The sequence below is a fragment of the Micromonospora sp. LH3U1 genome (genome assembly GCF_028475105.1).
Taxonomy (GTDB): domain Bacteria; phylum Actinomycetota; class Actinomycetes; order Mycobacteriales; family Micromonosporaceae; genus Micromonospora.
On record NZ_CP116936.1, the window covers coordinates 2458515 to 2514033 of the forward strand.

Consider the following 55519-nt stretch of genomic DNA (forward strand, 5'->3'; position numbering starts at 1 on the left):
TGGCCTCGGTGACCACGGTGGCGTTCTTCGGCCCGCCGGGCAGGTAGCCGACCTGGTTGACCCGCACCCGTGGCCCGGTGTCCGGCTCGTACGGCTCGGGTGGTTCGCCGCCCCGCAGCGACACGTCGTCGAGGCAGATGGTCTGCGTCTCGGCGGCGCCACCGACCTGGAAGATCAGTTGGGCGTTGGGATTGTCGTCCGGGACGGTGAAGGTCTGCTCGACCCGCTGGGCGGTGCCGGTCGCGGCGGCGTCCACCGCGGCGTACGTGGTGTAGGGGGCGCTGCCGAGTTGCAGTACAGCCTTGACCGCGGCGCCGGGGGTGGCGGAGACGGCGAAGCCGAGGGTGTATTCGGCGCCGGCGATCAGCGGTACGCCGTCCTGGCCGATACCGGCGTCCCACGGGTTGGCGAGCCCGCCTGCGACGGTGGTGCAGAGCCGGCCGTCGGTGACCGCGAGTGGGCCGGTGCCGAAGGAGAACCAGGGGCTCACGCCGGCGCTGAAGTCGCCGTTGTCGATCTGCTCGGGGGCGTCCGGTGGTGGGTCGGCGTGGGCCGCGCCGGCGCCCGCGCCGGTCAGGGCCAGGGTGGTCGCCGCGGCCACGAGGAGGCGGCGTCGGGATGTCGTCACGGGGAGTCCTTCCGGGACGGAAAGGGGGGCGGTGGTGGGTGCCGACACCTGGGAGCGCTCCCAGTTGTCGGCTCGATGTTTCCAGTGCCGGTACGCCCTGTCAATTGATCTGGTTGGATGGGTTGTGGCATCCGACGAGGGTGGCCGCCCCGGCGGGTGCGCCACGACGCGCCGACGTGTGGGCGTGAGATTGGCCGCGCCACGCGCCGTGGTCCTGATCTCCTAGAGACAACTGCGCCCTCCGCCTGGCAGGCTGCCTCCCATGACCCTGAAGCTGCGTTCCGTGGGAACGAGCGACCGTGGGCTGATCCGCAGCGGAAACCAGGACGCCCTGCACGCCGGCACCTGGCTCGTCGCCGTCGCCGACGGCATGGGCGGGATGGCCGCCGGTGACCTGGCCAGCGCCCTCACCATCGACGCGTTCGCCCCGCTGGACGTGGAGACACCCGAGGACGCCCTGGTGGCCGCGCTCGAGGGTGGCATCGCGCTGGCCACCTCCCGGATCCGGCATGCGGTCGCCGAGGATCCCGAGCGCCAGGGGATGGGCACCACGCTGACCGCCCTGCTCTTCGCCCGTACCGGCAGCTGCCTGGCCCTCGCGCACGTCGGCGACTCCCGGGCCTACCTGTTCCGCGAGGGCGTGCTCAAGCAGGTCACCCGGGACGACACGTTCGTCCAGATGTTGGTGGACCAGGGTGTGATCACCGCGGACCAGGCCAGCAGCCACCCGCGCCGCGCGGTGGTCACCCAGGCGTTGCAGGGCGAGGAGGTCTCCCCGTCGTACGCGACGATGGTGCCCCGGGCCGGCGACCGGTGGCTGCTGTGCAGCGACGGTCTGTCCAACGTCGTCCGCCCGGACACCCTCACCGAGGTGCTCACCGGTCATCCGGACCGGGCCGCCTGCGCCGGCAAGCTGATCGATCTGGCACTGCACGCCGGCGCACCGGACAACGTCACCGTGGTGGTGGCCGACGTCGTGGAGGAGTAGCCCGACGCTCAGCGCCGACGTGGCGTGGCGTGCCGGGTGGGCGGCGCCGTTCCCGGATCTTCCGGCCACGGGTGCCGGGGATAGCGCCCGCGCAACTCGGAGCGGACCTGCGGGTAGCCGGTACGCCAGAACGACGCCAGATCGGCGGTGACCGCCACCGGCCGGCCGGCGGGCGAGAGCAGGTGCAGCAACACCGGCACCCGCCCGTCGCCGACGCGTGGGGCCGCCGCCCAGCCGAACGTCTCCTGAAGCTTCACCGCGAGCACCGGCGCGGTCGGATCGGTGTAGTCCACCCGGATCCGAGAACCACTCGGCACCTCGATCCGCTCCGGGGCCAGCTCGTCCAGGCGGGCGGCCTGCGCCCAGGGCAGCAGTCGGCGCAGCGCCGACGTCACGTCCACCCGCGCCAGGTCGGCCCGCCGCCGGGCGGCGGCAAGCTCCGGACCCAGCCAGGTCGGCGCGGCGTCGAGCAACGCCTCGTCGCCCACATCCGGCCACGGGGCGTCCAGGTGGTGCCGGAGGAACGCGAGCCGCTCGCGCAGTGCCCGCGCCGCCGGAGTCCAGGGCAGCAGCGGCAACCCTTCCTGGCGCAGACCGGTCAGCAACGCCGCGGCCACCTCCGCCCGGTCCGGCCGGTCCAGTCGCCGTTGGACCAGCTCGATCGCACCCAGCCGGGTCACCTCCCGTGCCACCACGTCCCCGTCGGACCAGCCGACCTCGCGGCTCGTGCGCAGCAGCGGGCCGGCCGCCTCCCGCGCCGTCGCCTCGTCCAGCGGCGAGGCCCGGCGGATCCGGGCCGACGGCGCGCCGGGGGTGCGGTCCGCGACAGCCACCGCCAGCCAGTCGGACCCGGCCAGCCCCGACCCGGCCGCCAGCTCCGCGGCGGTCCCGCCAGTCATGAGGTACGCCGAGCCGCCCGTCCGCCGCACCCGCGCCAACCGTTCCGGGTACGCCAGACCGACGAGCAGCCCGGCGGCGAGATCGTCGCTCAACCCACCCGAGCCCGCGCGGTCTGTGGAGTCGGCTCGGGTGGGCCGACCGGCGTCGGCTCGGCCCTTCGGTGCGGCACCGGGCGGCAGTGCGGCACGCAGCCGGCGTACCTCGGTGCGCCAGCGGGCGGTCGCGCCCGGGTCGACGCCGGTGCGCAACCGGCGCCAGCCGGCGACCAGGTCGTCACCGGGGCCGACCGCGCTCTCCTCGGCGAGCAGGGCGACCACCTCCGCAGCCCGGTCGGCGCCGACCCGACCGGCGCCGTCGAGCAGCGCCCGTGCCAGCCGTGGGTGCGCGCCGGCGGCGGCGATCGCCCGCCCTCGCGCGGTGATCCGACCGTCGGCGTCGACCGCGCCCAGGGTTTGCAGGGTGTCCCGGGCCACCGTCATCGCGGCGGCCGGTGGCGCGTCGGGCAGCGCGAGCCCGACGCCGTCCGGCCGACCCCAGGCGGCCAGCTCCAGCGCGAAGCCGGTCAGGTCGGCGGTGGCGATCTCCGGCTCGGCCCGGGCAGGCAGCCGCTCGTGGGTCGCCGCCGACCAGCAGCGATAGACGTACCCGGGGCCTCCCGGCCGGCCCGGCCAGCCCGCTGGGTGGCGGCGGCTCGGGAGACCGGCACGGTGACCAGCGCACCCAGGCCGCGGGCCAGATCGATGCGGGGCACCCGGGACAGCCCGGCGTCCACCACGACCCGGACGCCCGGGACGGTCAGGCTGGTCTCGGCCAGCGCGGTGGCCAGCACGACCCGGCGTCGATCGGCGGGACGCAGGGCCGCGTCCTGCTCGGCGCCACGTTGACGGCCGTGCAGCGGTAACAGCGCGACGGTGTCCCGCAGGTCGGTCAGCCGGCCGGTGACCGCCGCTATCTCGCCCGCACCGGGCAGGAAGACCAGCACGTCGCCGTCGTGCTCGCGTAGCGCCCGACGGACGGTGGCGGCCACATGGTCGAGCAGGGCCCGGTCCACCGGTCCGGCCCCGGGCGGGGCGATCGGGCGCGCCGGCGGCGCCCAGATCCGCTGAACCGGGTGCAGCGCCGAGTCGGCCCGTACCACCGGGGCCGGGGCGGACCCGCCGAGCAGCGCGGCGAAGCGGTCGGTGTCCGGGGTCGCGGACATCGCGAGCAGCCACAGGTCCGGTCGGAGGGTGGCCCGCGCCTCCACGGTGAAGGCCAACGCGAGGTCGGCGTCGAGTTGCCGTTCGTGGCACTCGTCGAGCAGCACGGCGCCGGTGCCGGGCAGCTCCGGGTCGTGGTGCAACCGTCGGACCAACAGGCCGGTGGTGACCACCTCGATGCGGGTGGCCGGGCCGACCCGGCGCTCGCCGCGGACCGCGTAGCCGACGCGCTCGCCGACGCGCTCGCCGAGCAGCTCGGCCATTCGCCGGGCAGCGGCGCGGGCCGCCACCCGGCGAGGTTGGGCGATCACCACCCGACCGGTCACCCGGTCGGCCACGGCCAGCGGCGCGAGGGTGGTCTTGCCGGTGCCCGGCGGGGCCACCAGGACGCCGGCACCGGCCGCGTCGAGTGCCGCGACCAGCGCCGGCAGCACCGGGCGTACCGGCAGGTCCAGGGTTACGTCGGAGAGCACGGCCCAGTCTCGCACCGGCGCGGGTGCGTCAGTGGCGACGGACCTCGCCGACGCCGAGCACGAAGGACCGCCAGGCCGCCGGGCCGAAGGCGAGCACCGGGCCGGAGCGGTCCTTGCTGTCCCGGACGGCGACCTGACCGTCGGCTGTCGCGACCTCCACGCAGTTGCCGTTGCCGCTGCTGCGCGTGCTGGTGCGCCAGTCCGCTCGGGTCAGGTCGTACGCCGTCATCCGCGGTGCCTCTCGTCTGCGTCGGCGCGCCGCAGACGCGGTCACGCAAAGTTACGAGAAGCATGCTCAAGACGGGTCAACGACTCCGTTGGATCGAGCGCCATCCGGCACAGCTCCTCGTGCAGAAGGCTATACCGGAGCACCTGGTCGTCATCTTCCAGCGCCAGTCCCATCGTGAGGTTATCCAGGTAAACCACGGACGCGTCGGCGGCGTCGGCGAAGTTGATGATCACGTACGGGGTGCTCATCGCCGGATGCCCGCCAGCCGCGAATGGAAGTACCTGAATTGTCACGTTGGGTAACTGCGCGATCTTACTCATGTGGGTCAACTGTTCGGCCATCACCGCGGTGCCGCCGACCGGGCGCAGCAGCACCGCCTCATTGAGTACCACCGATAACTGGACCGGGTTGTCGCGGCGCAGCACCTCCTGTCGGCGCAGTCGGGCGGCGATCTTGCGCTCCAGGCCGTCCTCGCCGGCGGTGCGCCGGAAGATCTCCCGGGCGTACGCCTCGGTCTGCAGCAGCCCGGGCACCGACTCGGCCTCGTATGTGCGCAGTGCCGCCGCCTCGGCCTCCAGCCCGACGTAGAACTCGAACCACTCGGGCAGCACGTCGCTGTAGTTCTGCCACCAGCCGCGCTGCTGGGCCCCTCGGGCGATCTCGATCAGCGCCTCGGCGTCCGGACCGGTCACCTGGTACAGCGCGAGCGCCGCCCGGACGTCGCGCGGTTTGATGCCGATCTGCGCGGTCTCGATCCGGGAGAGATTGCTCTTCGACATGTCGAGCTGGCGGGCGGCCACATCGAGGGTCATGCCCGCGCGTTCCCGGAGCTGGCGGAGCTCCCTGGCGATGCGTCGACGGCGCACGGTTGGGCTGGCGGCGGGTCGGCTGGTGGAGGTGGCGGTCACCGTCCGAGTCTGCCACGACAAGATCCGCAGGTCGCGCCTGTACGGAGTGCAACTTTCAAATCTGGGAGTTGCATTGCAGTAGCTGTCGGTGCATCCTTTCCCGGTCGCGATCACTGTGGACATACCTGTGCGGGAGGACCGTTGCTCAGCGCCGACGAGTTCTTTCTGATCGCGCACAACGACAGTCGTGGCAAAGCCAAACTGCACCCGGCGGCGACCGGGCTCGGGTTGGCCGCCGGGCTGCTCGGTGAGCTGATCCTCTATGGACATATCACCGTCTCGGCCGGGCAGGTCACCGTCATCGACCGGCGCCCGCCGGCCGACGCGCTGGCGCACACCGTGCTCGACCAGCTGATCGGCGAGTCCCAGCACCAGGAGCTGCGCACGTGGCTCAGCTTCCTGGCGCAGAGCGCGACGAACTCGGTGGGGGAGCGGCTCGCCCGTGCCGGGGTGCTGCGCCGCCAGGAGAGCCGCCGGCTGCTGCGCAACGTGGTCAGCTACCTGCCGATCGACCTCAACGCGGTGGCCTGGCCGGCCACCCGGCTGCGGGCCCTGCTGGAACGGCCGGACCCGCCAAGCGTGCCGGATGCTCTGCTGCTCGGCCTGGTCGTGGCCACGGGGCTGACCCGCGAGGTGCTCTGGAGCGCCGGCCCCCGCGCGCACCACCGGCTCAACGTCCTCATCCCCGCGCTTCCGGCACCCCTGAAGGAACTCGTCGGGCACACCGAGGCCGCCGTCGGCGCCGCCGTGCTGCGCGGCCTCCCCTGATCCCCCGGTAACCCCCTAACCCTCCCCTCGACGACCGGAGTAGTCGTATGCGCCCGACATCGACAGTCGACCGACCCAGCAACGTCTCCGAATCTCTTGCCCGAGGCCGCCTCGGCATCCCCTCGGTGATCTTCTTCGTGCTCTCCGCCGCCGCGCCGTTGACCGTGGTGGCCGGCGTCGTCACCACCGGCTACGGCGTCATCGGCGTGACCGGCATCCCGCTGGCCTTCCTGGTGGTCGCCGCGGTGCTCGCCCTCTTCTCGGTGGGCTACGTGGCGATGTCCCGTCGGGTGGAGAACGCCGGCGCCTTCTACGCCTACGTCTCCCGCGGTCTGGGGCGACCGGCTGGCGTGGCCGCCGCCTGGGTGGCGCTGACCTCGTACAACGCGCTCCAGGTCGGGCTGTACGGCACCATCGGCGTGGCCGCCGAGCCGGTGCTCGACCGGATCTTCGGCGGGCACCCGCACTGGTCGATCGTCGCCCTGGTGGCGTGGGCACTGGTCGGCGTACTCGGCCTGCTGCGGGTGGACATCAACGGCCGGGTGCTGGCGGCGCTGCTGGTCGCCGAGATCGTGGTGGTCCTGATCTTCGACCTGGGCCAGCTCGGCAACCCGGCCGGCGGCGAGGTCAGCTTCGCCGGGTTCGCACCGGACAACCTCTTCGTGCCCGGGGTCGGCGCGGTGCTGGTGCTGGCCGTCCTCGGGTTCGTCGGCTTCGAGTCCGCTGTGGTGTTCAGCGAGGAGAGCAAGGACCCGAAGCGGACGGTGCCGCTGGCCACGTACCTCTCGGTGGTGATCGTCGCCGCGCTTTACGCGCTCTCCTCCTGGACCATGGCGGTCGCCGTCGGACCGGATCAGATCGTCAGCGCGGCCGGCGAGCAGAGCGTCGGGCTGATCTTCAACCTGGCCGCGGCGCACCTCGGTGACACCGCGGTCACCATCGGCCAGGTGCTCTTCCTGACCTCGGTGCTGGCCGCGATGATCTCCTTCCACAACACCACGGCCCGCTACGCGTTCGCGCTCGGCCGGGAGCGGGTGCTGCCCGCCGTGTTCGGCCGGACCTCGCCGCGCAGCGGCGCGCCACAGGCCGCCTCGGTGGCGCAGAGCGTGTTCGGCCTGCTGGTCATCCTGCTGTACGCGGTCAACGGCTGGGATCCGGTGGTCAAGCTGTTCTTCTGGGTTGGCACCACCGGCGGCTTCGGCGTGCTGCTGCTGATCGCCACCACCTCGGTGGCGGTGATCGCCTACTTCGCCCGTTCCGGCGGCGACGAGACGCTGTGGCGGCGGGTCATCGCACCCGTCCTGGCCACCATCGCGCTCTTCGTGATCATTTGGCTGGCCGTGTCGAACTTCGCCAATCTGCTCGGCGTCGCGCCCGACTCCCCCCTGCGCTGGGCGGCGCCCGCCGTGTTCCCGGTGGTGGCCGCCCTGGGCGTCAACTGGGCACTGGTGCTGCGCAGCAGCCGCCCGGACACGTACGCCCGGATCGGTCTCGGCGCGGCGAGCGCCGCTGCTGCCGTCCAGGCGGAGGAGCCGGCCGATGCGACGGTGACCCGATGAGTGTGGTCATCGAGCAACTCGGGCCGGAGGAGACCAGCCTCGTGGCTGCCCGGATCGCCGAGGCGTTCACCGTTCTGGAGGTGACGCGATGGCTGGTGCCCGACGCGAGCAAGCGGGAGGCCGTGCTGGCCGGAAACTTCGAGATTCTGGTCGAGCACGCGATGCGGCACGGCATCGTCCACGCCACCGCGGACCGGGCCTCGGTCGCGGTCTGGTTCCCGTCGGTCGGCGAGCCGGCTCCGCCGCCGGCGGACTACGACGCCCGACTGGCCGCCGCCTGCGGCGAGTGGACCGACCGGTTCCAGCATCTCGATGAGCTGTTCGCGGCGCACCACCCGCATCCGGATCACCACCACCTGGCCTTCCTGGCCACCCAGCCGGATCGGCAGGGTCAGGGGTTGGGCTCTGCGCTCTTGCGGCACCACCACGCCTGGCTGGACGCCAACGGGATGCCGGCGTACCTGGAGGCGAGCAGCCCGCTGGGCCGGGATCTGTACGCGAAGCACGGTTACCTGGCCGGCGAGCCGTTCCGGGTGCCGGATGGCACGCCGTTCTGGCCAATGTGGCGGGAGCCGGTCGGCCGCTGACCGGACTGGCCGGGTCGGAGCGACCCAGCCGGTACGTCCTGGTGGACAAACCGTTACGCTGACGTGACAGTGCGGACACGAAAGAAGGCCGGGTCGGCAGACCCGGCCTTCTTTCGTGAACTACTTAGTACGTGCCGTCGAGCTGGCCGCGCAGCTTGGTGAGCGCCCGGGTCAGCAGCCGCGAGACGTGCATCTGCGAGACACCGATCTGGTCGGCGATCTGCGACTGGGTCAGGTTGCCGTAGAAGCGCAGCGTGAGGATCTTCTGCTCGCGCTCGTCGAGGGTGGCCAGTGCCGGGCCGAGGGCGACCCGCAGCTCGGCCAGCTCGAACTCGCTGTCCTCGCCGCCGAGCATGTCGCCCAGCTCGGTGGCGCGCTCGCCGTCACCCGTCGGGGTGGACAGCGACACCGCGTTGTACGCGCGGGCGCCCTCCAGGCCCTCCAGCACCTCTTCCTCGGTGAGCTTGAGGTGGGCGGCGATGTCGGCGACCGTCGGCGAGCGACCAAGGGTCTGCAGAAGCGAGCTGTTGGCGTCGGAGATGGCCAGCCGCAGCTCCTGGAGCCGGCGCGGCACCCGGATGTCCCAGGTGCGGTCACGGAAGTGCCGCTTGAGCTCGCCGATGATGGTGGGGATCGCGTAGCCGGCGAAGTCGACACCGCGGGACGGGTCGAACTTGTCGATGGCCTTGATCAGGCCGACCGCGGCGGTCTGGGCCAGGTCGTCGGTCGGCTCGCCGCGCCCGCTGTAGCGGTGGGCCAGGTGGTTGGCCAGCGGCAGCCAGGCCTCGATCGCCCGGTCGCGCAGTGCGGCACGCGACGGGTGGTTGGCGGGCAGCGCGGCCATGGCGTTGAGCAGGTCGGCGGCGCTGTCGGTGAGAGCGCGCGGGTCGAGCTTGGTGGTCGCCTTGGCGGCGGTGCTCGGCTGCTCGGTGATCGTTGGCGCGGTCATGGGTGGTCCTCCCTGCACCTCGTCCGCGGACAAAAAGACGTGACGCTTTGGTTTAGCTTGCTATCGGCCGTTCGGGAGTCACCTTAACCTGATCGTCTCCCCGAAATCTAGCCGAAAGGTTGATGGATTTAAGGTGTGTTCAACCATGAAAGGTTCAAATGGGGCGGAAGTCGAGGTGGCTGTGAGGATCCTTACCTGCCTTCCGGGCATGCCTCGCCGCCCGGTCATTCACCCGGCTCGGCCGATCGGCCCCCGCCGCGCGCCGAGCGGTCAACATGAAATCCGACAACTGGGCAGCAGTGTCGACTATCCGTCCTTGTCCCGCTGGCGGGACCGGCCGTAGCGTCGCGTGTACATACCCGGTTCGGAGGCACCGTGCTCGATCCAGCCGCTCCCCAGCTCGTCGTGAACAGTCGTACCCTCTACTTCAGCTGGTTGCCGGCGGATCCCGACGCGGTCGCCGCGTTGGTCCCACCCGGGCTGTGCCCCCGCCCCGACCACCAGGTGTTCCTCAACCAGTACATCGTCGACGACGAGACGCAGACCTCCGGCTTCGGCGCGTACTCACTGACCTACCTGGGCGTCTCGTTGCTGGGCGTCGACGCACCCGGCGGCCTCAACCCGGGCGGCTGGTGGACCCACTACATCGCCTCCAGTCGGCGGGTTCGTGAGTACGCGGTCGCCCGTGGTGCCCCGGTGCTCGCCGGCCGGACCCGGATCGAGGTCAGCGGTGAGGCCCTGACCTCCGAAACGGAGATCGACCGGGTGCCGTTGATCCGGGCGCGATGTCGAGTGGGCGAGACCGGGCACGTGATCAGCAGCGGGCACCACCGCTACTTCACCCGCCGCGACGGCCAGTTCCTCAGCTCGGTCTACCCGTTCGTCGCCGAGCCGGTAGCCCCGTTCGAGATCGAGTTGGTGGAGTTCCTCCAGCCCGAGCATCCGATCTACGCGCTCCGCCCGGCCAACCCGCTGACCATCGGCTTCGGCTACTACTCGCCGCGCTCCTCGTTCGCCTACCCCGGTGGGCTGAGCGTGCACCCGGTCGTCGTCGCGCCGGAGTCGGCCCGATCAATTCACCAGGTGCCGGCCAGCCTCGCTCGCAGTGGCCTTCCGTCCGGGTCGTAGACCAGCCGGTACACCGGCAGCGCCCAGGCGCGGGTATACCACGGCAGACGCTCCGGGCGGTGTGGGCGCAGCCGTCCGGGCGGCCGCTCGCCCACCTGGCCGTCGTCGTACCACTGTTGCAGCGCGTCGGCTGCGGCCGTGACGGACGCGATCGCGTCCGCCGGGTCGAGCAGGTCGGCGTCATCCGCGCCGTCCGGGTCACGGTCCAGGTGCTCACGCCAGAGTCGGAGTCGCAGGTCCCGGGCGAAGGTCCGCGCACCGTCGCCCTGTCCTGCCGGGTCGGTGGGCTCCCGCAGGTCGCGGGTGTCGTCGAGCACCGCGCAGGACAACTCGCTGTCGTGCGTCCAGGATCGGCGGTTCAGGTTGTCGCTGCCCACACTGGCCCAGACGTCGTCGACCACGCACACCTTCGCGTGTACGTAGACCGGGTCGCCGGCGTGGTTCTCCACATCGAGCACATGCACCCGGTCCGGCGCGGCCCGCTCACACAGCGACAGCGCCTGCTCGCGCCCGACCATGTTCGGCGGCAGCGCCAGCTTGCCGTCCACGTCCGGGTGCCGGGGCACCACGGCGATCAGGTGCAACTCCGGGTTGTCCCGCAGCGCGTGCGCGAACAGGTCCGCCACCTCCGCCGACCAGAGGTACTGGTCCTCCAGGTAGATGAGTCGCCGAGCGCGGCGTACGGCCTTGGTGTAACCCCGGGCCACGGTCCGCTCGCCGTCGGGTGCGAACGAGTACCGCGGACGGACCGCGGGATAGGTGCGTAGCACCTGAACCTGGTGCGGGCCGCAGGGCGGCGGATCGGCTGGTTGCTCGGGCAGCGGGTCGGGGCGCAGGTCCGCGCCACGCAGCCGATCCCGCAGGTAGGCCATCGGATTCTCCGAATCCAGTGGCATCGGGTCGGTCCAGCGCTCCCGGAACAGGGTGTCCAACGCGCCGACCACCGGACCGCGCACCGCGAGTTGCACGTCGTGCCAGGGCGGGTTGGGCCCGTACCGGGGGGACATCTGCACCGGCTGCGGGTCGCCGTGGTGAGCGGCGTCGTCGCGGCGGCTGTGGCACAGGTCGATCCCGCCGGCGAACGCGATGTCCCGTTCCGGTGCGTCCGGGTGCCGCAACACCACGAGTTTCTGGTGGTGCGAGCCGCCGCGCCGGACCCGCTGGTCGAGCAGCACCTCGCCGCCGGCCGCTGAGATCGTTTCGCTGAGGTCGCGGTTCTCCGCCTCGCTGTAGGCCAGCACGTCGAGGTGTGAGCGCCAGATCAACCCCTTGACCACCACGCCGCGTTGGGCGGCCTGGGCGAAGAGTTGGGCCACGGTGGGGCCGTTCGGGCGCAGCCGCTGGTCCGGGTCACCCCGCCAGTCGGTGAAGAACAGGTGGTCGCCGTCCCCGAGCGCCTCCACCTCGTCGACCAGCCGGTCGAAGTACGCGGCACCGTGAATCAGCGGCTCAGCGAGGTTTCCCGTGGTCCAGACGGGTAACCCAGACACCGGGTTGGCACGTTCCTGCGCGGTGAGGAACCAGTCCTGCAACGGCAACGTCCAGCCCTCCTTGAGGTCGGCAACGTCCTCACGGTAGGACCCCGGACGCGGGTCCGCACGCCAGGCCAGCAGACCCGTGACCTGGCCAACGCCATCGGAAGCGATGCGACAACAGCCGAGGAGGCCACACCATGCCCCGCGACACGACGAATCCCGTGACCGAGTACCGCGAGCCGGCGGTGGAGAGCGAGCGGGGCGCGCTGGTAGCGGTGTTGGTGATGGTGATTCTGGGGGTCGCGGGCATCTTTGCGGTCTCCTGAGGCGGCGCCGGCACCCCCGGGGTGAACCGGAGGCGCCGGCGCCGATCTCAGTGGTCGAGCGTGGTCAGGGCCGGGCGCCCTGGCCGCCGGTGTGCGGCAGCCGCTCGGTGGGGATCACTCCGAGGCGGCCGGCCTGGAAGTCCTCGAATGCCTGGACCAGCTCGTCCCGGGTGTTCATCACGAACGGGCCGTACTGTGCCACGGGCTCCCGGATCGGCTTGCCGCCCATGATGTAGAGGTCCAGCGCGGGAGTGTTGCTGTCCTGCTCGCTGTCGGCGCTGAACCGCAGCGCGTCACCCGGACCGTGCACCGCGAGCTGTCCGGTGCGCACCGGCCGCCGGTCGGTGCCGACCGTGCCGCGACCGCCGAGCACGTACACCAGGGCGTTGAAGTCGGGCTGCCAGGGCAGATCGACCTGCGCCCCCGGCTGCACGGTGACGTGGGTGATGGTGATCGGGGTGAAGGTCGAACCCGGGCCGCGGTGCCCGGCGATCTCACCGGCGATGACCCGGATGAGCGCGCCGCCGTCGGGCGTGGTGAGCAGTGCGGACTCCCCACCCCGGATGTCCTGGTAGCGGGGCGGGTTCATCTTGGCCGAGCGGGGCAGGTTGACCCAGAGTTGAGTGCCGTGGAAGAGCCCACCGCTCACCACCAGGTGCTCCGGCGGCGCTTCGATGTGCAACAGCCCACTGCCGGCCGTCATCCATTGGGTATCGCCGTCGGTGATGGTGCCGCCACCGCCGTTCGAGTCCTGGTGGTCGAAGATGCCGTCGATGATGTACGTGACCGTCTCGAAGCCGCGGTGCGGATGCCACGAGGTGCCCCTCGGCTCGCCCGGCGCATAGTCGACCTCGCCCATCTGGTCGAGGTGGATGAACGGGTCCAGGTCGGTGGTCGACACCCCGGCGAAGGCTCGACGGACCGGGAAGCCCTCACCCTCGAAGCCGGTGGGCGCGGTGGTCACCTTGCGGACCGGGCGGAACGTGGTGGACTCGTCCACCCGGGGCAGGCGGGGAAGGACGAGAACGTCGTCAACGGTGATCGCGGGCATCGAAGGCTCCTAGCTCGTGGCGTGGGTGGTCGAGCCGGCCCCGGGATGCCCGCAGGCGGTCACCGATCCGGTCGAAGACCCGGGTGAGGCAGGCGACCTCGGCATCGTCGAGGTCGTCCATCAGGTGGGTACGCACCGACGCCAGATGGTGCGGTGCGGCTTCCCGTAGGGCGAGCAGCCCGGCGGCGGTGAGCACCGCCTCGCTGCCGCGTCGGTCGTCCGGGCAGGGCTCCTTGCTGACCATGCCGCGGCGCTGCATCGAGGAGATCTGGTACGTGAGTCGGCTGGGCGAGAAGATGAGCCGGCTGGCCAGCTCGCCCATCCGCAGCCGCTGCCCCGGCGCCTCGGAGAGCAGGACCAGCACGTGGTAGTCGGCGAAGCTGAGACCGCTGTCGGCGCGCAGGTCCTCTTCGAGCTGGGTGAAGAGACGCTGGCTGGCCTCGATGTAGGCACGCCATGCGGCCTCTCGGGTGCTGTCCAGGCTCTTGGTCATGTCCACGACGATAGCACTAGTTCAAAATTTAACTAGTGGTGTTGAGCGTCGCCTGGGTCACTTCTTCGCCGCCGAGGAACCAAATCGTGCAGCTTTGAAGGAAAGCGGTGTTAATCCAGAGGCGAAGTGGCGACGCGATGTGCCAGACTCCGGCCTCGTGGAACACGTGGAGCTCGCCGCCGCCGACCTGTTGCTGCGCCCCTGGCGGGACGAGGACGCCCCGGCGGTGCGCGACGCCCTACGCGATGAGGCGATCGCCCAGTGGAACCCGCAGGGTGGTGGCCCGATCGACGACGAGGTCGCGTTGCTCTGGATTCGCCGCCGGGCCGACTGGTCCTCCGGCAGCCACGCCTCGATGGCGGTGACCTCGGCGGCCGACGGCAAACTGCTGGGCTCGGTGTCGCTGCACGGCATCCACGACGGCGACGGCTCCATCGGCTACTGGACGGTGGCCGCGGCACGCGGGCGTGGGGTGGCGGTGCGCGCCGTCGTCCGGCTCACCGAATGGGCGTTCGCCGACCTCCGGCTGCACCGGGTGGAGTTGTGTCACGCGGTGGCCAACCCGGCCTCCTGCCGCGTCGCCGACCGGGCCGGTTTCCCCGCCGAGGGGACGCTGCGCGAGTCGTACCAGTACGGCGACGGCCGGCGCTACGACGAGCACCTGCACGCGCGCCTGGCTACCGACCGTCAGATCACTCGTTGACCTTGCGGAGGAACGCCGCGAGGGCGGCCCTCACGTGGTCGATCCTCTCCGGCAGGGGCAGCGGGTCGGGCATGGGCGGCCCGGCGTGCTTCTTTCCCCGCAGATAGAGCGGGCAGGCCAGGTCGGAGCACATGTAGGTGCCCACGGAGTCGCCCTGTCGTCCACTCGGCCCGGCCTTGCGGGCGGTCATCAATGAGACGCCGTCGCCGAGGTGCGTGGTCAGGCAGAGCGAGCACATGCTGCGCCGCACCCGCCCGATCTGGTGCGTCGCGGCCCGCAGCGTTACTCCGACGAGCTTGCCGTCGGACTCGGCGAGCAGGTAGGCCCGCTGCGGTGCGGCCGGGTCCCGCCAGCCGAAGAAGTCGAGGTCGTCCCAGGGGCGCGTACCAAGATCATTCGGTACGGCCATCCGCTTCGCCTCGCCCTGGGTGCAGTTGACGAAGGACTTGCGGATGGCGGATTCGGTCGGCTGTAACATAGGTAGCAGCCTAGCTCTCCTAGGCAAACGATTATTGCGGCTAGGTTTTGGGGTGTGGTGCATGGCACGTGCAGGGGTTACCGCCGAGCGCCTGACCCTGGTCGCGGCCGACCTGGCCGACGAGGTGGGCGTGGAGAACGTGACCGTCGCCGCGCTCGCGCGCCACTTCGGTGTCAAGGACGCGAGCCTGTACTTCCACATCAGGAACGCGCGGGACCTGCGGGTCCGGATCGCCCTGCTGGCTCTGGCGGAGCTGGCCGACCGGGTCGCCGCCGCGCTCGCCGGCCGCGCCGGCAAGGACGCGTTGGTGGCCTTCGCCAACGCGTACCGCGCCTACGCGAGGCAGCACCCGGGTCGGTACGCCGCCATGCAGATCGACCTCGACCCGGAGACGGCCGCCGCGAGCGCCGGCGTCCGGCACGCCGAGATGACCCGGGCGATCCTGCGCGGCTACCGGCTCTCCGAGCCCGACCAGACCGACGCGGTACGGATGATGCACAGCACGTTCCACGGGTTCGTGACCCTGGAGAAGACCGGCGGCTTCCGCCACACCCCGCGCGCCACGGACGATTCGTGGTCCCGCACCCTGGACGCGCTCGACGCCGTCCTGACCAACTGGCCACCACGCTGAGGTGCCACACCGCGACGGCATAGGCTCGGTAACGTGGATGATCTGGAGCTGGTCGACTGGCGGGAGCGGGTGGCCCGGCTGTACCTGTCCGACGTCGACCTGACTGGGTTCCGGGCAGGCCGCGACGAGCTCTTCTCCACCCACCCGCAGAGTCCGATCCCCCCAACGGAGCGGGCCGGCTTCTCCGGGGTGCGCTACTTCCCCGCCAACCCGGACGCCGTGGTGGAGGCGCCACTGCGGCCGGCCAGCGGTGAGCTGCGGATCGACACGGGCGGGCCCGACGGGGTGGTCGCGTACCGGCGGGTCGCCGTGGCCGAGACTCCGTGGGGGCCGCTGACCCTGTGGTGGATCGAGGCGTACGGGGGTGGGCTGTTCGTACCGCTGCGCGACGGCACCTGCGGGCGGGAGACCTACGGGGGCGGCCGGTACCTCACCGACACCGTGAAGGGCACCTTCGGCCGGGGAGTCGAGCTGCTGCCCGGCGACCGGGTCCGGCTGGACGCCAACTACCTCTATAACCCGAGCTGCGCGTACGACGACCGCTGGGCCTGCCCGCTGGCACCCCCGGAGAACCGCGTGGACGTGCCGCTACGGGCCGGCGAGCTGGCGTACGCACCATCGCCCCGCGATCTTGCAATTACTGCCTCGACATAGCGGGCATCGAACGCATCTCGGCGACCGAAACTGCAAGATCGGCGGGGTGTGTGCGCCGCACGGCGCACGGCCGTCCCGGCGTGGTGCCGGGACGGCCGGTCGATCGTCGCTCAGCGGGCGTTCGTGGTCGAGCTGGGCATCTGCATCCGACCCAGCAGCTGTCGGGCCTGGTCGGCGAGCTGCGCGTCGACGGTCACCGCGTACTGGCCGGCACGTAGTGAGCTGGCCGAGGTGAAGTCGCGCTGCCCACCCGTCATGGCGTGTGCTACCGCACCGAAAACGGCACCCCAGATCGCACCGATGACCAGCCCGACGAGGATCACCGCCAGCCAGTTGCCGACGGTGAAGATGCCGAACAGCAGGCCGATGAAGAGCCCGAACCAGGCACCGGTGCCGGCGCCGAGTAGGCCGGCTCGACCGGTGGTCATCCGCCCGAGCACCGTCTCCACCAGGGTGAGGTTGGTGCCGACGATGGCGCTGTGCTCCACCGGGAAGCGGTTGTCGGCCAGATAGTCGACGACCCGCTGCGCGGCCGGATAGTCCGGATACGAGCCGATCGTCACGGTGGGCGGGCCGGTTTCCGGCCCGTGGCCGTTACCGGACGGTGTCGACAGGCGGCCGGCCGGCCCGGATGGAAGCAGGTCGCCATCCTGTGTGCCGGGCCGCCACGCGGCGGCCGGCCCCGAAGCTGACGTCATGAGCATCCTCCCTCGTCAGCTCCCGGGGTTCCCGCCCACGCCGACCGGTAACGCGAGCCAGCACGCTGGGTGCCGTCCCCGCCTGGGGAATGCGCGCGGGATGCCCGGGTAGCCAGTCAGGTGGAGAACGGACGGATCAGCGACTACGGTTTCCTCGCCGACGGCCGCAGCGCGGCGCTGGTGGACTCCTCGGGCTCGGTGAACTGGTGGTGCCCGGGCCGGTTCGACGCCCCGTCGGTCTTCGGGCGGCTGCTCGACGACGGCGCCGGGCACTGGTCGATCCGACCGGAGGGCGACTATTCCGTCGAACGCTGCTACCTCGACGACACCCTCGTGCTGCGGACGGTCTTCCGCACCGCGCAGGGGGAGGTCGCGCTGACCGACGCGCTCGCCTTCGAGCCCGGCTCGCGAGGTCATGACATCGGGCTGCACCCACCGCAGGTGCTGGTCCGTAGCGTGCAGGGACTCTCCGGTGCGGTACCGATGCGGGTGCACTACCGGCCGCGCTTCGAGTACGGGCGCACCATCGCGTACCTGGTCGAGCGGGAGGACATGCTGGAGGCCATCGCCGGGGCCGCGCGGCTCACGTTCCGCAGCAGCGTGCGGTTGGTGTGCGGCGACGACGGCGAGGCCACCGCGACGTTCACCGTCCGCGCCGGCACGACCCACAACTTCAGTCTCGGGTACGCCCCGACCTACGACGCCCCACTGCCGGAGGTGCCGGACGCCGACCAGACCATCGCCGACACCGTCGCCGGCTGGCGGTCCTGGGCCGGCGAGCACGAATATGAGGGGCTCTACGCCGAGCAGGTGCGGCGCAGCGGGCTGGTGGTGCAGGGCATGACGTATCGGCCGAGCGGGGCGGTGGTGGCCTCGGTGACCACCTCGCTGCCGGAGGAGCTCGGAGGGGACCGCAACTACGACTACCGGTACGTCTGGGTTCGCGACTTCAGCCACACCCTGCGGGCGCTGTGGCGGTCGGCGTGTTTCGACGAGGTGCGGCGGCAGTTCGCCTGGTTGGGTCGGGCGATGGGCCGGATCGGCGATCAGCCGGTGCCCATCATGTACGGGGTGCTGGGGGAGCGTGACCTCACCGAGCATCGGCTGGAACAGCTCGGCGGTTACCGCGACAGCGTGCCGGTGGTGACCGGCAACGACGCGTGGCGGCAGCGGCAGAACGACATCTACGGCGCGGCGATGGACGCCGCCTGGCTGATGCGGGACCAGTTGGAGCCGTTCGACCCGGAGGTCTACCACCTGCTTCGGGTGCTCGCCGATCAGGCCGAGCAGGGCTGGAAACTGCCGGACGCGGGGATGTGGGAGGAGCGTGGAGTCCAACACCACCACGTGTCCTCGAAGGTGGAGTGCTGGGTCGCACTGGATCGGGCGGTCCGCTTCGGCGACAAGCTCGGCGGTCCGCAGGACCTGGCCCGCTGGACGGCGGCCCGCGACGAGGTGCGCGCGGCGGTGCTGGAGCGGGGGTGGAGCGACCGGCTCCAGTCGTACACCGGGATCTTCGATTCTGACGAACTGGACGCGTCGGTGCTGGTGATGCCGCTCGTGGGGTTCCTGCGGGCCGACGACCCGCGGATGCGTTCGACGGTGCGGGCGGTGGAGCGGCGGCTGTCGCACGACGGCCTGCTGCGGCGCTGGGACGGCGACCCGGCGGGCTTCGTCATCTGTTCGTTCTGGTTGGTGAGTTGCCTGGCGTTGGCCGGTGAGCGGGACCGGGCGCACGAGTTGTTTCGCGATCTGGCTGGTCGGGTCAACGACCTGGGCCTGTTCGCCGAGCAGATCGACCAGCAGACCGGGGAGCAGTTGGGCAACTTCCCCCAGGCGTTCTCCCACATCGGCCTGATCAATGCCGCCGGTGTGCTCACCGACGTGGAGCAGGACCCGACGTTGCGCGAGTGCGGCATGCCCCCGGCACACTTCACCCCGACGCGCGACTGAGCCGTACTTTCGTCTAAATCTTGACAACTTTCTATCTCATGATGCGAAGTTCTATCGTCTTCCAGTGAAAGACGTTAATGTCCGGGACACCACGGTGCTCCTCCAGTCGGCGGGAGCGGCACCGAGATCCCCCGGACAGCTGGAGGTCTCGTGTCCCGCACTCCGCGCCGACGTCTCGTCGGCGCCACCACCCTGTTCACCCTCCTCGCCACCCTCTTTCTCGCCCCGCCGGCCACCGCCGAGGGGCCGGCAACCGCATCCGCGGCGCGGGCCAGTGCGGCCCTGGCACCGCCCGCCACCGTCGGCTTCGAGAAGATCGCCCTCGACGGCGGGCTCTCCATGGGGGAGCCGATCGAGCTGGCCGTCGCCCCCGACGGCAAGGTCTTCTACATCAACCGGGGCACCAGCAGCGCCGGCGGTCAGGTCCGCCTCTTCAACCCGGCGACGAGTTCCACCACGGTCGCGCTGACCCTGGCACTGGACGCCCGGTTCGAGGACGGCCTGATCGGCATCACCCTGCACCCGAGCTTCGCGAGCAACCGCTGGGTCTACCTCTTCTACTCGCCCAAGGTCACCCCGCTGGTCAACCGGATCAGTCGGTTCACCTTCAACCCGTCCACCCTGCTGCTCGACCCGGCCAGCGAGGACATACTGATCGAGTGGCCCACCGAGCGGGACCTGTGCTGCCACTCGGCCGGCTCGATGAGCTGGGACACCGCCGGCAACCTCTACTTCGCCGTCGGCGACAACACCAACTCCGGTGGCGACTCGGCCGGAATGGCCCCGATTGACGAGCGGACGAGCCGCAACCCGCAATACGACGCCCAGCGCACCTCCGGTAACACCAACGACCTGCGCGGAAAGATCAACCGGATCCACCCGGAGAACGACGGCAGCTACACCGTCCCTGCCGGCAACCTCTTCGCCGCCGGCACCGCGCGAACCCGCCCGGAGATCTACGTGATGGGCGTGCGCAACCCGTACCGGATCTGGGTGGACCGCAAGGTCAACAACACGCTCTACTGGGGCGAAGTGGGCCCGGACGCCGGCGTCGACCTCGCCAACCGCGGCCCGGCGGCGTACGACGAGTTCAACCGGGCCACCACGCCCGGCAACTACGGCTGGCCGTACTGCGGCGGCTCGAACGTCGCCTACAACGACTGGGATTTCGCCACCGCCACGCCGCGCGGCTGGTTCCCGTGCGGCGGCTCGACCGGCCCGGTCAACAACTCGCCCCGTAACACCGGCCTGCAGCAACTCCCGGCGACAAAGCCGGCGCTGGTCTGGGAGCAGCACGGCGGCAGCGAGGACTGGCCGGCACTGGACAACCCGGGTGGGTGTGGTTCGCCCAACCACGTCGAGGTCTACCACTACGACCCCAACCTCGTCTCGGACGTGAAATGGCCGGCCTACTACGACAACAAGTGGCTGATCTCCGAGTACTGCCGCAACTGGATCAAGGAGGTCCAGTTCGACAATGGCAATCCGTCCACCGGCGCGCCGACGGTGATCGAGCCGGTGCTCGCCGGCATGAAACTCGTCCATCCGATCGACTGGCAGTTCGGGCCGGACGGCTCGCTCTACCTGCTTGAGTACGGCAGCGGCTACTTCTCCGGCGCCGTCGACGCCGGTCTCTACAAAATCAACTACGTCCAGAGTGGCCGCTCCCCGATCGCCAAGGCCACCGTCGACAGGGACAACGGACTGGCCCCGCTGGCCGTGACCTTCTCCAGCGCCGGCAGCTCAGACCCGGACGGCGATCCGCTGACGTACGCCTGGGACTTCACCAACAACGGCAGCCCCGACTCGACCGCCGCGAACCCGTCCTTCACGTACTCCGCCAACGGCAGCTACAACGCCCGGCTCACCGTCAGCGACGGCACCGGCCGCAGCGCGACCACGTTGGTGCCGGTGGTCGTCGGCAACAACCGGCCGACGGTCACCCTGAACGGACTGCCCGCCGGCGGGCTCTTCGACTGGGGGCAGGACCTGGCAGTGAGCGCCACCGCCAGCGACCCGCAGGACGGCACGCCGGCCTGCTCGGCGGTGGTCGTCCGGGCCGCGCTCGGACACCAGGAGCACGCCCACGAGGAGGGGGAAGGGACCGGTTGCGGCGCCACCTTCAACACCGGCCCGGTGCACGCCGGCCCCGACTCGGTGCTGTTCTTCGTGCTCCGGGGCAGCTACACCGATCGCGGCGCGACCGGCTCGGCCGTCCTGACCGGGGAGAAGGACATCAGCCTGTACCCGAAACAGTGGCAGGCCGAGCACTTCGTCCAGCTCAACGGACCCAAGGTGATCGACCAGGCGGCGGCCGAGGGCGGCAAGCGACTCGGTGACATCCAGAACGGCGAGAACGTCCGGCACCACGCGGTGAGCCTCAAGGGCATCACCGGAGTCCGGGCACGCGTCTCCTCCGGCGGCCCCGGGGGCGCACTCTCCTTCCGGTACGACTCACCCACCGGCACCGAGGTCGCCCGGATCGCGGTGCCGAACACCGGCGGGTGGGACAACTACACCGAGTTCAGCGCCACGGTGACCAAGCCCGACGACGGCACGCACGACCTGTTCCTGGTCTTCACCGGCGGCAGCGGCGCGCTGTTGGACGTCGACAGCTACACCTTCACCGGGCCGGGGGTCGGCGTTGGCGGGCCGCGCACCGGGGAGGTCAAGGCCCTCGGCAAGTGCGCTGACATCGCCTCCAGCCAGACCGCCAACGGCACCCCGGTGCAGACCTGGACCTGCAACGGCACCGCCGCGCAGCGCTGGACCCTGCCCGGCGACGGCACGGTGCGCGGGCTCAGCAAGTGCCTGGACGTGAAGGCGAGTGGCACCGCCGAGGGCACACTCGTGCAGCTCTACGACTGCAACGGCAGCGGGGCCCAGCAGTGGGCCGCCCAGCCGGACGGCAGCCTGCGCAACCCACAGTCGGGGCGCTGTCTGGACATCCCCAACTCCGACCTCACCGACGGCAGGCAACTGCGGATCTGGACCTGCAACGGCACCGGGGCGCAACGCTGGACCCTGCCCTGACCGGCCCCTGATCAGCCCCAAGCCCGTTCCCCTCAGGCGACAGGGCGAAGTCCGGCCGTCCACCCGCGTCCCCGGGTGGGCGGCCAGGGCGCGGGGGAGAATGCCGAGATGCGGCTCGTACTCACGGCGGACACCCACCTACCGAAGCGGGCCCGGGATCTGCCCGGGCCGCTCTGGACGGCCATCGAGGAGGCGGACGTGGTGGTGCACGCCGGCGACTGGGTGGACGAGGCGCTCCTCGACGCGATGACCGCGCGTTCGCGGCGACTGATCGGGGTGTACGGCAACAACGACGGCCCGGCGCTGCGCGCCCGGCTACCGGAGGTGGCCCGGGTCGAGCTCGACGGCCTGCGGGTCGCGGTGGTGCACGAGACCGGGCCGCGGACCGGTCGCGAGCAACGGTGCGCGGCCCGATTCCCCGACGTGGACCTGCTGGTCTTCGGGCACTCGCACATCCCCTGGGACACCGAAGCGCCCGGTGGGCTGCGCCTGCTCAACCCCGGCTCACCCACCGACCGTCGCTCCCAACCCGACGCCACCTACCTCACCGCAGAGGTGCGCGCCGGCCGCCTGACCGAGGTGGAGCTGCACCGCCTACCCCGTAACTAACCCCACCCTCACGACCTTGCCCCCTGCCCCCGCCCCCCACCCCCGCGATCTTGCACTTGCTGTCGATTTTTTGCGACTTGTGCACCTTTTTGTCCCGGCAGAAAGTGCAAGATCGCGTGGGGTGGGGGTGGGGTGGGGCGGGGGTTACTGGCCTCGGCCGGTTTCGGCTTGGAGTTCGTCGATGCGCTTGGACGCTTCGGCCTTGGTCAGGTCCGGGGGAATCTCTGCGTTGGCTTCGCGGGCCAGGGTCCCTAGGTAGGACTCCTGGGCTGCGGTGGGCGGTTCGTCGCCGGTGACCCACTCGTCCGGGTCCTTGATCGCGGCGCTCTGGTCGGCCTGCTCGTTATCGCGGTCAGTCACAGTCATCATCCTTTCTTCGAACAGGTGTGCCATTACCCTGATCTTCCGCGGTTCATGCCTGCCCGCTCGCCGCCACCTACGATCACCGGATGAAGGTGGACCGGTCGAGTGTGGTGGTGGTCGGGGCGGGAATCGCCGGGGTGGCGTGTGCGGTCGAGCTGACCAGGTCCGGAGTGCCGGTGCAGGTCCGGGAGCGGGGGCACGTCTGCGGTGGCCGGATGGCCAGCAAACGCTTCGAGGGGCGGCCCGCGGACATCGGCGCCGCGTACTTCACCGCCACCGACCCGGACTTCACCGCCGTGGTCGAGCAGTGGAGCGCCGCCGGCCTGGTCCGCGAATGGACCGACACCTTCCAGGCGTACGACCGGACCGGGCGCCACGACGTGCCCGGGCCGATGCGCTTCGCCGCGCCGCGCGGGCTGCGCTCGTTGGTCGAGCACCTGGCCGGTGCGGTGCCGGTGACCGTCGACCGGCTGGTGCTCATGGTGGAGCCCGGGCCGACCGTGGACGGTGTGCCGTGCGCGGCGGTCGCCCTGGCCATGCCGGGCCCGCAGGCCGCCCTTTTGCTCGACCCCGCACTGACCGACGCCACCCGGGTCGTGCAGGCGCAGCACTGGTCTCCGTCGCTGGCGGCGGTGCTGCGCTTCCCGACCCGCCGCTGGCCGGACTTCCGGGGCGCGTTCGTCAACGACCACCCGGTCCTCAATCTTGTCTGCGACGACGGCGACCGGCGCGGTGACGGCGCGCCGGTACTTGTCGCGCACACCGTGCCGGAGTTCGCCGCCGGGCACCTGGCCCAGCCCACCGGGGCCGGCCCGGCGATCGAGCAGGCCGTCCGGGACCTGCTGGGGTTGCCCGAGCAGGCCGTCGACGTGCGCGTGCACCGCTGGACGTACGCGAAGCCGACCAGCGGCGCCGCCGACGCCACCCACCACCTGGACGCCGACGGGATCGGCCTGGCCGGCGACGCGTTCGGCAAGCCCCGGGTGCAGAGTGCGTGGCGCTCCGGCCGGGACCTCGGCCGTGCCCTGGCGGCCCGCCTGGCCTGACCGCGCCCGGCCTGACTGGCTCCTCTGACCCGCCGGGCGGTTGGTCCGGTGTTCAGGCGTGTCCGGCTGCGGCCACGGGCCGGGCGTCAGTGTCACGTTCGGTCGGGTCGGAGGTCCGCTCGCCCGTCCGGTCGAGCAGTTGCATGACCGGGGTCGCCGTGACGCCGTGCAGCACCACGGAGACGAGCACCACCAGCCCCACGGTCGCCCAGAGCAGCTCGGCCTGCGGAAAGTCGGCCTTCGTGGTGGCGTACGCGAGGTAGTAGAACGAGCCGACGCCGCGGATGCCGAAGAACGAGATGACCCAGTGCTCGGCCGGCCGTCCCGGTGCGCCGCGCAGTGACAACCAGCCGGTCAGCGGCCGGATCACCAGCACCAGCGCCAGCCCGACGGCGGCCGCCGACCAGGTCAGCGGAACCAGCAGGCCACCCACGATCGCGCCGCCGAGCAGCAGCAACAGCACCAGCGTGAGGAGCCGTTCGACCTGCTCGGAGAAGTCGTGCAGCACCGAGTGGAACTTGCTGGTCCGCTCGGCCGCCCGGATCGCCCGGGCAGCCACGAACACCGCCAGGAAGCCGTACCCGCCGACCACCTCGACCAGCCCGTACGCCAGGAACGTGGCGGCCAGCGCCAGGAAGCCCTCGGCGTGCCGGGCCAGCCGCAGCTCGCTGGGCGCGCGGAAGAACAACTTGCCGAGCAGCCAGCCGATGAGCAGGCCACCGCCGACGCCGACGATCACCTTCCAGAGCACGTCCACGGTGAACCACTCGGCGAACCAGTCGCTCGGGGCGAGGCTGGTCGAGGCGATGGCGATGGCGGCGTAGACGAACGGGAACGCCAGCCCGTCGTTGAGGCCGGCCTCGGAGGTCAACGCGAAGCGGACCTCGTCCTCGGAGTCTTCGACGTCCGTTGGTTCGCCGACCTGTACGTCGGCGGCGAGCACCGGATCGGTCGGTGCCAGCGCGGCACCCAACAGCAGCGCGGCGGCGGGTACCAGCCCCGCCCACCACCACCCGAGCAGGGCCACCGCCGCGATGCACAGTGGCATCGCGATCGCCAGCAGTCGCCAGGTGGACGACCACCGCCGCCAGCTCAACGGCCGGTCGATCTTGAGCCCGGCGCCCATCAGCGCGACGATCACCCCGATCTCGGTGAGGTGCGTGGCCAGCTCGGGGTGCGCCAGCGGGTCCGGTGTCGGCAGCCCGACCGGCAGCAGGAATACCAGCATGCCGAGAGCGAGGAAGGCGATCGGCATGGACAGTGGGCGCTGCTCCAGCACCCGCGGGAGGATGCCCGCGAGCAGCGCGCCCAGGCCCACCAGCGCGAACGCCACGTCTACCGGCTCCACGGCACCACCTTTCAGCCGCACCCGCGAGGCGCGGGCAGGTGGTGACAGACCATGCCCCGCAGGGCTACCGGCTATGCGCGTACGGGCCGGCGAACCGGAGTGAGCCTCACCTCGGGCGGGTGAGCGGCGAGTCCGCCAATTCACCCAGCAGCGCGGCCGGGTCGTCGTACACCGCCACCGCCCCGGCGCCGGCGAGCTCGCCGCGGCTGGTGCCGCCGCAGGTCAACCCCACACACGGGATGGCCAACGCGCCGGCCGCGACGACGTCCCAGACCGAGTCTCCGACGAAGACCACCCGCTCGGCGGCCAACCCGGACTGCTCCAGCGCGGCGACCAGGATGTCCGGTGCCGGCTTGCTCTGCTTGGCGTCCGCCGAGGAGGTGATTGTGTCGATCACGTCGTCGGCAGCCAGCGCCCGACGTAGCGCGCCCACCTCGGGTTCCGAGGCGGAGGTGGCGAGCACCACCCGCAGCCCGCGCTCGGCGCAGGCGCGCAGCAGGTCCGCCGCCCGGGGCAGCGGTGTGAGCCGTTCCCAGTACTCGGCGTACAGGGTGTCGTGCGCGTCGAGCAGCTTCGTGTCGGCGTCGCGGTCCCGCTCAGGGCCGAGCAGGTGGTCGAGGAGCTTGTCCGAACCCATCCCGATCGAGCGGTGCACCATCGCCATCGGCACCGGCTGGTCGGTCTGGCGCAACGCCTCCCACCAACTCACGGTGTGCAGGTAGGTGGTGTCGACCAGGGTGCCGTCGACATCGAAGAGGATTCCGGCGGGCCGGTCGGTACGCATGGACGTCCTCCTACCCGTTCGGGTGGTCTAGGAATGCGAGGCCGGCGGTGTGAGGATCTCGAACCAGACCGTGGAGCCGCGGACCGACGGGTCGGTGCCCCAGGCGTCGCTGAGCTCCTCGATCAGGCCGAGACCGCGCCCACGACTGCTCAACGTGTCGGTGCGGGCCCGGGTCACGGTGCCCCGCGTGCCGGAATCGGCGACCGAGACCAGCAGCCGCTCGGAGCTCAGGTCGATCTCCACCCGGGCAGCGGTGCCCGCGTGCAGCAACGCGTTGGTGGTCAGCTCGCTGGTGCACAGCACCGCCGCCCCGATCACCGACTCCGGCACCTGCCACTCGGTGAGCTGGCCGGTCATCCAGTGCCGGACCCGGCTCGGCGCGGTCGGCTCGGCGGGCACCTCCATGCTGGCCGAGCGACTCGGCTTGAGCGCGTGCTCGACCGCCAGCACGGCCACGTCGTCCTCGGTGCCGCCCGGTACCGCTGCGGTGGCCACCGCGCAGAGCGCGCGAGGGTCGCCACTGCCGGCCTTGGCGACGGCGTCGCCGAGGGTGGCCAGCCCGGCGGAGAGGCTCTGCCGGCGACGCTCCACCACCCCGTCGCTGAACAGCAGCAGGGTGTCGCCAGGACGGAACGCGACCGTGATGGTGCCCGGCCGGCCGCCCAGACCCAGCGGCGGACCAGCCGGCACGTCGACGTACTCGGCGTGCGAGCGGCCCTCCGGGGTGCCTCGGCGGATCAGCGGCGCGGGGTGACCGGCGCTGGCCAGGGTCAGCTCCCGCCGCTCCGTGTCGATCACCCCGAACGCCACGGTGACGAAGAGCTCGTGGGTGCCGGCCTCCGCTCCCAGGCTCGTCACCAGCCGGTCCAACCCGGCCAGCACCGCGTCGGGCGCCGGGTCGGCCAGGGCCAGCGCGCGCAGCGCGGCCCGGACCTGCCCCATCCGGGCGGCGGCCTGCACGTCGTGCCCGGCGACGTCGCCGAGCACCACGCCGAGCGCGCCGCTGGGCAGCAGGAACGCGTCGTAGAAGTCGCCGCCGGCGGCGTTGCCGTCCACCCCCGGGTCGTAGCGGGCCGCGATCCGCAACCGGGGCAGGTCTGGCAGGTGCTCCGGCAACATGCTGCGTTGCAACAGCTGGGCCGTGCCGTGCTGGGTCTCGAACCGGCGGGCCCGCTCCGCGGCCTGGCCGATCAGCTCGGCCGAGGCGGCCAACAGCGCCCGCTCGGCGGGCGACCAGTTGTGCGGAATCTGGTAGCCGACCCCCAGCCCGCCGCGGACGACCGAGGTGCCCAGGGGCAGGGCCGCCATCGCCCGGATCTTCTGGTCGTGGCGATCCACGGCGGTCTCCCGCAGCGGCTGCCCGTCGCGGGTGAACGACGGGCCACCGGAGCGCGCCGCCTGCACCACCGGGGCTGACCAGTCCGCCGGAGCGCGCCGCCAGAGCGGGGGAAGCCGCTCGTCGGCCTCGTCCAGCAACTCGCCACGGACCCGGCGCACCATGCGCCAACCGCCGCCGCCCTCGTCGACCGCGAACGAGACCTGGTCGGGGTCGAATGTGGTGATCGCGTACCGCAACGCCACCCGGGCCACGTCGTCGAGGGTGAGCGTGCCGGCGAGCGCCGCGGCCACCTCGCTGAGGCTCTGCAACTGCTCGGTGACGTGGGTGGTCTCGGCCGCGACCGTCAGAATGCCGACGATCTGCCCGGCGCTGTCGCGCACCGCCGAGTAGCCCCGGGTGAAGACCGCCTGCTCCACGGTCGCGGAGTGCCCACGGACCAGCGGCAGCGTGGACTCCTTCTCCAGGAACGGCACGCCCTGCCGGTAGGCGCGCTCGATCACCCCACCGACACCGGGCAGCGCCCAGATCTCCGCGAACACCTCGGCGGCCGGGCGTCCGAGGGCGCTCGGGTGTTTGGTGCCCAGCAACTCGGCGTAACCGGCGTTGTAGAGCAGGACGAGATCGTCGCCGTACGCCAGGGCCATCGGCATCGGCGAGGCGAGGATCAGCTCGACCACGGCCCGGATCGCGACGTCCCAGCCCTCGCGTGGGCCCAGCGAGGTGCCGGCCCAGTCGTGGGCGAGCACGGCGGCAGCCGCACCGGGCCCCGTGGATGCGCCTGGGCCGGGAGTTGCTGGCGTGGGGACTCGCCCGACCGTTCCTGGCATGTTCGCAGCCTAGTCGGCCGCCCGGGAAAGGTATCCGATCATGGCCGCGGGTCGCCGCCACCCCTTTCGCGGTGGCCGTTCAGGCAGTTCACGGCCCCTGTCCGGCGGCCTGTCGCCGAAAACGCCGCGCGTTGCGCGGACTGCCGGACCAGTTGGCGGGTATGCGCCCGGCGCAGTCCATGCGACAGGAGGGACATCATGCTGAAAACCCTCGCGGTTCGGCAGGCCGACATCGGCGATGCCATCGCCGACACCTGGAGGTCGGTGCTGCTCTTCATCCCGAAGGCAGTGGCCTTCATCGTCATCCTCGTGGTCGGCTGGCTCATCGCCAGAGCGGTCCTCAAGATCGTGGACACGGTGCTGGAACGGGTGCGTTTCGACGAAGCCGTCGAACGCGGAGGCATCAAACGGGCACTGGAGAGAACGAAGTACGACGCCAGCGACATCCTGGCCAGGTTGGCGTACTACGCCGTCCTGCTGTTCACCCTGCAGTTCGCCTTCGGCGTCTGGGGGCCCAACGCGATCAGTGACCTGATCAGCGGCGTGGTGGCCTGGCTGCCACGGGCGTTCGTCGCGATCATCGTCGTGGTGGTGGCGGCTGCGATCGCCAACGCCGTCCGGGATCTGGTCACCGGGGCGTTGGGAGGACTCTCGTACGGCAAGGTTCTGGCCGACCTGACGGCGATCTTCATCATCGCGCTCGGCGTGATCGCCGCGCTGAACCAGGTGGGTATCGCCACCACGGTGACCACTCCGGTGCTGATCGCGGTGCTCGCCACGGTGGCCGGCATCCTGATCGTCGGTGTCGGTGGTGGTCTCGTGAAGCCGATGCAGAACCGCTGGGACGGCTGGCTGGACCGGGCCGCCCGAGAGGCCCGGGCGGTGCAGCAGCAGCGGCAGGCCACGGCGGCTGGGCGTAGCGACGTGGAGCGGCAGATGGCCGACCGCGGGGGTGACCACACCCAGGCGATGCCTCAGGTGGACGAGGCCCAGCAATACCGCTCGTAGCGGGCGTTACGGCACGGCGGGTGGGGAGGGTGTTCCGCGTACGACGCGGGGTGCCCTCCCCGCGCGCGTCAGGCGCGGTCGAGCGAGCGGGCCAGCGCGCAGACCGCGAGCAGTCGGGTGAGCAGCCACTCCGGGCGGCTCCAGTCCACCGGCCCGCCCGGCGGCGCCCAGCCGTGCTCCAAAGCGGCCGCGCGGACCCCTCGGCGTAGCCGGCGAGGGCCGCGGCGGTCAGCGGTCGACGGTCCCCGTCGAGGCTGTCTCGTACCGCGGCCGCGTGCTGGTCGACAAGGGCCAGCAACCCTGGGCGCGCGGCGGCGGCGGCGAGCCCGAGAGTGCCGACAGAGACGGTGAGGGCGGCCAGGGTGGACCGCGCCGAGTCGACGGCGGTACGGGAGGCGACACGGTTGAACGGCACACGCATGGTGACCGAGGCTAACCGACCGGTGACGGCGTCGGCCTCGGCCTCTCGGCGGATGTCGGCTGCGCCACTGGGGCGACCAGGGCTGACCGCGGGGGTTGATCCGGCACAGACGGGGCAGCAGGACAACCACCCGTAGATGGCGGGTCAGGGCACGGAGGCAGGGATGGGACAGCAGGCGGACGGACCAGACGAGCAGCACCGGCGGCCGGCCGGCGTCAGTGACGCGACGGTCGCGGCACTCGGCAAGCTCAGCGAAGCGTTGGAGTGCGTGGAGCGGGCCCGGGGGCATCTCTACTCACTGCACCAGTTGATCGGGCACGCCGACCTCATGCTCGACGACGCGGTGGAGCAGTTCCGCGCCGCCGGGCATCCGCAGCTCGCCGACCGGATCGACGCGGAGTTGCTGGGCCGCAACGTCATCGCCGGGCGGTGGACGTTCCAGATCGTCGAGGACTTCGACGACGGCTACCACGCGCTGTTCCGGGAGTTGGACCAGCAGGCCCGCGACGAGTTGGTGGGCGGGCGGCGCCACCTCTACGAGGCGGAGATGAAGGAACGCCGCCGTAGCCGGGGCCGTCCGGGGCACGAAGCCCGGCCCGGCAGCGGAGATTAGTCGCCGGTCGCGCCGGTTGGGCGTCGCCGCGCTGCGTCGTCGGCGATGATCACGGTGGCCACCATCAGCGCGACGCAGAGGCTGAACAGCCACGACTCGTCGGCGACGAGCGAGGCGGACACGGGCGCCTGCAGTGCGGCGAGCAGGAAGCCGAGCCAGGCGAGCCGGCGCTGACGCGTGGAGAGGATTCCGGAGCCTTGATGCATTCCGAAATTCTTACGCGAACAAGCCGGCTTGCCGTCCTCCGATCGGCCGATTCTGGATGAGCTGTCCGTTTTCTCGACTGTTCGGACACGACTTCTTCGCGCCGCGAGCGAGCGGGTGCCTGCGGCGTTAGGCTGCCCCTGCGGCAGGATGGTGTCTCGTGTCCACCACGTCCCCGCGTCCCCGCGCCTCGCTGCTCCTGCTGGCCTACCTCGCGTTCGTCAGCCTCGGCCTGCCCGACGGCCTGCTCGGCGTCGGCTGGCCCTCGATCCGGGGCGACTTCGGCGTACCGACCGAGGCGGTCGGGTGGGTGCTCACCGCGGGCACCGTCGGCTATCTCACCTCCAGCGTGCTGGCCGGGTTCACGCTGGCTCGCGTCGGCGTGGGTGCGCTGCTCGCCGGCAGCACCCTGCTGGCGAGCCTGGCGCTGACCGGCTACTCCGTGAGCCCTGTGCTGGCCGTGCTGGTGGGAGGTGCACTGCTGCTCGGGCTCGGCTCCGGCGCGGTCGACTCCGGGCTCAACGCGTACGCCGCCGGGGCCTTCGGACCGCGCCACATGAACTGGCTGCACGCCTTCTTCGGCCTGGGCGTGGCGATCGGCCCGCTGATCATGACCGGGGTGCTGAGCGCCGGCCTGGCCTGGCGCTGGGGGTACGGCGTCGTGGCCGCCGCCCAGCTCGTTCTCGCCATCGCGTTCGCTCTCACCGTGCGGGCCTGGCAACGCGTCCCGGCCGCCGAGGCGGGCGCCGCCGTCGGAACGGGACCCACCGAGGCCGGCGCCGCTGCCGGAAGCGCACCCGTTGCCGCGGGTGGCGGGACGTCGTCGGCGGTCCGGGTGCCGGTCCGGGCGACGCTGCGGCTGCCGGCGGTCTGGTCGGGGACGCTCGCCTTCGCCCTGTACGTCGCCATCGAGGTGTCCGCCGGCCTGTGGGCGTTCCTGCTGCTGACCGAGGGGCGTGGGCTGAGCGCGGCGGTGGCCGGCGGCTGCGTCTCCGCGTACTGGGGCAGCCTGTTCGTCGGCCGGGTCGTGCAGGGTGTGGTGGCCGAGCGGCTGGGGGCCGGGCTGGTCCTGCGCGTCAGTCTGGCCGGAATGGCCGTGGGCGCGGCGCTGATCGCCGTCCCCGGGCCGGCCGCGCTGGCGGTGCTCGGCCTGGTCGTGGTCGGCTTCGCCGCCGCGCCGGTGTTCCCGCTGCTCACCCTCACCACCGCCGAACGGGTCGGCGCGGCGCACGCGGACCGGGCCATCGGGCTCCAGATCGGTGCCGCCGGCATCGGTGCGGCGCTCGTCCCGGCCGGGCTCGGCGTGCTGATCGGCAACACGTCGGTGCAGGTGCTGGGCTCGGCCCTGGTGGTGCTGGCGTTGGCGTTGATCGTGCTGTACGAGTGGGGTGCGCGCCGATCGACCGGCCGGCCCACGGCGGAGCTGGCCGGGTCGCCGGTGCCCGCTCAGCCTGGCGCGGAGGGTCAGACGTCCGGCCCGGTCCGGCCGGTGGTGGACGGGCGGTAGGCGCGCTCCGGGTCGGTGGGCTCCCGGACGTTCGCACCGCTGTCCTTCGCTGCCGGCCCATGCCCGAACGCGGCCTCTTCGCCCGCGTCGTTGCCGGTCACGTCGTCGGCCTGCCCGTCGAGGCTGGAGCCTGACACGGCCCGCTCCAGCTCCTCCAACGGAAGCCGCTCCTCGTCCCGCCACACCCTGTCGTCGGTCATGCCATCAGCCGTACCCGGGGGCGATGATCGCAAACGGTGGCGCGCGACCAGGCTCAGAGACGGAGATGGCCGCCGGGAGAGCCCGGCGGCCATCTGATGTCGCTGCTCAGGATCACGGCTGCGGACGGTCCACCGATCCGCGCCAGGCGCCGGTCTCCTGACCGCGCCGCTCGATGAAGGTCTTGAACCGCTCCAGGTCGCCCTTGGCGCGCCGATCGACGATGCCGAGCTTGTCGCCGGCCTGCTCGACAACCCCGTGCGGCTCGAACTCGAGCTGCAGGGTGACCCGGGTCTTGTCCGGGTCGAGCCGATGGAAGGTCACCACGCCGGCCTGCTGGGTACCGCCGGTCGAGCGCCACGCGACCCGCTCGTCGGGAAGCTGCTCGGTGATCTCCGCGTCGAACTCGCGCTTCACCCCGGCGATGTCCACCGTCCAGTGGGTCATCGTCTCGGAGAGCTGCCGGACCTCCTGCACGCCCTCCATGAACTCGGGGAACTCCTCGAACTGCGTCCACTGGTCGTACGCCGTGCGTACGGGCACGGAAACGTCGACATGTTCGGTGACACCACTCATCGGGGAACCTCCTTCAGTCGCTGGTGGTCTCCCGGATCGGGGGGCGATCCGGTCACCAGCGAGTTGTCTCGTTCTTGTTGCCGAGCGCGGCCCACACCTCGGAAACCGTCTGGTAGAGGGTGCCCTCGGGCAGGCGTTCCAGCGACGCCACGATGTCGTCCGGCGCCTCGTTCTCGCGGGCGCTGGCGATGAGGATCAGGCGGTCGCCCGGCAGCGCGCTCATCGAGATGAACCGGCCGAGCCGGCTGCGCTGTTCGACGTCCGTGGAACTCATCCCCTGTGGGGTGCCGGTGCGCAGGTCGCCGGCCGGGGCGGTTGTCGTCTCCGGCTGGTCCTCGCCAGCCGGTTCCGGCACCCGCGACTCATCGACCCGAGAGCCACCGGTCCCCGGCCCCTGTACGAGGCCGCTGACCTCCTGACTCATCTGCTCGTCGATCCTCGGTCCGTGCTTGCTGTTGCCACGCTCCATGCCATCTGCGCTACCCGGCACCCCGCCCGGTAAACCGGCACCGGGCCATGAACCGGCCCATGACCCGACCCCGGACCGGACATCCGAGGCCGAACCGGGGTTCAGTCGTCGGCGGGCTTGCGCGGCGGCAGCACCGGCTCCTCCGGGTTCGGGTCGCCGGCCTGCAACTGCCGCCCGCGCTGCACCTCGGCGTTGATCTGGACGCCCAGCATCAGCGCCGAGTTGGACAGGTAGAGCCAGACCAGGAACGCGATGGCGGCCCCCAGGCTGCCGTAGGTGGTGTCGTACGAGCCGAAGTTGGCCACGTAGAGGCCGAAGCCGAAGGAGGCCAGCGCCCAGACGAGCAGGGCCACCCCGCCGCCCGGAGTGAGCCAGCGGAACCGGGGCTGCCGGACGTTCGGGGCGATCCAGAACAGCAGGGACAGCAGCACCATCATGATCATGGCGAGGGCGGGCCACTTCGCCACGCTCCACACCGTGCGGGCCAGACCGCCGGCATTGATCAGGTCGCCGACCGCGTCGGTGACCGGCCCACTGACGATCAACGCGAGGGCGACCACCGCGAGCAGCACCAGCGTGATCGCCGCCAGACCGATCTGCAGAGGCCGCAGCTTCCAGACCGGCCGGCCCTCGCTCACCCCGTAGACGGCGTTGGAGGCCCGGGTGAACGCGCCGATGAAGCCCGACGCGGACCACAGCGCCCCGAGCAGGCCGAAACTCAGCAGCAGCTTGGGATTGCTCTGCTCGAGCACCACGGACCGGATCACCCCGACCACGCCGCCCTCGTCGTCGGCCAGCACCGACCCGGCGCCCACCTGGTTGACAAGGTCGACCACCGTGTCGACAGTCCGCTCGCCCGTGGAGACCAGACCAACCAGGGCCACCACCACGATGGCGGACGGAAAGAGCGCCAGGACCCCGTAGTAGGTCAGCGCGGCGGCCCAGTCGGAGCAGTTGTCGTTGACGAAGCCCTGCACACTGCGGACCAGCACGCCACGCCAGGTCCGCCAGCTCAGCTGCCGCATCCGCCGGGGAACTCCGGTGCCCTCTGCGCCGTCGATCGTCGTACCGGGCTCCGTGGTCGTCATGCCCGCTCCCTGCGCCCCGGCCACCGGATGACCGGTCGTCCGGTCAGGCCTGGCCCGCCGGTACCCGGATCGCGAAATCGACAAACCCGCCCAGCTCCGTGTGGGTGCCGCGTATGGTTTGCCGCCGCGTCACAGGGGAACGGTCATGGTGACACCTGTCGACACGGAGGAGGACGAGATGCCCGGGCGCGAAGACCTGCCCAGCACGCTGCGGCGCTCCCCGGATAAGGCGCAGCGCACCTGGGAGAAGACGCACGACTCGGCAGTCGAGACCTACGGCGAGGGGGAGCGGTCGCACCGCACCGCCTTCGCCGCGGTGAAGCATGAGTTCGAGAAGGTGGGCGACCACTGGGAGCCGAAGGGCCGCAAGGGCCCGAGCGACCAACAGGCCGCCGGTGGCGGGCCGGAACGACGAGCCCCGACCGCCGGTGGAGTGGACGCCAACGCCACCAAGGACCACCTGATGTCGGTGGCCCGCAAACTGGACGTGCCCGGCCGGTCCAGCATGACCAAGCCGGAGCTGGTCACGGCGATCGAGAAGGCCAACGACCGGGCCACCCGCAAGGCCCGCGGCGACTGACCACCGCGGCACCGGAGCACACCGACGTGGTACGGGCGGACGCAGCATCCCTGCGTCCGCCCGTACTGTTCACCAGTGACCGCCGCCCGGCACCTCGATGTGCACCGCCTTCGTGGCGGTGAACTCGTCCAGCAGTTCCGGGCCGTACCCGAAGCCCTGCCCACTGGCCCCGCGCGGGTGCGCGGCGCCACCGGGCGCACCCCCGAACACCGCGTTGACCTTGACGGTGCCCACCGGCAGCTCCCTCCAGGCCCGCTGAGCGTGGCTCATCGACGTGGTCAACACGGTGGCGGCCAGCCCGTACGGGGAGTCCGCGGCGCAGCGCAGCGCCTCGTCGAACGAGTCGACGACCACCACCGGCGCGACCGGTCCGAACGTCTCCTCCCGCACCAGCGGCATGTCATGCCGGCAGTCCGTGACCACCGTGGCCGGGTAGAACGCCCCCGGCCCGTCCGGCACCTCGCCGCCGACCCGCACCCGCGCACCGGCCGCCACCGCCGCCGCGACCTGCCCGTGTACGTGGTCCCGGTGCCGCCGGTCGACCAACGGACCCAGCTCGGTGCCCGGGTCCCGGCCCGGCCCGACCCGCAGCGCTTCGGCGCGCCGCACCAGCGCGGCCATGAAGTCCTCGGCCACCTCCCGGTGCACGTAGATCCGCTCCACCGCCACGCAGATCTGCCCGGCGTTGGCGAACGCGCCGAGCGCGGCCTCACCGGCCGCCCACTCCGGGTCGACGCCCGCGTCGACGATCAACGGGTCGCTGCCCCCGTTCTCCAGGAGCACCTTCGCGCCGGTGCGGGCCGCGGCGGCGGCGATCGACCGCCCGGTCGCGGTGGAGCCCACGTGCGCCACCACGTCGACCTCCTGCGCCGCCAGCGCCGCACCGACCTCCGGGCCGCCGGTGAGCAGCGACAACACACCGGTCGGCAGCGCCTCATCCAGCGCCCGGGCCAACAGCCAACCCGTCGCGGGTGTCCGTTCGCTCGGCTTGAAGAGCACCACGTTGCCGGTGACCAGGGCCGCGCCGAGCAGGCCGCAGGAGACCGCGACCGGGTCGTTCCAGGGGGTGATGGCGGCCACCACACCGCGCGGCTGCGGGGTCAGGAAGTCCAGTGCGTCCGCTCCGCCGTTCAGTGTCCGTCCGCCGCGCAGCGGGGCCAGCTCCGCGTACTGTCGCAGGGTCCCGACGCCTGCCTCGACGCCGCCGCGGGCATCCGCCAACGGCTTGCCCATCTCCGCGGTGACCGCCGCGCCAGCTCCTCGGTGGCCGCCGCCACCATGTCCGCGGCCCGGTGCAGCGCCGCGCCCGCTCGGCCGGCGCGGTCGCCGCCCACTGGGCCGCCGCGTTGCGTGCCGCCTGTGTCGCCTTGCCAACCTCGTCCGCCGTGGCCACCGGCACCGTGCTGACCGGCGAGCCGTCCGCCGGATCATGCACGACCAGTTCGCCGCCGTCGCCGCCCGCGCCCCACACTCCGCCCACCAGCTGCGCAACCGTGTACATGCGGCGCTGGATGCCCCGGCCCGGGCGAGGCAAACGCGTTTCGCCCGGTTGCGGGCAGGGTAGGCGGATCGGATGACTACCACCGCCGCGCAGAGCGTGGACGCCGTCGTCGTCGGGGCCGGTCACAACGGCCTGGTGGCGGCCAACCTGCTGGCGGACGCCGGCTGGGAGGTGGTGGTGCTGGAGGCGACCGCGGTGCCCGGCGGCGCGGTCCGCTCCGCCGAGGTGACCGCGCCCGGCTATCTGAGTGACCTCTACAGCTCGTTCTACCCCCTGGGGTACGCCTCGCCGGTGCTGGGCGGCCTCGACCTGGGCCGGTACGGGTTGTCCTGGCGGCATTCGCCGGACGTGCTGGCGCACCTGCTGCCGGACGGTCGGGCCGCCGTGATCAACCGGAACCCGGATGTCACGGCCGCCTCGCTGGAGCAGTTCGCCCCCGGTGACGGCAAGCGCTGGATCAACGCGTACACCGACTGGCTCGAGGTGTCCGAGCCGATGTTGGAGACCATCACCACGCCGTTCCCGCCGGTACGCGGAGGGCTGGCTCTGCTGCGCCGGCTGCACGTCGCCGGCGCGTTGCGCCTGGCCCGGCGCCTGGTGGTGCCGGTCCGCAAGCTTGGCGACGAACTCTTCGACGGCCCGGGCGGTCCGGCTCTGCTGGCCGGCTGCGCCCTGCACACCGACCTGTCCCCGGAGGAGGCCGGCTCCGGAGTGTACGGCTGGTTGCTGGCCATGCTCGGCCAGCAGGTCGGCTGGCCGGTGCCCGACGGCGGCGCCCAGCAGATCACCAACGCGCTGGTGACCCGGCTGCAGGAGCGCGGCGGGACGATCCTCTACGGCGCCCGCGTCGACCGGGTGCTCACGGCCCGGGGCCGGGCGATGGGAGTCCGCACGGAGGGCGGCACGTTGTGGCGGGCCCGCCGCGCCGTGCTCGCCGACGTGCCGGCGCCAGCGCTCTACCTCGACCTGGTCGGCGCGGCTGCGCTGCCGTCGCGGCTGGTGGAGGACCTGGCGCACTTCCGGTGGGACGGTTCGACGCTGAAGGTGGACTGGGCGCTCTCCGCGCCGGTGCCATGGACGAACCGGGAACTGGCCGGGGCCGGCACCGTGCACCTCGGCGCGGACCTGAACGGCCTGACCAGCTATGCCAGTGAGCTGGCCCGTGGCGAGTTGCCCCGAAACCCGTTCCTGCTGCTCGGACAGATGTCCGTGGCCGACCCGAGCCACTCCCCACCGGGCACCGAGTCGCTCTGGTCGTACACCCACCTGCCGTTCCGTCGGGACTGGCGGGCCGAGGACGTCGCCGGGCACGTGCAGCGGATGGAGGACGTGCTGGAGGAGGCTGCCCCGGGTTTCCGGCAACTGATCGTCGGCCGACACGTGGCCGGGCCGGCCGACCTGGAGAAGGGCAACCCGAGCCTGGTCGGCGGCACGCTCGGCGGCGGCACCGCAGCCGCGTACCAGCAGCTGTTCCTGCGCCCGATCCCTGGCCTGGGCCGCGCGGACACCCCGGTGGACCGGCTCTTCCTGGCCAGCGCGTCGGCGCATCCCGGCGGCGGGGTGCACGGCGCTCCCGGCGCGAACGCCGCCCGCGCGGCCTTGGCCCGTGACCGCCGACTCACCGGGCGCGCCTACGCCGCAGCGATAGCCACCGCCCACCGAGCGGTCTACCCCAACCCCAACTAACCCCCGCCCGCACCCCCGGCTCCCGCCCTGCCCGCCCGCGGTGATCAAGAAGTTTGCGTCAGTTTTTCGGGCGCTGGCGACGCAAACCTCTTGATCACCGCAGGCGGGTGGGGGTGCGGGGTGGGGGTGGGGGTGGGGGTGGGGGTCAGCGGGTGATGTTGCGGTGCTTGCTCTTCAGGCGGAAGGGCATCAGCGCGCTTTCCACCTTGGTCGCGGTGGTCATCTTGGAGACGCCGTCGCGCCGCTCCTCGAAGCGGATCGGCACCTCCAGGATGGTGTGCCCCAGCTTGGTGGCGAGGTAGTGCATCTCCACCTGGAAGCTGTAGCCGTTGGACTGCACCCGCTCCAGGTTGATGTCGCGCAGCGCGTCGGCGCGCCAGATCTTGAAGCCGGCGGTCAGGTCCCGGATCCGCACCCGCAGCAGAGTGTGCACGTAGAGGTTGGCCCAGCCGCTGAGCGCCCGCCGGTACAGCGGCCAGTTCTCGTCCAGCTCGCCGCCGGGCACGTAGCGGGAACCGATCACCACGCTGGCCTGGGTGGAGAGCAGCGCGCCCAGCATCCCCGGCAGCGCCTCCGGCGGGTGCGAGAGGTCGGCGTCCATCTGCGCCACGTACTCGGCGCCGCCCTCGATCGCCCGGCTCATCCCGTCCACGTACGCCCGGCCGAGGCCCTCCTTGCCGGCGCGGTGCACGACCTCGATCCGGTCGGGGTGTTCGATCGCCAGCTTGTCGGCCACCTCCCCGGTGCCGTCGGGGGAGTTGTCGTCGGCGACGAGGATGCGCAGCCCCGGCAGTGGCATCGCGAGCAGCCGCTCGACCAGCGCAGGGAGGTTGCCCGCCTCGTTGTAGGTGGGCACGACGACGGTCAGGCGTGCGTCCCGCCACGGCGACGGCAGCTGCACGGGCTTGATCATGTCGGACATCCTCGGTTTGCGGACAGGGGCTCCTGGAAAGGGTATCCAGTTGACGCCTCTGGTTTGAAGGAGGCACCCCTCCGGAGCGTCGCGGACCGCCGTGTTCTGCGACGTTCGGGCTATTTCTGCTGGTCAGGGCTGGCGCCGGTCTGCGTCACGGCGACCCCTTCTGCCGCGTGGCGATGTCGGAGAGCCGGTTCAGCGTCTCCCGGTTACGCAGGTGCAGCACCACATCGTTGAGCTTGTTGCGCACCCAGCGCAGCGGACCGGCGGCGAAGTCCTCCCCGATACGGACCCGGGTGGCGCCCTCGCCGACGGGTTGCAGGGTGAAGGCCACGATCGCCTCGCCGGCCGGCCAGAGACCGGCCTTCAGCACGAGCCGGTGCGGCGGCTCGCAGACCAGCACCGTCGACGCGTCCTGCAACGAGAAGGGCCACGGGCCGGCTCGGTGGTGCAGTTGGCTGCCCACCCGGGGCCAGGTGTCGTCGACGTCCCGCACGTGGGCAGTGCCCACCACCCAGTCGCTGTACGTCCACCCGTCGGCCAGTACGTCGAACACCTGCTGCGGGGGAGCATCGATCACTTTCTCCACAATCGCCACTGGGCTTCCATACCCGCGCTTCCGCGGGGCTAACGGCCGGCGGGTTAGCTTCTCCGGTGCGGCGGGTAAGGCCGACCTGGGGCACCGCCGGCGGCGCTGGCCCACCGCCTCCACGACGACGTTTACTCCTCGGGGCGCAGGGAACCCGCCGGCTGTGCGACAGGACCAGGAGGATCCGTATCAGCGCAGGTCAGCCCGGGTGTATGCCGCTGCTGACCGCGCCGGTTCCGAGTCCGTCGGGAGCTCCCGCCCCGTCCTGTACGACGCCGTGTTGCTGGACCGCGACGGCACCCTGATCGAGGATGTGCCCTACAACGGCGACCCGGAGAAGGTGCGACCGGTGCCGGGAGCGCGGGCGGCGCTGGATCGGTTGCGGGCGGCCGGGCTGCGGCTGGCGGTCGTGACGAACCAGTCGGGCCTGGCTCGGGGCTACTTCACCGGGGAGCAGATGCGGGCGGTGCACGCCCGCGTCGAGGAGTTGCTGGGCCGGTTCGACGCGTGGCTGGTCTGCCCGCACGACGATGCCGACGGTTGTGGCTGCCGCAAGCCCGCGCCCGGCCTGGTGTACGCCGCAGCCCGGGAGCTGGGCACGACCGCGTCCAGGTGCGTGATGGTGGGCGACATCGGTCGGGACATTGCCGCCGCGCTCGCCGCGGGGGCTGCGGGAGTGCTGGTGCCCACCCCCGTGACCCGCCCGGAGGAGATCGCCGCCGCCGGGTGGGTGGCCACCGATCTGCCGGCGGCGGTGGACGAGATCCTGCGCCGCCAACAAGCCGTGCAACCCGCGACCCGGCCCGGCGACCCGGTGCGGACAGCGCTGGTGGTCCGGTCCGACTCGGCGGGGGACGTGCTGGTCACCGGGCCGGCGATCCGCGCCGTCGCGGCTGGGGCGCAGCGGGTGGTGCTCTTGTGCGGGCCGCGTGGCCGTGCCGCGGCCGACCTGCTGCCCGGCGTCGACGAGATCATCGAGCACCCGCTGCCGTGGATCGACCCCATGCCGGCGCCGGTCGAGCCGGAGGCCATGAGGAGCCTGACCGCGCGCCTCGGCGCGGTCGGTGCGGACCAGGCGGTCGTGTTCACCTCGTTCCACCAGTCCGCCCTGCCGCTGGCGCTGCTGCTGCGGATGGCGGGGATCGGCCGGATCGCGGCGATCAGCGACGACTACCCGGGCTCGCTGCTGGACATCCGGCACCGGGTGCCGGTGGGCGTCCCCGAACCCGAACGTGCCCTCTCCCTCGCCGCCGCCGCCGGCCACCGGCTGCCCGACGGCGACGAACCCGTGCTCCGGCTCCGCCACGACGCGGTGGCACCGCGCCCGGCCGCTCTCGGCGATCGGGGGTACGTGGTGCTGCACCCCGGGTCGGCCGCGTCGAGCCGGGCCTGCCCGCCCGAGTTGGCGACCCGGATCGCCGGGGCGTTGACCACCGCAGGGCACCGGGTGCTGGTTACCGGCGGCTCCGACGAGCGTGGGGTCACCGCCCGGGTCGCGGCGGCCGGTGGCACCGACCTGGGTGGCCGAACCGACCTCGCCGGGCTGGCTGCGATCATGGCGGACGCCAGCGCGGTCGTGGTCGGCAATACCGGACCCGCGCACCTGGCCGCCGCAGCCGGTGTGCCGGTGGTGAGCCTCTTCGCGCCGACCGTTCCGTTCGGGCAGTGGGGGCCCTACCGGGTGCCCACCGTCCGGCTCGGCGATGCGGCCGCGCCCTGCCGGGACACCCGGGCAGCCAGCTGCCCGGTCCCCGGGCATCCCTGCCTCAGCGGCATCGACCCGGACGAGGTGGTCGACGCGCTGCGGACGCTCGCCGTCAGCGGTGGTAGCCGATGAACATCCTGCTCTGGCACGTGCACGGCTCCTGGACCACGTCCTTCGTGCACGGCAGCCATCGCTACCTGATCCCCACCACACCCGACCGCGGCCCGTACGGCCTCGGCCGGGCCCGCACCTACCCCTGGCCCGACAACGCGGTCGAGGTCACCCCGGAGGACCTGCCGGGCACCGACGTCGACCTGGTCATCCTGCAACGCCCCGAGGAGATCGACCGGGCCGAGGAGTGGCTGCGCCGCCGCCCTGGCCGCGACGTCCCCGCCATCTACGTCGAACACAACACCCCCAAGGGAGACGTGCCCAACACCCGCCACCCGATGGCCGACCGCGATGACCTGCTCATCGCCCACGTCACCGGGTTCAACCAGATCTTCTGGGACAGCGGCGCCACCCGCACCACGGTGGTCGACCACGGCATCGTCGCCCCCTCCGCGTCCTACACCGGTGAGCTCGACCGGCTCGCGGTGGTGATCAACGAGCCGGTACGACGAGGTCGGGTCACGGGGACCGACCTGTTGCCCCAGTTCGCCGAGATCGCGCCGCTGGACGTGTTCGGCATGGGCGTGGCCGGCCTGGCCGACCACCTCGGGCTGCCCGCCGACCGGCTCACCAGTCACGACGACGTGCCCCAGGACCGGATGCACGCCGAGTTGGCCCGGCGGCGTGCGTACCTGCACCTGTGCCGGTGGACCTCGCTCGGGCTCAGCCTCATCGAGGCGATGGCGATCGGCATGCCGGTCGTCGCGCTCGCCACCACCGAGGCGGTGACGGCGGTGCCCCCGGAGGCGGGTGCCCTCGCGACCCGGACGGACACCCTGCTCGACGCCGCCCGCCGGTTCATCGCCGAACCGGCGACCGCACGCCAGGCCGGCGCGGCGGCGCGAACCGCCGCGCGCGACAGGTACGGCCTCGACCGTTTCCTCGCTGACTGGGACCGGCTGCTGGAGGAGGAAGTATGCGGATCGCGATGATCTCGGAGCACGCCAGCCCGCTCGCCGTCCTCGGAGGGGAGGACGCTGGCGGCCAGAACACGCACGTCGCGGAGCTGTCCGCCGCGCTCGCCGCCGCCGGGCACGAGGTGCGGGTCTACACCCGCCGCGACGCTCTCGACCTGCCGGTGACCGTGCGCAGCCCGGACGGGTACGACGTGGTGCACGTGCCCGCCGGCCCGGCGGAGCCGGTGGCCAAGGACACGCTGCTGCCACACATGCGCGAGTTCAGTCGCTGGCTGATCGAGCGGTGGCGGGGCGGGGACTGGGTGCCCGAGGTGATCCACGCGCACTTCTGGATGAGTGGCCTGGCGGCGCTGACGGCCGGCCGGCAGACCGGGGTGCCGGTGGTGCAGACGTACCACGCGTTGGGCACGGTGAAGCGCCGCTACCAGGGCGTGCAGGACACCAGCCCGGCTCGGCGGGTGTCCTACGAACGTGAGCTGGGCCGCTCGGTGGATCGGATCATCGCGCAGTGCCGCGACGAGGTGGGCGAGCTGGTCCGGATGGGTGTGCCCCGGTCCCGGATGACCGTCGTGCCCTCCGGGGTCAACCTCGCCACGTTCGCCCCGCTCGGGCCGGCCGCCGAGCGTGAGCCGGGTCGAGCCCGGATTCTGACCGTGGGCCGGCTGGTCGAACGCAAGGGCTTCCAGACCGTGATCCGCGCGATGGCGTTGGTCCCGGACGCCGAGTGCGTGGTGGTCGGCGGCCCGCCCGAGGGCCTGCTGGAGACCGACCCGTACGCCCGGCGGCTGCGGGCCCTCGCCGAGTCGTGTGGGGTGGCCGACCGGGTGCACCTGGTCGGCGCGGTACCTCGGGAGGAGATGGGCCGTTGGTACCGCTCGGCGGACCTGCTGGTCGCCGCGCCCTGGTACGAGCCGTTCGGGTTGACCCCGCTGGAGGCGATGGCCTGCGGGGTGCCGGTTGTCGGCACCGCCGTCGGCGGCATCCGGGACACCGTGGTGGACGGGACGACAGGTGATCTCGTGCCGGCGCGGGACCCGCATGCCCTGGCCACCGCGATCCAGGGTTTGCTCGACGACCGGATCAGGCGCTTCGCGTACGCGACGGCGGCGCGCGAGCGCGCCCGGACGCGGTACTCGTGGGCGGCCACGGCCGAGCGGCTGGTCGAGGTCTACAGCGAGGTGGCCGCCGTGCGCCGGCCGGCCCGGGTGGTGGCCTGATGCCGGCGGGCAGCCTGCTCGACACCCACCTGACGAATCTCACCGCGGCGCTGGTGCCGTACCGGCGCTGCGAGCCGCAGTTGGCGCGGTGGGGTGCGGATCTGGCCCACCGGCTGGCCGCCGGGGGCCGCCTGTTGGTCGCCGGCAACGGTGGCAGCGCCGCCGAAGCCCAGCACCTCACCGCCGAGCTGGTCGGCAAGCTTCATCACGACCGTCAGCCGCTGTCCGCGATCGCGCTGCACGCCGAGACGAGCGCGCTCACCGCCATCGCCAACGACTACGGCTACACCGACGTGTACGCCCGCCAGGTGCGCGCCCACGGCCGCCCCGGCGACGTCCTGCTGCTGCTCAGCACCAGTGGCACCAGCCCCAATCTGGTCACCGCCGCGCAGGCCGCCCGCGACGTCGGCCTGACTACCTGGGCGCTCACCGGGGCCGCCCCCAATCCCCTCGCCGACGCCTGCGACGACGTGTTGGCGGTCGCGTCCCCCGACACCCAGGTCGTGCAGGAACTGCACCTCGTGACCAGTCATCTGCTCTGCGAGTACCTCGAACAGGAACTGCCCGCCGCACTGGCCGCGGCCAGCGCCCCAGCGGTTGTCGAGCGCGTACCGGAGGAGCCCGCACCGGCCGGTCGGCTCCCGTCCGGGCCGGTGCGGACCGGGGTCGAAGTGGTGCTCGACGGTGGGACCGGACAGCAGGTCGACGCGTGAGGATGGGGAGGCAAGCGTGAGGGGACCTGTGGTGGTGCTGGGGGACACCCTGCTCGACCGGGACGTGGAAGGGGTGGTGAATCGGCTCTGCCCGGACTCCCCGGTGCCCGTGCTCGACGAGACCGCGGCCACCGACCGACCCGGTGGTGCCGGTCTGGCGGCGGTGTTCGCCGCCGCGCAGGGCGCCGAGGTGGTGCTGGTGACCGCGCTCGCCGACGACGCTGGCGGGGCCCGACTGAGCGCGCTACTCGCCGCCGCCGGAGTGCAGGTGTACCCACTGGCCCTGTCCGGGGCGACGCCGGAGAAGATCCGGCTGCGGGCCCGGGGTCGGGTGTTGCTGCGCCACGACCGGGGCGGCATGTCCGGGGAGCCGGGTCAGCCCTCCGACGAGGTGCTCCGGGTGATCGGTGCGGCGTCGGCCGTCCTGGTCAGCGACTACGGCCGGGGGGTGGCCCGGCAGCCCGCGCTGCGCGACGCGTTGGCCGCCACCCGCGCGCCGGTGGTGTGGGACCCGCACCCGCGCGGCCCGGCGGCGGTGCCCGGCATCCATCTGGCCACCCCGAACGAGTCGGAGGTGCGCGAGTTGGTCCCCGCACTGCCCGGCGCCTCCCGGCTGGCCACCGCCTCCCGTGGTGCGCAGGGGCTGCGGCGGCGCTGGCGGGCCGGTGCGGTCGCGGTGACGCTGGGCGGTGACGGCGCGCTGCTCTGCCACGCCGGGTCGACTCCGCTGGTCGTGCCGACCCCGGGTAGCGCCGAGGGGGACACCTGCGGGGCGGGCGACCGGTTCGCCGCCGCCGCCAGCCTCGCGTTGGCCCAGGGCGCGCTGGTCTCCGAGGCGGTGCAGGCGGCGGTCGCCGAGGCGTCCGCGTACGTGGCCGGTGGGGGAGTCGCGGCGGCGCTTCCTCCGCCGGCCCCTCCCATGACCGCCGGTGTGGTCGGCCGGGGTGGTGACCGGGTGGGAGTCGCGGCGGTCGCCACGCTCCTTGGTGAGGTACGGGCCGCAGGCGGCACGGTGGTGGCGACCGGCGGTTGCTTCGACCTGGTGCACGCCGGGCACGTGGCCACCCTGCAGGCCGCCCGGCAGCTCGGCGATTGCCTGATCGTCTGCCTGAACTCCGACGCCAGCGTGGCCGGGTTGAAGGGGCCGGACCGACCGGTGATGTCCGAGGGTGACCGCAGCCGGTTGCTGGCCGCCTTGAGCTGCGTCGACGCGGTCCTCATCTTCGACGAGCCGACCCCGGACGCGGCGCTGTCCTGGGTACGACCGGACATCTGGGTCAAGGGCGGCGACTACGCCACCGGCGGTGGGGACGCGGCCGCCACCCTGCCGGAGGCGGAGGTCCTGCGCCGGTGGGGCGGGAACACGGTGGTGGTGCCCTACCTGGACGGTCGTTCCACCACCGACATGATCGTTCGCTCCATCGGGGAGCGGACCCGATGACCGCCACGCGGCCCGGCGCCGGGCCCACGGTCCTGGTCACCGGCGGTGCCAGCGGGCTCGGCGCCGCGGTGGTCGCGGCAGTGGCCGCCTCCGGTGGTCGACCGCTCGTGCTGGACCGGCAGCCGCCGGTGGACGGGGTGTCCTGGACCGAGTGCGACCTGGCCGACACCCGGGCCGCCGAGGTGGCCACCCAGCACCTCGCCGAGCAGGCCGGCGGCCTGGACGCGGTGGTCACCGCCGCCGGAACGGACGTGCCGGGTCGACTCGCCGACGTGCCGGGCGAGACCTGGGACCGGATCGTCGCCGTCGACCTGCTGGCCACGGCGGCAGTGATCCGGGCCGCGCTGCCGTTCCTGCTGACGTCCCGGGGCCGCATCGTCACGGTCGCCTCCACGCTGGGCGTCAAGGCGGTCAGCGACGCCACCGCGTACTGCGCGGCGAAGTTCGGCGTGGTCGGCTTCACCCGCGCCCTTGCCGCCGAGCTCGCCGGTCAGGTCGGCGTCACCCTGCTCATCCCGGGTGGGATGCGTACGTCGTTCTTCGACGAACGCGACCCGCAGTACAAGCCGGGGCCGGACGCGATCCTCAACGATCCCGCCGACACCGCCGCCGCGATCATGTTCGCGCTCAGCCAGCCGGCCGGCTGCGCGGTCCGGGAGATGGTGGTCTGCGCCGAGCAGGAGACGTCGTACCCGTGATCCTCGTGCTGCGCGCCCTCGGCGTCGGCGACCTGGTCACCGCGGTGCCCGCGCTGCGGGCGCTGCGGGCCGCGTACCCCGGTCGGGAGCTGGCGCTCGCCGCGCCCGCCTGGCTGGCCCCGCTGGTCGACCTGGTCGGCGGCGTCGACCGGCTGGTGGACACCGCCGGGCTGGATCGGCCGATCCCGGTCGGGTCGGCCCCGCAGGTCGCCGTCAACCTGCACGGGCGTGGCCCGCAGTCGCACCGGTTGCTCGCGGCCACCCGGCCCGGCCGGCTGCTCGCCTTCGCGACCGTGGACGCCGGCTACGCCGACGGCCCGCAATGGGCCGTCGACGAGCACGAGGTGGACCGGTGGTGCCGGCTGCTGTCCTGGTACGACATCCCGGCCGACCGCACCGACCTCGCCCTGCGCCGGCCCGGGTCGGCCGGGTTGCCCACCGGAGTCACCGTGCTGCATCCCGGCAGCAAGATCCCCGCCAAGCGGTGGCCCCCCGAGCGGTTCGCCGCGCTGGCCCGGGCACTCACCGACCAGGGCCACCGGGTGCTGCTCACCGGCTCGGCCGACGAACGGGCGCTGGCGGCCCGGGTGGCCGAGGCGGCCGGCCTGGCACCCGACTCGGTTCTGGCTGGCCGGACCGACCTCGGCGCGCTCGCCGCGCTGGTGGCCAACGCCCGGCTGGTGGTCAGCGGAGACACCGGTGTGGCGCACCTGGCCACCGGGTACGGCACCGCGTCGGTCGTCCTCTTCGGGCCGGTGCCGCCGGCTCACTGGGGGCCGCCACCGGACCGGCCCCGGCACCGGGTGCTCTGGGCCGGCGAGGGGGATTGGCCCAGGTGGGACGGGGTAGGAAGCCACCCGACGATGGCTGCTCTGCGCCTCGACGAGGTGCTGGCCGCCGTGGCTGAGGTGGAAAAGGTGGTGCGGGTCTCCGGTGCGGTTGCGGCGTAGCGACCCGGGTCGACCGGGGTACGGACGGCGTCGGCGTGGGCGGGGCTGGCTCTTCGTCGACCCGACCGGCGCTCCGGTCCGGGATCCGGATGTCCTGGCCCGGCTGCGGGAGCTGGTCATCCCTCCGGCCTGGCAGAACGTCTGGATCTCGCCATACCCGAACGGGCACATCCAGGCGATCGGAATCGACGCGGCCGGGCGCAAGCAGTACGTCTACCACCCACTGTGGCGGGAGAAGCAGGACGAGGCGAAGTTCGACCACATGCTGGAGGTGGCCCGGCGGCTGCCGGTGCTGCGGGAGCGGGTGGGGCGTGACCTGGACGGCCGAGGGCTGGGCCGGGACCGGGTGCTGGCGACCGTGGCGCGACTGTTGGACATGGGGATGTTCCGGGTCGGCAGCGACCAGTACGCGGCCGGCGACGACCCGACGTACGGGGTGTCCACCCTGCGTCCGGAGCATGCCCGGTCCCGGGGCGGCTGCGTGGTCTTCGTGTTTCCCGCGAAGGGTGGCATCGAGCAGGTGCGCCGGATCGAGGACCCGGAGCTGTGCCAGGTGCTGGTCAATCTTCGCCGTCGTCGGAGGCAGGCGGACCGGCTGTTCGGCTACTGGGACGGCCGGGAGTGGCGCGACGTGCGCAGCGACGAGGTCAACGGCTACCTGCGCGACGCCAGTGGTGGGGAGATGACCGCCAAGGACTTCCGCACCTGGCACGCCACCGTGCTCGCCGCCACCGAGTTGGCCACCGCAGGCCCGGCCCGCTCGGTCACCGCCCGGCGCAAGGCGGTGGTCGCCGTGATGCGCGAGGTGGCCGAGCTGCTGGGCAACACTCCGACGGTGGCCCGTGCGTCCTACGTGGATCCTCGGGTCGTCGACCTCTACCACGACGGGGTGGTGGCGTCGGTGGACCCGCAGGCGCCACGCGAGGAGGCCGAGAGGGTCGTCCGGGAGCTGCTGGAGGAAGCCTGACCGGCCCCGCCGACGGTCCTGGGGGAAAAGTGACGGAGCCGGGGCCTCAGGTGTGGTCGGGGTCCACCGGGCGGCCGCCCGCCGCGAGCGCGGCGGGCGCCTCGCCACGGCCCCCGTTGGCGGCCCACCGTCGGCCCGCTGTGCGGGCGGCGGTCGGCCGCGTTGGTGTCAGTCTGCCGCCAATGAGTTGACCGTGGACGCCGCGCGGTTGACGATCCGCGCCGGATGCGAGCCGCCGTCGCGATGCTCCTGTGGGCTCATCCCGTACGCCGCCCGGAACACCCGGCTGAAATGGGCCTTGTCGGGAAACCCCCAGCGCGCCGCGATGGCTTGCGCGGGCTGGTTGCGCAGCGCCGGGTCGGACAGGTCGCGCCGGCATCGGGTCAGCCGCAGCTCCCGGATGTAGGACGCCACCGTGGTGTCCTCGGCTTCGAACAACCGGTGCAGCGACCGCACCGAGATGTGGTGTGCGTCGGCGAGGACCTGTGGGCTGAGCGCCGCCTCGCCGAGGTGCCGGTGGACGTACGCCTGCACCTGCGCGAGCAGTGCCCGGCGGCGGACCTCGGTGGGCACCGCGTCCTCGGCGACCAGGTGCCGGCCGAGCATGGTGGTGGCCAGGTCGAGTCCCACCGCGCCGAGTCGGCTGGCGTCGGCGGCGTGGTACTGCTCGGGATGCCCGGTCAGTTGCGTCAGGAACTGCGCCAACAGCGCGCCGACCCCCTCGCTGCCGGACATTCGGCCGCCGTAGAGCGCGGCCATCCGCTGTGGCGGCAGCGGCAGTGCGGCGTGCGGGATCATCGCGATGATCGAGCTGGCGTGGTCCCGCTCCGGATCGGTCGCCTGGTGGCCGACGTCGTGCGGCCGGGACGCGTCGTAGAAGGTGAACTCGCCGGAGCGGATCTCGCTGCGTCGGCCCTCCTGGCTGGACGTACCGACACCGCCCGTGGTGAGGGCGAGCATGTACAGCTCCGGGTCCGACTGGCGGATCAGCTTGGCGGTCCGGGTGGCGTCCAGCGACGGGTAGTGGTACTTGATCAGCTGGATTGGGCCGAGGTCGAGGAAGTCGGCCCGGGCGGCGAAGTCGTCGGCGTGCGCGGACTGGATCCGCATCGGCGCCGAGGTGCGCGCGACAAGGTCCAGCCACATCCCGAACCGCTCGCCCGGTGGCAGGATGGTGGTGTCGATGGTGTCCTTCAACAGCATCCGGCTCCCTCAACCCGCTCGGCGCTGGATCAGGGCCTCGACGCCGTCAAGGATCCGGTCCAGGCCGAAGATGAACTCGTCGTCGGGGTCGTCGTCCTGGTCGAGCACCCCGGAGGTCAGCACCCGGTGCAGCGCCGGGAAGCGGGCCGGGTCGATCAACCGGGCCACCATCCGACCGTATGCCGGCATCATCTCACCCGGCGCGACGCCGGCTGCCCGGCTGCCCTCGGCGATCTGTGACGTGAGGGTGGCCTCGTTGCGGGTGTAGCCGGTGATCAGTAGCAGCACCGACATCTTCTCGCCCTCGGCGAGCGCGGTGCCGTCGAGGCAGCGCAGCCCGTCCTCCATCCAGCCGAGCTGCTGCGGGGTGATGGGCGGGCCGGTGATCGGCACGTGCAGCAGCCAGGAGCGTTGCCGCAGCACGCCGTGCTCGGCCCAGGCCCACCGGGTCAGCCCGGCGCGCCAGTCGTCCTCTGGCGGGGGCGGACCGGGCGACGGGCCGTACCCGGTGTCCACCATGAGCATCAGCAGCTCGTCCTTCGAGCCGACGTAGCGGTAGAGGGCCATGGTGGCGGCGCCCAACTCCTTGGCCACCCGGCTCATCGAGACGGCCGCCAGCCCGTCGGCGTCGGCCACTCGGACGGCCGCGTCCACGATGGTGGGCACGCTCATCCCCGGCCTCGGGCCCTTGGGTGGCCGTTCCCGCAGCCCCCAGGCGCTCTCGATGGCCGGCGGGAGCACTGGCCCGCTGTCGTCTGTCTTCGCCGCCACTTTTTCCTCCTTGCCTCGACATCCTAGTTCTGCGTATGGTCTACGCATAACAGCGTACGCCATACGCAGAAAGGAATTGATCATGACGACGATGACCACCACACCGGCGCCACGGGCGGGCCGGCGGGAGTGGATCGGGTTCACGGTGCTGATGCTGCCGCTGCTCCTGGTCTCGATGGACGTGTCGGTGCTCTACTTCGCGGTCCCGTTCATCAGTGAGGAGTTGCGCCCCACCGGTGCCCAGCAGCTCTGGATCTTCGACATCTACGGCTTCGTGCTGGCCGGGCTGCTCATCACCATGGGCGCTCTGGGCGACCGGATCGGCCGACGCCGGCTCCTGCTGATCGGTGCCACCGCGTTCGGGGCGGCGTCGCTGCTGGCCGCGTACGCCGACAGCGCACCGACGCTGATCGCCGCACGCGCCGTGCTCGGCGTCGGTGGGGCCACCCTGATGCCGTCCACCCTTGCCCTGGTGCGCAACATGTTCCACGACGCCAAGCAGCGCGGCACCGCGATCGGCATCTGGACCGCCACGCTCACCGGCGGCATCGCGATCGGCCCGGTGCTCAGCGGCGTCCTGCTGGAGCACTTCTGGTGGGGCTCGATCTTCCTGATCAACATCCCGGCGATGCTGATGCTGCTCCTGCTCGCGCCGATCCTGGTGCCCGAGTTCCGCAACCCGGCGACCGGGCGGTTCGACCTGGTCAGTGCGGCGCTGTCTCTCGGCGCGCTGCTGCCGGTGATCTACGGCATCAAGGAGATGGCCCGCGACGGCCTCAGCCCGGTGCGGGTGCTCGCCATCGTCGCCGGCCTGCTGGTGGGCGCGCTGTTCCTGCACCGGCAGCGGACCCGGGCGTACCCGATGATCGATCTGGGGTTGTTCCGTCGCCGGGGCTTCGCCGGCTCCCTCGCGGTCAACCTGCTGGCGATGTTCGCGCTGGTCGGCTTCGCCATCTTCACCACCCAGCACCTCCAGTTGGTGCTCGGTCTGAGCCCGCTGCGGGCGGCACTGTGGAGCCTCGTGCCGTCGCTGGCGGTGGGCGGAATCGCGCCGGCCGCCGCCGCGCTCGCCCAGCGCGTCGAACGGGCGTACCTGATCGGTGCCGGCTTCGGGATCGCCGTGCTCGGCTTCGCGGTGCTGACCCAGGTCACACCGGAGACGTCGCTGTGGCTGCTGCTCGGCGGCGCCAGTGTCTACGCGGCTGGCCTGGTGATGGTCATGTCCCTCGTCACCGAGCTGGTCCTCGGCGCGGCGCCGCCCGAGCAGGCCGGCGTCGCGTCGGCGCTTACCGAATCCAGCAGTGAACTGGGCGGCGCGCTGGGAATGGCGATCCTCGGCAGCGTGGGCGCGGCGATCTACCGCCGCGAGATCCTCGACGGACTGCCGGCCGGGTTGCCGGCGGACACCGGTGCCGCGGCCCGGGAGACCCTGGGGGGTGCGCTCGCGGTGGCGCAGGGGCTGCCGGCGGATCTGGCCGACGCGGTGCTGCACGCCGCCCGGGTCGCGTTCACCGACGGGCTGCACCTCGCCGCGATCGCCGCCATGGTGGCGATGCTGCTGGGCGCGGTCACCGCGCTGGTCACGCTACGCGGCGTCCGGCCGGCCGACCCGGCGGCGCTGGCCGCCGAGCCGACCGGTCCGGCCGATGCGTCGTTGTCGTCCGTCAGTCGATGAGCACGTGTGCGAGGCGGTCGCGGAAGCGCCGCTCGGAGTCGCTGACGGACTCGCCGCCGATGCCCAGCAGCCCACCGCTGGACGCGGCGCCCACCACCTGCTCGGCGATCTTCACGAGCCAGTGCTTGTACGCCCCGGCCTCGCCCTCGTCGACCCGCGCGGCCAGCAACGCGGCGGCCTCGCCGGCCCGCAGCAGCACGTCGTCGATGTACGCCCGGGGGTCGGCGGGCGCGATGACCGGCAGCTCCTCGCCGGTGTCCGGGTCACCGACCCGGGTCACGATCTCGCCGGCCACGGCGGTGACCAGCGGGCTGGCCGACTCCCGGCCGGCACCGATGGTCTCCAGCCCGGCCGCGGTCTCCGCCATGGTCCGGCGGGTGCCGTCGGACTCGGCGGCGCTCGCCGCGGTCAGGACCGACTGCGGCAGGCCGACCAGCAACCCCCACTCCCCATCGGAGAAACCGAATCCGGTGTACGCCGGTTGCTCGATCACGGCAATGCCCCTTCCGCCCTGCTCTGCTTGGTCAATCGGTGCCCTGCTTGGTCGATCCACCGGGCCCCACGCCGGTGCCCGGGTCAGGCTAGTCCAGGGTCAGCAGGCCCTGTTCGGACACCACGCGCACCGACAGCGTCTTGTACCCGACCTCATCGAAGAGAACCGTCATCTTGTCCTCCTCGTACCCGAGCACCATGCCGTGCCCCCACTCCGGGTGACGCACCTGGCTGTGCACCGGGAACGGCCCGACCGCGCCCTGGTCGGCGACGCTGGTGCCGGCGTGGCAGTTGTCGCAGTGCCCGCAGACCTCGGTCATCTGCTCGCCGAAGTAGGCCAGCAGGGTCTGCCCCCGGCAGGCGCGGGTCTCGGCGAAGGCCCGCATCATGTCGGTGCGGGACCGGGTCACCGTCTGCTGCCGCTCCGCCTCGGCCAGTGCCGCCGCGGCGGCGTCCACCGGGTCGGGGGAGTAGCGGGGTGCGCTGATGCGCTGCCGGGCACGCGGCTCGGCCGCCCCGACCTGCTCCAGCAGGGAGAGGTACTGGCCCAGCTTGCGGGGCCCGAGGCCGGTGGTCTCACGCAGCTCGGTCTTGGTGGCCGGCTTGCGGCGCAGCAGCGCGGCCAGGTCCCGCAGCTCGTCGGAGTTGGGCAGGCCGCCGCTGAAGAACCGTTGCAGGCCCACGTCCTCGGCCTGCCAGAGCAGCAGCACCCGGGCCGGTTGTCCGTCGCGCCCGGCCCGGCCGATCTCCTGGAAGTAGCTGTCCGGCGAGTCGGGCAGCGCCATGTGCACCACCCAGGCGATGTTGGGCTTGTCGATGCCCATCCCGAACGCCGAGGTGGCCACCATGATCGGCACCTGGTCGGCGAGGAACGCCTCGTGCAGCTCGGTGCGCGCGCCGGCGGCCATTCCGCCGTGGTAGAACTGCGCCGGAAAGTCGGCGTCGGTCAACCGGGTAGCCAGCTCCTCGGCGGCGCGGCGGGTCGGCACGTAGATGATCCCCGGCCGCCCCTCGTCGCGCAGCAGCGTCATCAGGCGCCGCCACCGGTAGTCCTCGTCGGGGCAGTGCGCCACCTCGAGGAACAGGTTGGCCCGGTCCAGCCCGGAGACCACCACTTCCGGCTCGCGCAGCCGCAGTCGGGCGATGATGTCGTCGCGTACCGGCGGGGACGCGGTGGCGGTCAGCGCCACCACCGGCGGCCGGCCGATGCCCTCGATCAGGTGCCCGAGCGCCAGGTAGTCGGGGCGGAAGTCGTGCCCCCAGGCCGAGATGCAGTGCGCCTCGTCGATCGCCACCAGCGCCGGCTTCAGCGCGGCGACCTCCGCCATCCGGTCGGGGTTGCTCAGCTGCTCCGGGGTGATGAACAGGAACTCCGCCCGGCCCTCGCGGATCTCGGCGATCGCCTCGGCCTGCTGGGCGGCCGACTCGTTCGAGCTGATCCGCACCGCCCGCAGCTCCGGGCGCTGACGCTCGTTGAGGGCCGCGATCTGGTCCTGCTGGAGAGCCAGCAGCGGGGAGATCACCACGGTGGGGCCGGGGATCAGACTGGCCGGGATCTGGTAGATGGCCGACTTGCCGGCGCCCGTGGGCAGCACTACCAGGGCGTCACGTCGCTTCATCACCGCGCGCATGGCGGCCAGCTGGTTGGGCCGCAGTGCCTTCCAGCCGAAGAGGCTCCGGGCCGCGCGGCGCAACGTCATCGAATGCGTGGACAGTTTCATCGAGAGCCGGAGGTACCCGACCCCATGACCGCCGAAACTCATTCGGAAGATCATGGGGTCGTCGGTGCGGGGCTCAGCGCAGGCGGGGCAGGACCTCGCGCTGGTAGAGGTCGAACAGGCCCTGGTAGTGCGGGCCGGTGTTGGCCACGTAGACCTCGTCGAAGCCGGCCTTGGCGTACTGGTCGATCATCGCCAGGTGTGCGTCGGGGCTGTTGCCGCAGACGAACGCGTCCTTCAGCATCTCCGGCTTGACCAGCTCGGCGGCCTGCTCGAAGTGCCGCGGTGAGGGAAGCACCTGGGACAGCTCACCCGGCACCCCCGCGTTGGGCCAGCGCTCGTACGCGATGCGCAGGCCCTCGTCCTCGCTGTCCGCGTACGCCGCCTTGAAGCCGGCCTGACAGGGCTTGTCGCCGCCGCCGTTCTCGCGGAAGCGCCGGACCATCTCGCCGTCGGGCATGGTGCTCACGTAGCCGTCGCCGATCCGGGCGGCCAGGTCGATGGACTTCGGTCCGAAGCCGGAGACGTAGATCGGCGGGGGAGTGTCGGGCAGCGTGTAGATCCGGGCGTGCTCGACGGTGTAGTGCTTGCCGTGGTGGTTGACGAAGCCGCCGCCCCACAGCTCGCGCAGCACCTCGACGGCCTCCTCCAGCATCTCCAGCCGGACGTCGGTCTGCGGCCAGGCGTCGCCGAAGATGTGCTCGTTGAGCGCCTCGCCGCTGCCGACGCCGAGCACGAACCGTCCGCCGTGCAGCACGGCGCTCGTCGCCGCCGCCTGTGCGATCACGGCCGGGTGGATCCGCATCGTCGGGCAGGTCACCGCGGTGGTCACCGGCAGCGAACAGACCTGGCTGAGCGCGCCGATCATCGACCAGACGAAGGGGCTCTGGCCCTGTGCGTCCACCCAGGGGTGGTAGTGGTCGGAGATCCACAGCGCCTCGAAGCCGGCCCGTTCCGCACCGCGTGCCTGCTCCAGCAGCTCGGCTGGGGTGAACTCCTCACTGGACAGGAAGTAACCGATCTTCATTGTTTCCCCCTCGGCACGCGGAACCTGCTGATGGGGAGAGCCGTACCCCGGCCGCCGCCGGCCACACCCCGGCTCGCCGGGTCCCGGTCGGCGGGTGGCGCTCAGCGCCGACCGAACATCGCCCGGATCGCGGCGAGCAGCAGCAGGGCGCCGACCACCAGGCCGAGCAGGCGTACGCCGGGGATGTCGGCCGGGCTCGTCGCGTCGGCCAGCAGGGCGGGGTCCATCCCCGCACTCTCCCGGGATGCGGGCCACCGGGCAACTGTAAGGTTTATTGACTATTGAATCTCCCGATGTGACCATGGCAGGACCGCCTGCCGGTGGCGGTGCGCCGAGGGCGCGCGAGAGATGGGGTACGGGGGCCGCATGAG

53 protein-coding genes and 3 pseudogenes (1 of these 56 running past the window's edge) are annotated in these 55519 nt (G+C 72.1%); 27 read left to right on the forward strand and 29 right to left on the reverse strand.

The annotated features are described in order from the left end of the window. On the reverse strand, positions 1 to 628 hold the 5' portion of the coding sequence (locus PCA76_RS11140) for a glycoside hydrolase family 9 protein (RefSeq protein WP_272617273.1). The gene continues 1982 nt to the left of window position 1, outside the view; 628 of the gene's 2610 nt are visible here — the first part of the coding sequence; its start codon is at positions 626 to 628; its stop codon lies beyond the left edge, outside the window. A gap of 262 nt (positions 629 to 890) precedes the next feature. On the opposite strand from PCA76_RS11140, the gene PCA76_RS11145 reads away from it, so the two are divergent. Continuing rightward, positions 891 to 1616 carry a PP2C family protein-serine/threonine phosphatase gene (locus PCA76_RS11145; protein WP_272617275.1) on the forward strand — a complete coding sequence of 242 codons (726 nt, stop codon included), beginning with the start codon at positions 891 to 893 and terminating at the stop codon, positions 1614 to 1616. Between the two features lie 8 nt (positions 1617 to 1624). Here the strand turns inward: PCA76_RS11145 and hrpB are convergent. From hrpB to PCA76_RS11160, 3 genes and pseudogenes are all read right to left on the reverse strand, one after another. Further along, a pseudogene (gene hrpB, locus PCA76_RS11150) lies at positions 1625 to 4188 on the reverse strand (ATP-dependent helicase HrpB). Positions 4189 to 4216: 28 nt separating this feature from the next. Continuing rightward, complete coding sequence (locus PCA76_RS11155; RefSeq protein WP_272617277.1) at positions 4217 to 4417, reverse strand: DUF397 domain-containing protein; 201 nt, start codon at positions 4415 to 4417, stop codon at positions 4217 to 4219. Positions 4418 to 4458: 41 nt separating this feature from the next. Then, complete coding sequence (locus PCA76_RS11160) at positions 4459 to 5283, reverse strand: helix-turn-helix domain-containing protein (RefSeq protein ID WP_272619308.1); 825 nt, start codon at positions 5281 to 5283, stop codon at positions 4459 to 4461. Positions 5284 to 5466: 183 nt separating this feature from the next. Here PCA76_RS11160 and PCA76_RS11165 point away from each other — a divergent pair, with 183 nt between their 5' ends. The 3 genes from PCA76_RS11165 to PCA76_RS11175 are packed head-to-tail and all read left to right on the forward strand — an operon-like array spanning position 5467 to position 8239. Next, the gene (locus PCA76_RS11165; protein ID WP_272617279.1) at positions 5467 to 6093 is read left to right on the forward strand and encodes a GOLPH3/VPS74 family protein; all 627 of its coding nucleotides are present in this window, start codon (positions 5467 to 5469) and stop codon (positions 6091 to 6093) included. A 47-nt stretch (positions 6094 to 6140) separates the two neighbouring features. After that, a complete protein-coding gene (locus PCA76_RS11170; RefSeq protein WP_272617281.1) occupies positions 6141 to 7652 on the forward strand; it encodes an APC family permease in 1512 nt (503 codons plus the stop codon). Further along, the gene (locus PCA76_RS11175; protein ID WP_272617283.1) at positions 7649 to 8239 is read left to right on the forward strand and encodes a GNAT family N-acetyltransferase; all 591 of its coding nucleotides are present in this window, start codon (positions 7649 to 7651) and stop codon (positions 8237 to 8239) included. Before PCA76_RS11170 ends, PCA76_RS11175 begins: the two co-directional genes overlap by 4 nt. 124 nt (positions 8240 to 8363) lie before the next feature. On the opposite strand, the gene PCA76_RS11180 is transcribed toward PCA76_RS11175, so the two are convergent. After that, on the reverse strand, positions 8364 to 9188 hold the full coding sequence (locus PCA76_RS11180) for a SigB/SigF/SigG family RNA polymerase sigma factor (RefSeq protein WP_272617285.1): 825 nt from the start codon (positions 9186 to 9188) through the stop codon (positions 8364 to 8366). A gap of 375 nt (positions 9189 to 9563) precedes the next feature. Here PCA76_RS11180 and PCA76_RS11185 point away from each other — a divergent pair, with 375 nt between their 5' ends. Further along, entirely contained in the window at positions 9564 to 10316 is a 753-nt protein-coding gene (locus PCA76_RS11185; protein ID WP_272617287.1) for a hypothetical protein, read from the forward strand. Here PCA76_RS11185 and PCA76_RS11190 read toward each other — a convergent pair. Continuing rightward, the gene (locus PCA76_RS11190) at positions 10265 to 11854 is read right to left on the reverse strand and encodes a phospholipase D family protein (protein ID WP_272617289.1); all 1590 of its coding nucleotides are present in this window, start codon (positions 11852 to 11854) and stop codon (positions 10265 to 10267) included. The two genes, PCA76_RS11185 and PCA76_RS11190, sit on opposite strands and share 52 nt — an antisense overlap. Positions 11855 to 11988: 134 nt before the next feature. Between PCA76_RS11190 and PCA76_RS11195 the strand changes: the two genes are divergently transcribed. After that, on the forward strand, positions 11989 to 12117 hold the full coding sequence (locus PCA76_RS11195) for a hypothetical protein (protein WP_255508778.1): 129 nt from the start codon (positions 11989 to 11991) through the stop codon (positions 12115 to 12117). Positions 12118 to 12181: 64 nt separating this feature from the next. On the opposite strand, the gene PCA76_RS11200 is transcribed toward PCA76_RS11195, so the two are convergent. Together PCA76_RS11200 and PCA76_RS11205 are read right to left on the reverse strand one after the other, a co-directional pair. Then, positions 12182 to 13168 carry a pirin family protein gene (locus PCA76_RS11200; protein ID WP_272617293.1) on the reverse strand — a complete coding sequence of 329 codons (987 nt, stop codon included), beginning with the start codon at positions 13166 to 13168 and terminating at the stop codon, positions 12182 to 12184. Further along, entirely contained in the window at positions 13149 to 13661 is a 513-nt protein-coding gene (locus PCA76_RS11205) for a MarR family winged helix-turn-helix transcriptional regulator (RefSeq protein ID WP_272617295.1), read from the reverse strand. The genes PCA76_RS11200 and PCA76_RS11205 overlap by 20 nt, the downstream gene beginning before the upstream one ends. 157 nt (positions 13662 to 13818) lie before the next feature. Between PCA76_RS11205 and PCA76_RS11210 the strand changes: the two genes are divergently transcribed. Next, entirely contained in the window at positions 13819 to 14364 is a 546-nt protein-coding gene (locus PCA76_RS11210; protein WP_272617297.1) for a GNAT family N-acetyltransferase, read from the forward strand. On the opposite strand, the gene PCA76_RS11215 is transcribed toward PCA76_RS11210, so the two are convergent. After that, on the reverse strand, positions 14354 to 14842 hold the full coding sequence (locus PCA76_RS11215) for an FBP domain-containing protein (protein WP_272617299.1): 489 nt from the start codon (positions 14840 to 14842) through the stop codon (positions 14354 to 14356). The two genes, PCA76_RS11210 and PCA76_RS11215, sit on opposite strands and share 11 nt — an antisense overlap. Positions 14843 to 14903: 61 nt before the next feature. Between PCA76_RS11215 and PCA76_RS11220 the strand changes: the two genes are divergently transcribed. Both PCA76_RS11220 and PCA76_RS11225 read left to right on the forward strand, forming a co-directional pair. Further along, positions 14904 to 15473 (forward strand): TetR/AcrR family transcriptional regulator, encoded by a 570-nt coding sequence (locus tag PCA76_RS11220; protein ID WP_272617301.1) that lies wholly within the window; start codon positions 14904 to 14906, stop codon positions 15471 to 15473. Between the two features lie 33 nt (positions 15474 to 15506). Next, positions 15507 to 16127: a DUF1684 domain-containing protein gene (locus PCA76_RS11225; protein ID WP_272617303.1), complete on the forward strand. Its 621-nt coding sequence runs from the start codon at positions 15507 to 15509 to the stop codon at positions 16125 to 16127. 110 nt (positions 16128 to 16237) lie between these two features. On the opposite strand, the gene PCA76_RS11230 is transcribed toward PCA76_RS11225, so the two are convergent. Continuing rightward, complete coding sequence (locus PCA76_RS11230; RefSeq protein ID WP_272617305.1) at positions 16238 to 16825, reverse strand: general stress protein; 588 nt, start codon at positions 16823 to 16825, stop codon at positions 16238 to 16240. Positions 16826 to 16945: 120 nt separating this feature from the next. On the opposite strand from PCA76_RS11230, the gene PCA76_RS11235 reads away from it, so the two are divergent. The 3 genes from PCA76_RS11235 (at position 16946) to PCA76_RS11245 (ending at position 22420) form a co-directional block, all read left to right on the forward strand. Continuing rightward, positions 16946 to 18778: a glycoside hydrolase family 15 protein gene (locus tag PCA76_RS11235; protein ID WP_272617307.1), complete on the forward strand. Its 1833-nt coding sequence runs from the start codon at positions 16946 to 16948 to the stop codon at positions 18776 to 18778. Positions 18779 to 18928: 150 nt separating this feature from the next. Then, positions 18929 to 21811: a ricin-type beta-trefoil lectin domain protein gene (locus PCA76_RS11240; protein WP_272617309.1), complete on the forward strand. Its 2883-nt coding sequence runs from the start codon at positions 18929 to 18931 to the stop codon at positions 21809 to 21811. A 108-nt stretch (positions 21812 to 21919) separates the two neighbouring features. Continuing rightward, on the forward strand, positions 21920 to 22420 hold the full coding sequence (locus PCA76_RS11245) for a metallophosphoesterase family protein (protein WP_272617312.1): 501 nt from the start codon (positions 21920 to 21922) through the stop codon (positions 22418 to 22420). 144 nt (positions 22421 to 22564) lie between these two features. Here the strand turns inward: PCA76_RS11245 and PCA76_RS11250 are convergent, their stop codons facing one another. Beyond that, positions 22565 to 22786: a DUF3072 domain-containing protein gene (locus tag PCA76_RS11250; RefSeq protein WP_442930253.1), complete on the reverse strand. Its 222-nt coding sequence runs from the start codon at positions 22784 to 22786 to the stop codon at positions 22565 to 22567. Between the two features lie 104 nt (positions 22787 to 22890). On the opposite strand from PCA76_RS11250, the gene PCA76_RS11255 reads away from it, so the two are divergent. Beyond that, positions 22891 to 23829, forward strand: a complete 939-nt coding sequence (locus PCA76_RS11255; protein WP_442930254.1) for an NAD(P)/FAD-dependent oxidoreductase — start codon at positions 22891 to 22893, stop codon at positions 23827 to 23829. Between the two features lie 52 nt (positions 23830 to 23881). Here PCA76_RS11255 and PCA76_RS11260 read toward each other — a convergent pair whose 3' ends face one another. The 3 genes from PCA76_RS11260 to PCA76_RS11270 all read right to left on the reverse strand — a co-directional run bounded on the left by PCA76_RS11260 (position 23882) and on the right by PCA76_RS11270 (position 28127). Next, a complete protein-coding gene (locus tag PCA76_RS11260; protein ID WP_272617316.1) occupies positions 23882 to 25177 on the reverse strand; it encodes a cation:proton antiporter domain-containing protein in 1296 nt (431 codons plus the stop codon). A gap of 106 nt (positions 25178 to 25283) precedes the next feature. After that, positions 25284 to 25961, reverse strand: a complete 678-nt coding sequence (locus PCA76_RS11265; RefSeq protein ID WP_272617318.1) for an HAD family hydrolase — start codon at positions 25959 to 25961, stop codon at positions 25284 to 25286. A gap of 27 nt (positions 25962 to 25988) precedes the next feature. Further along, positions 25989 to 28127: an ATP-binding SpoIIE family protein phosphatase gene (locus PCA76_RS11270; RefSeq protein ID WP_272617320.1), complete on the reverse strand. Its 2139-nt coding sequence runs from the start codon at positions 28125 to 28127 to the stop codon at positions 25989 to 25991. Between the two features lie 198 nt (positions 28128 to 28325). Here PCA76_RS11270 and PCA76_RS11275 point away from each other — a divergent pair, with 198 nt between their 5' ends. After that, entirely contained in the window at positions 28326 to 29135 is an 810-nt protein-coding gene (locus PCA76_RS11275) for a mechanosensitive ion channel family protein (RefSeq protein WP_272617322.1), read from the forward strand. Positions 29136 to 29203: 68 nt separating this feature from the next. Here PCA76_RS11275 and PCA76_RS11280 read toward each other — a convergent pair. After that, positions 29204 to 29556 (reverse strand): annotated as a pseudogene (locus tag PCA76_RS11280) (DUF6401 family natural product biosynthesis protein). A 163-nt stretch (positions 29557 to 29719) separates the two neighbouring features. Between PCA76_RS11280 and PCA76_RS11285 the strand changes: the two are divergent. Beyond that, positions 29720 to 30169, forward strand: a complete 450-nt coding sequence (locus PCA76_RS11285; protein WP_272617324.1) for a hypothetical protein — start codon at positions 29720 to 29722, stop codon at positions 30167 to 30169. On the opposite strand, the gene PCA76_RS11290 is transcribed toward PCA76_RS11285, so the two are convergent. Beyond that, entirely contained in the window at positions 30166 to 30375 is a 210-nt protein-coding gene (locus PCA76_RS11290; protein WP_272617326.1) for a hypothetical protein, read from the reverse strand. The genes PCA76_RS11285 and PCA76_RS11290 overlap by 4 nt on opposite strands. Before the next feature lie 158 nt (positions 30376 to 30533). Here PCA76_RS11290 and PCA76_RS11295 point away from each other — a divergent pair, with 158 nt between their 5' ends. After that, the gene (locus tag PCA76_RS11295; RefSeq protein WP_272617328.1) at positions 30534 to 31880 is read left to right on the forward strand and encodes an MFS transporter; all 1347 of its coding nucleotides are present in this window, start codon (positions 30534 to 30536) and stop codon (positions 31878 to 31880) included. On the opposite strand, the gene PCA76_RS11300 is transcribed toward PCA76_RS11295, so the two are convergent. From PCA76_RS11300 to PCA76_RS11315, 4 genes are all read right to left on the reverse strand, one after another. Continuing rightward, the gene (locus tag PCA76_RS11300; RefSeq protein WP_272617330.1) at positions 31838 to 32080 is read right to left on the reverse strand and encodes a hypothetical protein; all 243 of its coding nucleotides are present in this window, start codon (positions 32078 to 32080) and stop codon (positions 31838 to 31840) included. The genes PCA76_RS11295 and PCA76_RS11300 overlap by 43 nt on opposite strands. A 112-nt stretch (positions 32081 to 32192) precedes the next feature. Then, positions 32193 to 32654: an SRPBCC family protein gene (locus PCA76_RS11305; protein ID WP_272617332.1), complete on the reverse strand. Its 462-nt coding sequence runs from the start codon at positions 32652 to 32654 to the stop codon at positions 32193 to 32195. Between the two features lie 52 nt (positions 32655 to 32706). Continuing rightward, the gene (locus PCA76_RS11310) at positions 32707 to 33123 is read right to left on the reverse strand and encodes a DUF2795 domain-containing protein (RefSeq protein ID WP_272617334.1); all 417 of its coding nucleotides are present in this window, start codon (positions 33121 to 33123) and stop codon (positions 32707 to 32709) included. Between the two features lie 101 nt (positions 33124 to 33224). Beyond that, entirely contained in the window at positions 33225 to 34211 is a 987-nt protein-coding gene (locus PCA76_RS11315) for a YihY/virulence factor BrkB family protein (protein ID WP_272617336.1), read from the reverse strand. 178 nt (positions 34212 to 34389) lie between these two features. Between PCA76_RS11315 and PCA76_RS11320 the strand changes: the two genes are divergently transcribed. Beyond that, the gene (locus PCA76_RS11320; protein WP_203120655.1) at positions 34390 to 34791 is read left to right on the forward strand and encodes a ChaB family protein; all 402 of its coding nucleotides are present in this window, start codon (positions 34390 to 34392) and stop codon (positions 34789 to 34791) included. Positions 34792 to 34860: 69 nt separating this feature from the next. Here PCA76_RS11320 and PCA76_RS11325 read toward each other — a convergent pair. Beyond that, positions 34861 to 36292 (reverse strand): annotated as a pseudogene (locus tag PCA76_RS11325) (aldehyde dehydrogenase family protein). A gap of 72 nt (positions 36293 to 36364) precedes the next feature. Here PCA76_RS11325 and PCA76_RS11330 point away from each other — a divergent pair. Beyond that, the gene (locus PCA76_RS11330) at positions 36365 to 37978 is read left to right on the forward strand and encodes a phytoene desaturase family protein (RefSeq protein ID WP_272617338.1); all 1614 of its coding nucleotides are present in this window, start codon (positions 36365 to 36367) and stop codon (positions 37976 to 37978) included. 145 nt (positions 37979 to 38123) lie between these two features. Here the strand turns inward: PCA76_RS11330 and PCA76_RS11335 are convergent, their stop codons facing one another. Then, positions 38124 to 38891 (reverse strand): polyprenol monophosphomannose synthase, encoded by a 768-nt coding sequence (locus PCA76_RS11335; protein ID WP_272617341.1) that lies wholly within the window; start codon positions 38889 to 38891, stop codon positions 38124 to 38126. A gap of 154 nt (positions 38892 to 39045) precedes the next feature. Continuing rightward, on the reverse strand, positions 39046 to 39492 hold the full coding sequence (locus PCA76_RS11340) for an SRPBCC family protein (RefSeq protein ID WP_272617343.1): 447 nt from the start codon (positions 39490 to 39492) through the stop codon (positions 39046 to 39048). A gap of 154 nt (positions 39493 to 39646) precedes the next feature. Between PCA76_RS11340 and PCA76_RS11345 the strand changes: the two genes are divergently transcribed. From PCA76_RS11345 to PCA76_RS11380, 8 genes are read left to right on the forward strand one after another with little or no spacing between them, the layout of a single operon-like run. Continuing rightward, the gene (locus PCA76_RS11345) at positions 39647 to 41320 is read left to right on the forward strand and encodes an HAD-IIIA family hydrolase (RefSeq protein ID WP_272617344.1); all 1674 of its coding nucleotides are present in this window, start codon (positions 39647 to 39649) and stop codon (positions 41318 to 41320) included. Beyond that, entirely contained in the window at positions 41317 to 42291 is a 975-nt protein-coding gene (locus tag PCA76_RS11350; RefSeq protein ID WP_272617346.1) for a glycosyltransferase, read from the forward strand. The genes PCA76_RS11345 and PCA76_RS11350 overlap by 4 nt, the downstream gene beginning before the upstream one ends. After that, a complete protein-coding gene (locus tag PCA76_RS11355; protein ID WP_272617348.1) occupies positions 42276 to 43493 on the forward strand; it encodes a glycosyltransferase in 1218 nt (405 codons plus the stop codon). Before PCA76_RS11350 ends, PCA76_RS11355 begins: the two co-directional genes overlap by 16 nt. Then, positions 43490 to 44206, forward strand: a complete 717-nt coding sequence (locus tag PCA76_RS11360; RefSeq protein WP_272619314.1) for a D-sedoheptulose-7-phosphate isomerase — start codon at positions 43490 to 43492, stop codon at positions 44204 to 44206. Before PCA76_RS11355 ends, PCA76_RS11360 begins: the two co-directional genes overlap by 4 nt. 16 nt (positions 44207 to 44222) lie before the next feature. Next, complete coding sequence (locus PCA76_RS11365) at positions 44223 to 45647, forward strand: PfkB family carbohydrate kinase (RefSeq protein WP_272617350.1); 1425 nt, start codon at positions 44223 to 44225, stop codon at positions 45645 to 45647. Next, positions 45644 to 46345, forward strand: a complete 702-nt coding sequence (locus PCA76_RS11370) for an SDR family oxidoreductase (RefSeq protein ID WP_272617352.1) — start codon at positions 45644 to 45646, stop codon at positions 46343 to 46345. Before PCA76_RS11365 ends, PCA76_RS11370 begins: the two co-directional genes overlap by 4 nt. Then, positions 46342 to 47295 (forward strand): glycosyltransferase family 9 protein, encoded by a 954-nt coding sequence (locus tag PCA76_RS11375; RefSeq protein ID WP_272617354.1) that lies wholly within the window; start codon positions 46342 to 46344, stop codon positions 47293 to 47295. The genes PCA76_RS11370 and PCA76_RS11375 overlap by 4 nt, the downstream gene beginning before the upstream one ends. Next, positions 47279 to 48262: a DNA topoisomerase IB gene (locus PCA76_RS11380; protein WP_272617356.1), complete on the forward strand. Its 984-nt coding sequence runs from the start codon at positions 47279 to 47281 to the stop codon at positions 48260 to 48262. The genes PCA76_RS11375 and PCA76_RS11380 overlap by 17 nt, the downstream gene beginning before the upstream one ends. 168 nt (positions 48263 to 48430) lie before the next feature. Here PCA76_RS11380 and PCA76_RS11385 read toward each other — a convergent pair whose 3' ends face one another. Further along, positions 48431 to 49465 carry a helix-turn-helix domain-containing protein gene (locus PCA76_RS11385; protein WP_272617358.1) on the reverse strand — a complete coding sequence of 345 codons (1035 nt, stop codon included), beginning with the start codon at positions 49463 to 49465 and terminating at the stop codon, positions 48431 to 48433. Positions 49466 to 49474: 9 nt separating this feature from the next. Then, positions 49475 to 50236, reverse strand: coding sequence for a TetR/AcrR family transcriptional regulator (locus PCA76_RS11390; RefSeq protein ID WP_272617360.1), 762 nt, complete (start codon positions 50234 to 50236; stop codon positions 49475 to 49477). Positions 50237 to 50315: 79 nt separating this feature from the next. On the opposite strand from PCA76_RS11390, the gene PCA76_RS11395 reads away from it, so the two are divergent. Continuing rightward, positions 50316 to 51911, forward strand: coding sequence for an MFS transporter (locus PCA76_RS11395; protein ID WP_442930255.1), 1596 nt, complete (start codon positions 50316 to 50318; stop codon positions 51909 to 51911). Here PCA76_RS11395 and PCA76_RS11400 read toward each other — a convergent pair. The 4 genes from PCA76_RS11400 to PCA76_RS11415 all read right to left on the reverse strand — a co-directional run bounded on the left by PCA76_RS11400 (position 51901) and on the right by PCA76_RS11415 (position 55375). Then, positions 51901 to 52404, reverse strand: coding sequence for a hypothetical protein (locus PCA76_RS11400; RefSeq protein WP_272617364.1), 504 nt, complete (start codon positions 52402 to 52404; stop codon positions 51901 to 51903). The two genes, PCA76_RS11395 and PCA76_RS11400, sit on opposite strands and share 11 nt — an antisense overlap. 88 nt (positions 52405 to 52492) lie before the next feature. Continuing rightward, positions 52493 to 54124, reverse strand: a complete 1632-nt coding sequence (locus PCA76_RS11405) for a RecQ family ATP-dependent DNA helicase (protein WP_272619316.1) — start codon at positions 54122 to 54124, stop codon at positions 52493 to 52495. Between the two features lie 73 nt (positions 54125 to 54197). Next, positions 54198 to 55148 (reverse strand): TIGR03557 family F420-dependent LLM class oxidoreductase, encoded by a 951-nt coding sequence (locus PCA76_RS11410; protein ID WP_272617366.1) that lies wholly within the window; start codon positions 55146 to 55148, stop codon positions 54198 to 54200. Between the two features lie 101 nt (positions 55149 to 55249). Further along, on the reverse strand, positions 55250 to 55375 hold the full coding sequence (locus PCA76_RS11415) for a hypothetical protein (RefSeq protein ID WP_255421242.1): 126 nt from the start codon (positions 55373 to 55375) through the stop codon (positions 55250 to 55252). Positions 55376 to 55519 lie beyond the last annotated feature (144 nt).

Bases quoted from the DNA above. Each gene is read 5' to 3' on its own strand.
- PCA76_RS11355 (WP_272617348.1), top strand. From the start codon at position 42,276: ATGCGGATCGCGATGATCTCGGAGCACGCCAGCCCGCTCGCCGTCCTC.
- PCA76_RS11250 (WP_442930253.1), bottom strand. From the start codon at position 22,786: ATGACTGTGACTGACCGCGATAACGAGCAGGCCGACCAGAGCGCCGCG.
- PCA76_RS11180 (WP_272617285.1), bottom strand. From the start codon at position 9,188: ATGACCGCGCCAACGATCACCGAGCAGCCGAGCACCGCCGCCAAGGCG.
- PCA76_RS11350 (WP_272617346.1), top strand. From the start codon at position 41,317: ATGAACATCCTGCTCTGGCACGTGCACGGCTCCTGGACCACGTCCTTC.
- PCA76_RS11405 (WP_272619316.1), bottom strand. From the start codon at position 54,124: ATGAAACTGTCCACGCATTCGATGACGTTGCGCCGCGCGGCCCGGAGC.
- PCA76_RS11330 (WP_272617338.1), top strand. From the start codon at position 36,365: ATGACTACCACCGCCGCGCAGAGCGTGGACGCCGTCGTCGTCGGGGCC.
- PCA76_RS11315 (WP_272617336.1), bottom strand. From the start codon at position 34,211: ATGACGACCACGGAGCCCGGTACGACGATCGACGGCGCAGAGGGCACC.
- PCA76_RS11205 (WP_272617295.1), bottom strand. From the start codon at position 13,661: ATGACCAAGAGCCTGGACAGCACCCGAGAGGCCGCATGGCGTGCCTAC.
- PCA76_RS11300 (WP_272617330.1), bottom strand. From the start codon at position 32,080: ATGACCGACGACAGGGTGTGGCGGGACGAGGAGCGGCTTCCGTTGGAG.
- PCA76_RS11275 (WP_272617322.1), top strand. From the start codon at position 28,326: ATGCTGAAAACCCTCGCGGTTCGGCAGGCCGACATCGGCGATGCCATC.
- PCA76_RS11195 (WP_255508778.1), top strand. From the start codon at position 11,989: ATGCCCCGCGACACGACGAATCCCGTGACCGAGTACCGCGAGCCGGCG.
- PCA76_RS11230 (WP_272617305.1), bottom strand. From the start codon at position 16,825: ATGACGTCAGCTTCGGGGCCGGCCGCCGCGTGGCGGCCCGGCACACAG.
- PCA76_RS11175 (WP_272617283.1), top strand. From the start codon at position 7,649: ATGAGTGTGGTCATCGAGCAACTCGGGCCGGAGGAGACCAGCCTCGTG.
- PCA76_RS11200 (WP_272617293.1), bottom strand. From the start codon at position 13,168: ATGCCCGCGATCACCGTTGACGACGTTCTCGTCCTTCCCCGCCTGCCC.
- PCA76_RS11220 (WP_272617301.1), top strand. From the start codon at position 14,904: ATGGCACGTGCAGGGGTTACCGCCGAGCGCCTGACCCTGGTCGCGGCC.
- PCA76_RS11335 (WP_272617341.1), bottom strand. From the start codon at position 38,891: ATGATCAAGCCCGTGCAGCTGCCGTCGCCGTGGCGGGACGCACGCCTG.
- PCA76_RS11415 (WP_255421242.1), bottom strand. From the start codon at position 55,375: ATGGACCCCGCCCTGCTGGCCGACGCGACGAGCCCGGCCGACATCCCC.
- PCA76_RS11155 (WP_272617277.1), bottom strand. From the start codon at position 4,417: ATGACGGCGTACGACCTGACCCGAGCGGACTGGCGCACCAGCACGCGC.
- PCA76_RS11245 (WP_272617312.1), top strand. From the start codon at position 21,920: ATGCGGCTCGTACTCACGGCGGACACCCACCTACCGAAGCGGGCCCGG.
- PCA76_RS11145 (WP_272617275.1), top strand. From the start codon at position 891: ATGACCCTGAAGCTGCGTTCCGTGGGAACGAGCGACCGTGGGCTGATC.
- PCA76_RS11285 (WP_272617324.1), top strand. From the start codon at position 29,720: ATGGGACAGCAGGCGGACGGACCAGACGAGCAGCACCGGCGGCCGGCC.
- PCA76_RS11370 (WP_272617352.1), top strand. From the start codon at position 45,644: ATGACCGCCACGCGGCCCGGCGCCGGGCCCACGGTCCTGGTCACCGGC.
- PCA76_RS11305 (WP_272617332.1), bottom strand. From the start codon at position 32,654: ATGAGTGGTGTCACCGAACATGTCGACGTTTCCGTGCCCGTACGCACG.
- PCA76_RS11410 (WP_272617366.1), bottom strand. From the start codon at position 55,148: ATGAAGATCGGTTACTTCCTGTCCAGTGAGGAGTTCACCCCAGCCGAG.
- PCA76_RS11290 (WP_272617326.1), bottom strand. From the start codon at position 30,375: ATGCATCAAGGCTCCGGAATCCTCTCCACGCGTCAGCGCCGGCTCGCC.
- PCA76_RS11320 (WP_203120655.1), top strand. From the start codon at position 34,390: ATGCCCGGGCGCGAAGACCTGCCCAGCACGCTGCGGCGCTCCCCGGAT.
- PCA76_RS11265 (WP_272617318.1), bottom strand. From the start codon at position 25,961: ATGCGTACCGACCGGCCCGCCGGAATCCTCTTCGATGTCGACGGCACC.
- PCA76_RS11385 (WP_272617358.1), bottom strand. From the start codon at position 49,465: ATGCTGTTGAAGGACACCATCGACACCACCATCCTGCCACCGGGCGAG.
- PCA76_RS11215 (WP_272617299.1), bottom strand. From the start codon at position 14,842: ATGTTACAGCCGACCGAATCCGCCATCCGCAAGTCCTTCGTCAACTGC.
- PCA76_RS11270 (WP_272617320.1), bottom strand. From the start codon at position 28,127: ATGCCAGGAACGGTCGGGCGAGTCCCCACGCCAGCAACTCCCGGCCCA.
- PCA76_RS11310 (WP_272617334.1), bottom strand. From the start codon at position 33,123: ATGGAGCGTGGCAACAGCAAGCACGGACCGAGGATCGACGAGCAGATG.
- PCA76_RS11170 (WP_272617281.1), top strand. From the start codon at position 6,141: ATGCGCCCGACATCGACAGTCGACCGACCCAGCAACGTCTCCGAATCT.